The organism is Nocardiopsis valliformis DSM 45023 (assembly GCF_000340985.1).
Classification (GTDB): Bacteria; Actinomycetota; Actinomycetes; order Streptosporangiales; family Streptosporangiaceae; genus Nocardiopsis; species Nocardiopsis exhalans.
Genome location: NZ_ANAZ01000013.1, coordinates 225,384 through 281,748 on the forward strand (window position 1 = coordinate 225,384; position 56,365 = coordinate 281,748).

General features: G+C 69.5%; 53 protein-coding genes (2 of these 53 only partly in view). 30 read left to right on the forward strand and 23 right to left on the reverse strand.

Features of this window, described 5'->3' with window-relative positions; genetic code table 11:
• From D457_RS0114755 to D457_RS0114765, 3 genes are all read right to left on the reverse strand, one after another.
• Positions 1-563: the 5' portion of a hypothetical protein gene (locus tag D457_RS0114755; RefSeq protein ID WP_017581439.1), read on the reverse strand. It extends 106 nt beyond the left edge of the window; the window shows 563 of its 669 coding nt (coding positions 1-563); it begins with the start codon at positions 561-563; its stop codon lies off the left edge, out of view.
• Positions 564-603: 40 nt separating this feature from the next.
• Positions 604-5,004, reverse strand: a complete 4,401-nt coding sequence (locus D457_RS0114760) for an FtsK/SpoIIIE domain-containing protein (RefSeq protein ID WP_039831287.1) — start codon at positions 5,002-5,004, stop codon at positions 604-606.
• A 96-nt stretch (positions 5,005-5,100) separates the two neighbouring features.
• On the reverse strand, positions 5,101-5,394 hold the full coding sequence (locus D457_RS0114765; RefSeq protein WP_017581441.1) for a WXG100 family type VII secretion target: 294 nt from the start codon (positions 5,392-5,394) through the stop codon (positions 5,101-5,103).
• 380 nt (positions 5,395-5,774) lie between these two features.
• Between D457_RS0114765 and D457_RS32585 the strand changes: the two genes are divergently transcribed.
• Complete coding sequence (locus tag D457_RS32585; protein WP_152514244.1) at positions 5,775-7,181, forward strand: hypothetical protein; 1,407 nt, start codon at positions 5,775-5,777, stop codon at positions 7,179-7,181.
• Positions 7,182-7,242: 61 nt separating this feature from the next.
• Here D457_RS32585 and D457_RS0114775 read toward each other — a convergent pair whose 3' ends face one another.
• The 3 genes from D457_RS0114775 to D457_RS0114785 form a co-directional block, all read right to left on the reverse strand.
• Entirely contained in the window at positions 7,243-7,740 is a 498-nt protein-coding gene (locus tag D457_RS0114775; protein ID WP_239646109.1) for a sigma-70 family RNA polymerase sigma factor, read from the reverse strand.
• 355 nt (positions 7,741-8,095) lie between these two features.
• Positions 8,096-9,634 carry a PQQ-binding-like beta-propeller repeat protein gene (locus tag D457_RS0114780; RefSeq protein ID WP_020480261.1) on the reverse strand — a complete coding sequence of 513 codons (1,539 nt, stop codon included), beginning with the start codon at positions 9,632-9,634 and terminating at the stop codon, positions 8,096-8,098.
• Between the two features lie 119 nt (positions 9,635-9,753).
• A complete protein-coding gene (locus D457_RS0114785; protein WP_017581444.1) occupies positions 9,754-10,386 on the reverse strand; it encodes a YigZ family protein in 633 nt (210 codons plus the stop codon).
• Positions 10,387-10,486: 100 nt separating this feature from the next.
• Between D457_RS0114785 and D457_RS0114790 the strand changes: the two genes are divergently transcribed.
• The 3 genes from D457_RS0114790 to D457_RS0114800 all read left to right on the forward strand — a co-directional run bounded on the left by D457_RS0114790 (position 10,487) and on the right by D457_RS0114800 (position 12,393).
• Positions 10,487-11,170, forward strand: a complete 684-nt coding sequence (locus D457_RS0114790; protein ID WP_017581445.1) for a helix-turn-helix transcriptional regulator — start codon at positions 10,487-10,489, stop codon at positions 11,168-11,170.
• 32 nt (positions 11,171-11,202) lie between these two features.
• Positions 11,203-11,709 carry a DUF3291 domain-containing protein gene (locus D457_RS0114795; protein WP_017581446.1) on the forward strand — a complete coding sequence of 169 codons (507 nt, stop codon included), beginning with the start codon at positions 11,203-11,205 and terminating at the stop codon, positions 11,707-11,709.
• A gap of 66 nt (positions 11,710-11,775) precedes the next feature.
• A complete protein-coding gene (locus D457_RS0114800) occupies positions 11,776-12,393 on the forward strand; it encodes a superoxide dismutase family protein (protein WP_017581447.1) in 618 nt (205 codons plus the stop codon).
• On the opposite strand, the gene D457_RS0114805 is transcribed toward D457_RS0114800, so the two are convergent.
• Positions 12,390-13,118 carry a YidC/Oxa1 family membrane protein insertase gene (locus tag D457_RS0114805; protein ID WP_017581448.1) on the reverse strand — a complete coding sequence of 243 codons (729 nt, stop codon included), beginning with the start codon at positions 13,116-13,118 and terminating at the stop codon, positions 12,390-12,392. The two genes, D457_RS0114800 and D457_RS0114805, sit on opposite strands and share 4 nt — an antisense overlap.
• A 118-nt stretch (positions 13,119-13,236) precedes the next feature.
• Entirely contained in the window at positions 13,237-13,536 is a 300-nt protein-coding gene (locus tag D457_RS0114810) for a DUF6412 domain-containing protein (protein ID WP_026116666.1), read from the reverse strand.
• A 262-nt stretch (positions 13,537-13,798) separates the two neighbouring features.
• Here D457_RS0114810 and D457_RS0114815 point away from each other — a divergent pair, with 262 nt between their 5' ends.
• Positions 13,799-14,107, forward strand: coding sequence for a hypothetical protein (locus tag D457_RS0114815; protein ID WP_017581450.1), 309 nt, complete (start codon positions 13,799-13,801; stop codon positions 14,105-14,107).
• On the opposite strand, the gene D457_RS0114820 is transcribed toward D457_RS0114815, so the two are convergent.
• Positions 14,104-15,051, reverse strand: a complete 948-nt coding sequence (locus D457_RS0114820) for a sugar kinase (protein WP_017581451.1) — start codon at positions 15,049-15,051, stop codon at positions 14,104-14,106. The genes D457_RS0114815 and D457_RS0114820 overlap by 4 nt on opposite strands.
• Before the next feature lie 34 nt (positions 15,052-15,085).
• Positions 15,086-16,684: an N-acyl-D-amino-acid deacylase family protein gene (locus tag D457_RS0114825; protein WP_017581452.1), complete on the reverse strand. Its 1,599-nt coding sequence runs from the start codon at positions 16,682-16,684 to the stop codon at positions 15,086-15,088.
• Between the two features lie 191 nt (positions 16,685-16,875).
• Here D457_RS0114825 and D457_RS0114830 point away from each other — a divergent pair, with 191 nt between their 5' ends.
• Complete coding sequence (locus D457_RS0114830) at positions 16,876-17,256, forward strand: RidA family protein (RefSeq protein WP_017581453.1); 381 nt, start codon at positions 16,876-16,878, stop codon at positions 17,254-17,256.
• 135 nt (positions 17,257-17,391) lie between these two features.
• Here D457_RS0114830 and D457_RS0114835 read toward each other — a convergent pair whose 3' ends face one another.
• The gene (locus D457_RS0114835; RefSeq protein ID WP_017581454.1) at positions 17,392-18,042 is read right to left on the reverse strand and encodes a class I SAM-dependent methyltransferase; all 651 of its coding nucleotides are present in this window, start codon (positions 18,040-18,042) and stop codon (positions 17,392-17,394) included.
• A 185-nt stretch (positions 18,043-18,227) separates the two neighbouring features.
• Here D457_RS0114835 and D457_RS0114840 point away from each other — a divergent pair, with 185 nt between their 5' ends.
• Positions 18,228-18,548: a hypothetical protein gene (locus D457_RS0114840; RefSeq protein ID WP_017581455.1), complete on the forward strand. Its 321-nt coding sequence runs from the start codon at positions 18,228-18,230 to the stop codon at positions 18,546-18,548.
• Between the two features lie 92 nt (positions 18,549-18,640).
• Here the strand turns inward: D457_RS0114840 and D457_RS0114845 are convergent, their stop codons facing one another.
• On the reverse strand, positions 18,641-19,255 hold the full coding sequence (locus tag D457_RS0114845; RefSeq protein ID WP_026116667.1) for a TetR/AcrR family transcriptional regulator: 615 nt from the start codon (positions 19,253-19,255) through the stop codon (positions 18,641-18,643).
• 191 nt (positions 19,256-19,446) lie between these two features.
• Here D457_RS0114845 and D457_RS0114850 point away from each other — a divergent pair, with 191 nt between their 5' ends.
• Positions 19,447-21,216, forward strand: coding sequence for an MDR family MFS transporter (locus tag D457_RS0114850; protein ID WP_017581457.1), 1,770 nt, complete (start codon positions 19,447-19,449; stop codon positions 21,214-21,216).
• On the opposite strand, the gene D457_RS0114855 is transcribed toward D457_RS0114850, so the two are convergent.
• Both D457_RS0114855 and D457_RS0114860 read right to left on the reverse strand, forming a co-directional pair.
• Entirely contained in the window at positions 21,207-21,656 is a 450-nt protein-coding gene (locus D457_RS0114855) for a GNAT family N-acetyltransferase (protein ID WP_017581458.1), read from the reverse strand. The genes D457_RS0114850 and D457_RS0114855 overlap by 10 nt on opposite strands.
• 176 nt (positions 21,657-21,832) lie before the next feature.
• Positions 21,833-23,065: an ATP synthase F0 subunit B gene (locus tag D457_RS0114860; RefSeq protein ID WP_026116668.1), complete on the reverse strand. Its 1,233-nt coding sequence runs from the start codon at positions 23,063-23,065 to the stop codon at positions 21,833-21,835.
• A 378-nt stretch (positions 23,066-23,443) separates the two neighbouring features.
• Here D457_RS0114860 and D457_RS0114865 point away from each other — a divergent pair, with 378 nt between their 5' ends.
• Positions 23,444-24,004 carry a gamma carbonic anhydrase family protein gene (locus tag D457_RS0114865; RefSeq protein ID WP_017581460.1) on the forward strand — a complete coding sequence of 187 codons (561 nt, stop codon included), beginning with the start codon at positions 23,444-23,446 and terminating at the stop codon, positions 24,002-24,004.
• A gap of 120 nt (positions 24,005-24,124) precedes the next feature.
• Here the strand turns inward: D457_RS0114865 and D457_RS0114870 are convergent, their stop codons facing one another.
• Positions 24,125-25,045, reverse strand: coding sequence for an ABC transporter permease (locus D457_RS0114870; RefSeq protein WP_017581461.1), 921 nt, complete (start codon positions 25,043-25,045; stop codon positions 24,125-24,127).
• A 50-nt stretch (positions 25,046-25,095) separates the two neighbouring features.
• Positions 25,096-26,094, reverse strand: a complete 999-nt coding sequence (locus tag D457_RS0114875) for an ABC transporter ATP-binding protein (RefSeq protein ID WP_051072932.1) — start codon at positions 26,092-26,094, stop codon at positions 25,096-25,098.
• A gap of 401 nt (positions 26,095-26,495) precedes the next feature.
• Between D457_RS0114875 and D457_RS0114880 the strand changes: the two genes are divergently transcribed.
• The 15 genes from D457_RS0114880 (at position 26,496) to D457_RS32590 (ending at position 39,006) form a co-directional block, all read left to right on the forward strand.
• Positions 26,496-27,242: a class I SAM-dependent methyltransferase gene (locus D457_RS0114880; RefSeq protein ID WP_017581463.1), complete on the forward strand. Its 747-nt coding sequence runs from the start codon at positions 26,496-26,498 to the stop codon at positions 27,240-27,242.
• Positions 27,232-28,302, forward strand: a complete 1,071-nt coding sequence (gene lxmK, locus D457_RS0114885; protein WP_017581464.1) for a class V lanthionine synthetase subunit LxmK — start codon at positions 27,232-27,234, stop codon at positions 28,300-28,302. Before D457_RS0114880 ends, lxmK begins: the two co-directional genes overlap by 11 nt.
• On the forward strand, positions 28,299-29,258 hold the full coding sequence (locus D457_RS0114890; RefSeq protein ID WP_017581465.1) for a T3SS effector HopA1 family protein: 960 nt from the start codon (positions 28,299-28,301) through the stop codon (positions 29,256-29,258). The genes lxmK and D457_RS0114890 overlap by 4 nt, the downstream gene beginning before the upstream one ends.
• 67 nt (positions 29,259-29,325) lie before the next feature.
• Positions 29,326-29,490, forward strand: a complete 165-nt coding sequence (locus tag D457_RS36440) for an LxmA leader domain family RiPP (RefSeq protein ID WP_017581466.1) — start codon at positions 29,326-29,328, stop codon at positions 29,488-29,490.
• A gap of 64 nt (positions 29,491-29,554) precedes the next feature.
• Positions 29,555-29,707: an LxmA leader domain family RiPP gene (locus D457_RS36445; protein ID WP_017581467.1), complete on the forward strand. Its 153-nt coding sequence runs from the start codon at positions 29,555-29,557 to the stop codon at positions 29,705-29,707.
• 46 nt (positions 29,708-29,753) lie between these two features.
• Positions 29,754-29,921 carry an LxmA leader domain family RiPP gene (locus D457_RS36450; RefSeq protein ID WP_017581468.1) on the forward strand — a complete coding sequence of 56 codons (168 nt, stop codon included), beginning with the start codon at positions 29,754-29,756 and terminating at the stop codon, positions 29,919-29,921.
• Between the two features lie 88 nt (positions 29,922-30,009).
• On the forward strand, positions 30,010-30,186 hold the full coding sequence (locus D457_RS36455; protein ID WP_017581469.1) for an LxmA leader domain family RiPP: 177 nt from the start codon (positions 30,010-30,012) through the stop codon (positions 30,184-30,186).
• Between the two features lie 106 nt (positions 30,187-30,292).
• Positions 30,293-31,171, forward strand: coding sequence for an ABC transporter ATP-binding protein (locus D457_RS0114915; RefSeq protein WP_017581470.1), 879 nt, complete (start codon positions 30,293-30,295; stop codon positions 31,169-31,171).
• Positions 31,168-32,022 (forward strand): ABC transporter permease, encoded by an 855-nt coding sequence (locus D457_RS0114920; RefSeq protein ID WP_017581471.1) that lies wholly within the window; start codon positions 31,168-31,170, stop codon positions 32,020-32,022. Before D457_RS0114915 ends, D457_RS0114920 begins: the two co-directional genes overlap by 4 nt.
• A 36-nt stretch (positions 32,023-32,058) precedes the next feature.
• Positions 32,059-33,054 carry an LLM class flavin-dependent oxidoreductase gene (locus D457_RS0114925; RefSeq protein ID WP_017581472.1) on the forward strand — a complete coding sequence of 332 codons (996 nt, stop codon included), beginning with the start codon at positions 32,059-32,061 and terminating at the stop codon, positions 33,052-33,054.
• Positions 33,047-33,664, forward strand: a complete 618-nt coding sequence (locus D457_RS0114930; RefSeq protein WP_017581473.1) for a flavoprotein — start codon at positions 33,047-33,049, stop codon at positions 33,662-33,664. The genes D457_RS0114925 and D457_RS0114930 overlap by 8 nt, the downstream gene beginning before the upstream one ends.
• A complete protein-coding gene (locus D457_RS0114935; RefSeq protein ID WP_017581474.1) occupies positions 33,658-34,611 on the forward strand; it encodes a hypothetical protein in 954 nt (317 codons plus the stop codon). The genes D457_RS0114930 and D457_RS0114935 overlap by 7 nt, the downstream gene beginning before the upstream one ends.
• On the forward strand, positions 34,608-35,897 hold the full coding sequence (locus D457_RS0114940; RefSeq protein WP_017581475.1) for a M16 family metallopeptidase: 1,290 nt from the start codon (positions 34,608-34,610) through the stop codon (positions 35,895-35,897). The genes D457_RS0114935 and D457_RS0114940 overlap by 4 nt, the downstream gene beginning before the upstream one ends.
• Positions 35,897-37,201, forward strand: a complete 1,305-nt coding sequence (locus D457_RS0114945; protein ID WP_017581476.1) for a M16 family metallopeptidase — start codon at positions 35,897-35,899, stop codon at positions 37,199-37,201. Before D457_RS0114940 ends, D457_RS0114945 begins: the two co-directional genes overlap by 1 nt.
• Positions 37,198-39,006 (forward strand): ABC transporter ATP-binding protein, encoded by a 1,809-nt coding sequence (locus D457_RS32590; protein ID WP_017581477.1) that lies wholly within the window; start codon positions 37,198-37,200, stop codon positions 39,004-39,006. The genes D457_RS0114945 and D457_RS32590 overlap by 4 nt, the downstream gene beginning before the upstream one ends.
• Before the next feature lie 290 nt (positions 39,007-39,296).
• Here the strand turns inward: D457_RS32590 and D457_RS0114955 are convergent, their stop codons facing one another.
• Both D457_RS0114955 and D457_RS0114960 read right to left on the reverse strand, forming a co-directional pair.
• The gene (locus tag D457_RS0114955; protein ID WP_017581478.1) at positions 39,297-39,992 is read right to left on the reverse strand and encodes a helix-turn-helix transcriptional regulator; all 696 of its coding nucleotides are present in this window, start codon (positions 39,990-39,992) and stop codon (positions 39,297-39,299) included.
• Between the two features lie 227 nt (positions 39,993-40,219).
• A complete protein-coding gene (locus D457_RS0114960) occupies positions 40,220-40,423 on the reverse strand; it encodes a hypothetical protein (RefSeq protein ID WP_017581479.1) in 204 nt (67 codons plus the stop codon).
• 494 nt (positions 40,424-40,917) lie between these two features.
• Between D457_RS0114960 and D457_RS32595 the strand changes: the two genes are divergently transcribed.
• Positions 40,918-41,394, forward strand: coding sequence for a hypothetical protein (locus D457_RS32595; protein ID WP_017581480.1), 477 nt, complete (start codon positions 40,918-40,920; stop codon positions 41,392-41,394).
• Between the two features lie 132 nt (positions 41,395-41,526).
• The gene (locus D457_RS0114970; protein WP_017581481.1) at positions 41,527-42,288 is read left to right on the forward strand and encodes a hypothetical protein; all 762 of its coding nucleotides are present in this window, start codon (positions 41,527-41,529) and stop codon (positions 42,286-42,288) included.
• A gap of 143 nt (positions 42,289-42,431) precedes the next feature.
• Here D457_RS0114970 and D457_RS0114975 read toward each other — a convergent pair whose 3' ends face one another.
• From D457_RS0114975 to D457_RS0114990, 4 genes are all read right to left on the reverse strand, one after another.
• The gene (locus D457_RS0114975; protein ID WP_239646110.1) at positions 42,432-45,179 is read right to left on the reverse strand and encodes a sensor histidine kinase; all 2,748 of its coding nucleotides are present in this window, start codon (positions 45,177-45,179) and stop codon (positions 42,432-42,434) included.
• Positions 45,180-45,317: 138 nt separating this feature from the next.
• Positions 45,318-46,169, reverse strand: coding sequence for an ABC transporter permease (locus D457_RS0114980; protein WP_017581483.1), 852 nt, complete (start codon positions 46,167-46,169; stop codon positions 45,318-45,320).
• A 95-nt stretch (positions 46,170-46,264) separates the two neighbouring features.
• Positions 46,265-47,269, reverse strand: a complete 1,005-nt coding sequence (locus D457_RS0114985; RefSeq protein ID WP_017581484.1) for an ABC transporter ATP-binding protein — start codon at positions 47,267-47,269, stop codon at positions 46,265-46,267.
• A gap of 679 nt (positions 47,270-47,948) precedes the next feature.
• Positions 47,949-48,548, reverse strand: coding sequence for a TetR/AcrR family transcriptional regulator (locus tag D457_RS0114990; protein WP_026116670.1), 600 nt, complete (start codon positions 48,546-48,548; stop codon positions 47,949-47,951).
• Positions 48,549-48,676: 128 nt separating this feature from the next.
• Here D457_RS0114990 and D457_RS37510 point away from each other — a divergent pair, with 128 nt between their 5' ends.
• A complete protein-coding gene (locus D457_RS37510; RefSeq protein ID WP_017581486.1) occupies positions 48,677-49,849 on the forward strand; it encodes an alpha/beta hydrolase in 1,173 nt (390 codons plus the stop codon).
• Positions 49,850-49,957: 108 nt separating this feature from the next.
• Here D457_RS37510 and D457_RS0115000 read toward each other — a convergent pair whose 3' ends face one another.
• Complete coding sequence (locus D457_RS0115000; protein ID WP_017581487.1) at positions 49,958-52,177, reverse strand: (Fe-S)-binding protein; 2,220 nt, start codon at positions 52,175-52,177, stop codon at positions 49,958-49,960.
• Between the two features lie 657 nt (positions 52,178-52,834).
• On the opposite strand from D457_RS0115000, the gene dnaK reads away from it, so the two are divergent.
• The 3 genes from dnaK to dnaJ form a co-directional block, all read left to right on the forward strand.
• Entirely contained in the window at positions 52,835-54,703 is a 1,869-nt protein-coding gene (gene dnaK, locus D457_RS0115005; RefSeq protein WP_017581488.1) for a molecular chaperone DnaK, read from the forward strand.
• 43 nt (positions 54,704-54,746) lie between these two features.
• On the forward strand, positions 54,747-55,475 hold the full coding sequence (gene grpE, locus D457_RS0115010) for a nucleotide exchange factor GrpE (protein WP_017581489.1): 729 nt from the start codon (positions 54,747-54,749) through the stop codon (positions 55,473-55,475).
• Positions 55,476-55,677: 202 nt separating this feature from the next.
• Positions 55,678-56,365, forward strand: partial view of a molecular chaperone DnaJ gene (dnaJ, locus tag D457_RS0115015; protein WP_017581490.1) — the 5' portion only. The gene runs 476 nt beyond the window's last position; 688 of the gene's 1,164 nt are visible here — the first part of the coding sequence; its start codon is at positions 55,678-55,680; the stop codon falls past the right edge of the window.

Genomic DNA, 56,365 nt, shown 5'->3' on the forward strand with positions numbered 1-56,365 from the left:
GCCAGGCCCATGCCGCCGGTCAGCCGGAGGCCGCTCCCCTCCTCGTCGCCGCGGATCGTCGCGGCGAGCCTCGCGTCGTACACCTCAGCGAAGTCCTCCTGCTGGAAGAGCGTGATCGACTCCGTCAGCAGTTCGGGGCGGGAGAGCTCGGTCCCCTCATCCTCCGCCTGCCAGATGGCCAACCGGATGCTCTCCTGGGAGCCGCCCTCGACACCGGCCACGCCGAAACCGTGGCTCATGTAGTAGTAGGCGCCGTCGAGCCCGGTCTCCTCCTCGATCCGTCCGGGGGCGCTGGCCGTCTCCGTTGGCACTTCGGCGAGCACCACGTAGACGGCGTAAGGCCCGTCCTCGACGAGGGAGCGGATCTCCGAAACCACGTCCTCGCCCAGTTCCTCGGCCATGTGGTCGTCCACGTACAGGGGGTCCTCGTGCAGGGCCTCGGCGATCTCCGGCAGCTGGGTCAGCTCGCGCTCGGTGGTCTCGGCCAAGGCGCTCGCCCCCGACAGCAACGCGGTGGAGAACACACTCGCGGTGACGAGCAGGGTCAGGGCACGGTCTCTCACAGAAAACTCTCTTCTCTCTCGAACAATGTCTGGATTCGGGTCAGCCGGGCAGGGGAACGCGGATCTGTTGGAGGCGTCCGTCCCCCATGTGCAGATAGGCGGTTCCCGGAGTCAGTCGGGGGGAGGGCACGCCCTTGGGCAGTCGGATGCCCAGTACCTCTCCGTCAGCCTGGGACTGCGGGGACAGCAGCGCACCCATGCGGTTGCGCTTGAGGGTGACGTGCCAGCCGTTGAAACCGCCCTGGAGCGCCTCGTTGGTGCCCGCGGCGATGATTCCCCAGCCGGGTCCGACCATGCCGCGCGCGATCCGGATGAACTCCTTGCCGAGATCGCTGTTCAAAAGCAGGTCGGCGTCGTCGACCACCACCACGGCCGTGTCCCCCTCCATCTTCCCCAGAGCCTTGTGGATCTGGGAGAGGGTGGGTTCGGCGGCGTCCACAACAGCGGGCACGGACCGGTGGCCCCTCAACGAGCTGAGCGGCGAATTCCGCGGTGTGACCAGTAGGATCTCGCTGCCGCCCATGATGAGGGACTGAGCCATCATGAGGAGCATGCTGGAGCGTCCCGACTTGGGCGGACCGCTGATCAGGAAGGTGGGGGTATCGGAGAGGTCCGCGCCCACGGCGGTCAGCTCGTTGCCGCCCACACCCAGCAGCGCCCACATAGGACGGAGCGGGCCGGTGAGGTAGCGCTCGGTCCCGGCCAGGGTCAGCTGCTCCGGAAGGACGTCGACGCGGAAGGGCATCGGTCCGAGGTCCTTGGGGGTACGTCCCACCGTGAACCGCGCCATGTTCTCCAGCTCGGCCGCCTGCGCCGAGCCCGAGGGGTCCTCGGTCAGGAGCGCGAACTGCACCTCCGTCCCGTCCCCACCCAGGAACGCCCGTCCGTCCGGGACCGTTTCCGGGAGCTTACGGGGGGTGAGCCCGGCGGAGCTATAGTCTCCGCTGTCATTGCAGCGCAGGACCAGCCGATGCTCGGTGGTCGCCGAGTACTTGCTGCGGGTCAGGGTCCGGTCCCCGGTGACGAAGAAGTGGATGCCCACGGCGGCGCCGTCGCGCATCAGGGTGACGGCGTCCTCAATGAGGCCGCCGTAGTTGTACTCGCCGAAGGCCTGCTCGAAGGCCTCCCAGCGGTCCACGAACACGGCGATGTGGGCGGGGCGGTCCTTCGGGTCCGACTTCTCCCGCAGTTCCTCCAGGTCGGCGCACCCCTCGGCGGCAAGTCTCTTCTGCCGCTCCTCCATCTCCCTGCTGAGCAGGGAAAGCAGCCGCACCACGCGTTCCTGCTGCGTACGCCCGGCCACCGCGCCGCAGTGGGGAAAGCGCTCGATCGGCAGCAGGGCGCCGTTGCCGCAGTCGAGCCCGTACATGTGGACGTCGCTCGGATGGTGGGCGATCGCCATGGCACCCGCGATGGTCCGTAGCGCCTGGGAACGGCCGCTGCGGCCCGAGCCGATGATATGCAGGTGTGTGAGAGTGGACAGGTCGACGGTGTAGGGGCGCTGCTCCTGCTTCGCGGGCAGGTCCATGAGGCCGACCAGGACAGAATACATACGCCCCGGCACCGGGAGCGGCACGGGGAACTTCTGGTTGAGCTCGGCCACGGTGAGCCGTTCGGGCAGGGCCTGGAGCCACGGGCTGGGCTGGCGTTTGGCCTCCATCCGGGCGGCCGCGTCCTTGACCGCGCTCACCAGGACGGTGAGGTCGGTGACCTCCACATCCCCCACTTCGCCTCCGCCGCCGCTGGCGCTGGAGGGTGCGGGCTCGGCCAGGTTCTCCCAGCGCACCAGGTGTGCGGTTGGGACCGGCGCGTCGTTGGAGACCACCACACGGCGCCCGCCGACCCGACCGGACTGGAACGGCAGCAGCGAGGCGTGTCCCAGACTGGCGTAGGCGCGGCCGGGGGTGTCGATGCCGATGTGCGCGGATTCGGGTGCGTCGATCACGTCCCGGCTCTCAGCGGGGTCCGTCATCCGCAACGCGATACGGAGGTTGGTGTTAGCGCGGATGTCGTTGGTGACCACGCCTCCGGGCCGCTGGGTGGCGAGCACGAGGTGGATGCCGAGGGAACGACCGCGCTGGGCGATGTTGACCAGACCCTTGACGAACTCGGGGAGCTCCCGGGCCAGGGAGGCGAACTCGTCGATGACCAGCATCAGGCGGGGCATCTGCGGCAACCCGGGGTCGCGGTCGAGTAGTTCGACGTAGTCCTCGATGTCCTTGGCCCCGGCCTGGGCGAGGATGTGTTCGCGGCGGTGCAGCTCGGCCCCGAGCGACACAAGTGCCCGGCTGACCAGGTGGGTGTCGAGGTCCGTGACCATGCCCACGGTGTGCGGCAGGTCAACGCAGTCCTTGAAGGCGCTCCCGCCCTTGTAGTCGACCAGGACGAAGGACATCGACTCGGGCCGGTTCACAACGGCCAGGGCGGCCACGAGGGTCTGGAGGAGTTCGGATTTTCCGGAGCCGGTGGTGCCGGCGATGAGGGCGTGCGGACCGTCCGAGCGCACATCCACGGAGAACGGCCCGTCCAGCCCCGCGCCGAGGGTGGCGATGGTGCTGCGCCCGTTGCTGGTCCAGTGCGCGGCGATGGCGTCTCCGGTGGGCGGTTCGAGACCGATGACGTCGAGCAGGCGGGCGCTGCGCGGCAGGCTCGCGCCGTCCTCGGAGACACTGGAGTCCCGGATCGGTGCCAGGGAGCGGCCCAGGCGTTGCGCCCAGGAGTCGGAGGGCAGGTCGGGACGGACCTCCTCGACGTTGTCGAATTTGGTGCGGCGCAGACGCAGTTCGTGCTCGGTGAGGCTGACGACGGCCTGGCACTCCTCCGGGAGCAGCCGCTCCTCGGTGTCCAGGCACAGAATGTGAATGCCCACATCGGGGCCCTCACGCAGGAGTTGGACCACGCCGGGCAGGGAACGCAGTTTCCGGGCCCCGTCCAGCACTACGACGATCTGTGTCTCGTCCTCCACGGACCTGCCCCGGACCTGTGAACGGGCCTCCAGGACGGCGATCAGCTCGGACACCCGGCGGGCGCAGGTCTGGGAATCGGTTCCGATCCGGTTGAGCGAGACCGCAGGGGTGGAGCTGCGCAGGTGCGGAAGGTATCTGGTCCAGCTCCACCGATCGTGGTCGCGGCTCAGGGAGAGAAGGTAGAGCTCCAGCTCGGCCGGGCTGTGCAGCGCGGCGAGCTGGGCGATCATCCACCGTTCCAGTGCCTGTGCACGCTTTCCTCGTCCCGCGACCCCCACCACACCGTTCTCCCGGACGGAGACGGTGACCGGAACCTCGAAGAGGTCCCAGGTGATGTCCTTGCGGTGATCGTCCTTGGTGGGATCGGTGAGCACCACCGACGAGGGGATTCTTCCGGTGCCCACCCGCAGCAGGGTGAAGTCGTCGTCCTCGGGACGGCGCTCCCAGAGACCGGCGCGGGGGCCGGTGGCCAGCAGCAGTACCGAGGCCGGATCGGGACAGTTCTCGCGTAGACGGCGCTGCTCCGTGAAGAGTGCGCCCTCCGCGTCCTTGGTGATCCGCTCGGTCTTCTCCTCGAACTCCTTGAGTTCCTTGAGGTAGCGGCCCTTGGCCGTGCGCCGTTGCAGGGTCTGCATGAACAGCACCGAGATCGGCGCGAGCAGGCCGATGAGCATGTACTGAGGACGTCCCAGCAGAAGGGCTCCGCCGATGGCCATCATCAGCGGCATCATGATCATGACCGCGAGCTGGGCGAGTGGCCGGTCGGGTTTCTCCGGCGGCAGGGGAAGGCGGAACTTGTTCTTGGCCGGGGCCGGGTGCAGCCGGGGAGGTCGGTTGTATTCGAGCCCGGTCCCGTCCTCCGAAGTCAGCACGGAGGCGTCGGGAGCCTGGTTGGGCCACGCCTCCAGGACCAGGTCCCCCAGGTCGACCTGTTGGCCCTTCTTCCATGGCTCCCCTGGAACGATGGGGTCCCCTTCCAGAACGGCTCCATCGGGTCCGCCCTGCTCCAGGACCGAAACGGCTCCGGAAGGGCTGACCCTGGCCCGCACCCAGTTACCGCCGCTGCTCAGAGGAAGGACCGAGGCATCACTTTCACCGATCACGTGATCGCCGACGTCGACCCGGTGAACATGCCCGGCACCGGCCCCCGAGACGACACGGAACTCGGTGACGCCGGGAGGCTCCTCCTGGACCTCGACCGGCCCGCCCACACCGACGACCGCGCCATCATGCAGTCCGGCTTCGGCCAGAGGGGTGTACTCTTCGACCCGCCGCGGCCCCAGGTACAACGGGACCGGTTCACCGGGAGTGCGGGGGGACATCCGAACCAGCGGGTCCAGAGCCTCGGTCAGCTGTTGGACCGTCGCCCCGGGGGATGCGTCCACCACGACATCAACCCGGGGGATCGTGGTCAGCGTGAACGGGGACTGATCACCCGGGGAGAAGCCGGGGCTCACAGTAAGGTGAAGGCGCACGGTGGGGCTGCTTTTCCGTTGGGCGGGCGGAGCCCTGGTGGACGGGGAAGGTCGGGGGCCGACCCGGGGCAGGGACTGGCCCCCTCCGGGAAAGGGTCAGCGCAGGCCATCGCCCAGTGTCTTGTCGGTCTCCTGGAAGGTTTCCCCGACACTCTTGACGTACTTGCTGATGCCTTCGAGCCCGCTGTTGACCTGCTCGAAGCCCTCAGCGAACGTCTCAAAGAAGGGCTGGAAGTCCTGCTCCGCGGCGGGAGTGGAGTAGCCGTCGGCGACCAGGTTGTCGACCTTGGTCTTGATCGCCGTCATCTTCTCCTGGAATTCGGCGAAGTCAGCGGCGAGGGAGCCGGAGACCTCTTCGGTCTTGTCAGTGTTCACTGCGTAGTTGGGCATGCTGAGTCCTCCACGTGTGCCTGTGTCGTCCTTCTGACAGACGGCAGCTCCACCGCCGTCACCCCTCAGTACGGGCCAGTCTGGAACCAGGTTCAATCCGTACTGCCAGAATCCGGACAAGAGGGATCGCAGGGGGCCGTGGTGACGTTATCAAGCCCCGTGTGAACGACTGATGCCGGAGTGAACCGAATGTGCTCCGGGTCCGTACTGTTCTAGGGGTCGGTCATGCCGAGAACAACCGAAGTCCGGGAGAGCGAGTGACAAGAGCAGGGACGGCGAAGCCCGCGGGTCCGGGTATCAAGGCCGTGTTGGCTCTGGTGGGGGCGGTGGGAGTCGCTCTCACGCTCTCTCCCCCATCGGTGTCCGCCCAGCCCGTACCTGTGGACCCGTACGAGGGTTGCCCCACCCTGATCTACTACACGGTCCCAGAGGGAACACCGGGGTTGTTCGAGATCGCCGACTCCGTCCTGGGAGATCCGACGCGCGCGTCCGAGATCTACGAGTACACCTCCGGACGCACACAGCCCGACGGCGGTCAGCTCGGCCTCGACCAGGAGCTCCGCCCCGGCTGGCATCTGATCTTGCCGTGGGACGCAGCTGGCGACGGGGTACTTCAGGGACAGGACCCGTTGTGCGTGGCCGCAGTGGATCAAGCAGTCGCTCAGGGGGCGGAAGCCCCCGCACCACCCGAACCACCGCCTTCCCCGGAGCCCTCGCCGTCTCCGTCGGCGAGCGCCAGCCCAGAGGGGGCGGATCAGGCCCCGGGCGGTATGCGGCGGCCGAACATCGACCCCAAGATCCTGATCGCGGGTATGGTCGCCCTGGCCCTGCTCACGATCCTGGCGTTGTTCTGGCAGCCCATTTTCCGGGGTGTGGCGTGGCCGTTCCGGAAGATCGCCGCGTTGCCGTGGCGCCGCCCGAAGCCGCCCCGCTTCGTGCGGACCATGCGACGCCGGAAGCGTCAGCGCTCGGCCTCCGACGTCATCGCGGCCGACCGGGGTGCGGCCAAGCGAGCCAACATCGGTTTCCTCGAACTGATGAACGCTCCGGCGGAGGTTCCCGCGCGCCCGGTCGCGGTGTTCACCGCCCCGAAGCTGCTCACCATGCTGGTCCCAGTGAACTCCACTCCGCCCGCCTCGTCCTGGCGTGTGCTCAAACCGACCATCTGGAGGCATTCGCGGAGCAAGTCGGCGACCTCGGCGGTGCGGTTCAACACGACCACCCACACGAACATCGGCATCACCGCCGACAGCACACTGGTCAGTGTCGGAGTGATCGAACGGGCCCGCGGGGGCGAGCAGGTGTTCGTGGACTTCGGGCAGATCACCGGGCTGATCACAGTCGGGGGGCACCCCGCGACGGCGATCGAGACGATCCGGGTCATCGGGGACGGGCTACGTGAGTGTGGCCTGAACCTACTCAAGGCCGATAGCCAGGACACCCTGGGGAGGTTCCTGTCCCAGGAGGGGGTGGCTCGCTCGGAGCCGGGAACGGATCCGTTGAGCGGCCCCGCACCCCGGCAACGCCTACGACAGGCCCTCGTCGTACCGCGCCGCCTGAGCCGTAGCGAAGAGGACGACATTCCCCTGGTCCCGGCCGACACCCTGGTGATCGCTCAGGGCGAGTCCGATCACGCTCGTTGGCACTGGACCGTGTCCGAGGACGGCAGCGTGGACACCGGGCCGATGGGAATCACGCTGGCCCTGCGCGACTCGCGGGAGCGGGAACACAAGCGGAGGCAGAAACTCAAGAAGAAGCGACAAAAACGCCAGAAGCGCGGCGGCTGAGGACTGCCACCCGCTTCAGGGCACTTGACACCCGACGTGTGTGTCCGCGGACCGACGGGAATCAGCACGCGATGTCCTCGTAGGCCTGCAGGTGTTCCCCCCGCATCGACCTGAGGGCGTGGTGCAGCCGGGACTTGACGGTGCCCTCCGGGACCGAGAGCTTTCGGGAGATCGTCCGGATGTCGAGGTCACACAGGTAGTAGAGCTCGACCACCTGCCGCTGTCGAGGACTGAGCAGGCTCACCATCGATCGGGCGATGAGACGGTCCAACACGTTCCTGTCGGGTTCCTCGACCGAGACCCGCTCAGTGAGGTTCGAGGTCAGGTCGTACGGAACCTCCTCGGGCCTTGACTGTCGGGCTCGGTTGGAGTCGATCGCCAGGCGCCTGGCGACTGTGCGTAGCCAGGGGCCGAGATCCCGCACGTCGCCGACCAGCGTGGGCAACGACCTCCAGGCGCGGAGCATCACCTCCTGGGCCAGGTCCTCCGCCCCGTGTCGTCCGACGTCCGTCCTGGACATGAGGAATACGACGAGGGGTTCGAAGTGGGTCAGGAACAAATCGCGAAGGTCAGGACTGTCCGACGCAAAAATACTACTCTCAGTAGCCATTGAAGATCTCCGGGGACCGGGGGAAGCTTCACCGAAGGAGGGGGCCTTCCCGTACTCACTTCCCTACGACACCACCAGGCGCCAGGTAGTTTCCCCTCTCCTTGCGCCACAAAAGGCACCAAAAGTGGCAGAAGGTGCGTTTGCGCAGGCCACTCGGCCCTCATGGGGCACCGAGCACCAGAAAATGTGTCGCGCATCACCTGTGGAGCATTCGCGCACGTCAGGAGGCACTCGACGGCTGTTCACCCGGGCGCGACCCGAGTGTGACCAGGCCAGCTCGGAGCGACTACTTCCAGCGGAGTGATCAGCCGTCGTCGTCGGTGGGGTCGGCCTCGGGGGACTCGGGATCCTCGGCGTCACCGTCTGCCGGGTCCTCGTCCTCGATGTCCTCGGGGGTTGGGCCGTAGACGAAGCGCTGGCGTTCCTGGACGAGGATGGCGTGCCCGGTGTCGGTGACCGCCTCCACGTAGGCGGAGAGGTCGTCACCGACCACCTCCATGGTCTCGGCGTCCAGGACCAGCTGGTGGTCGCCGTCCTCGTTGGAACGCGAGTCGCCGTAGAACAGACCGGCGTGGGCGAAGGCCGGGGAGATCGAACCGTCGTCCTCCTCCAGGCCCCAGCGGACCTCTCCCTCCACCAGGTCCACGGCGACCATGGTGGCCGCGCCGCTGGCCTGCGGGAGCAGGAGGGTTCCGGTGTCGCCGTCGTAGAGCAGCCCCGGGGCACCGGCCTCGTCGAAGTGCCGGGAGACCGGGTTGGTGCCCGCCTCCGGCAGGGTCCACAGCAGTTCGCCGTCGTCGGCGCCGTGCGCGGTCAGGACCGAGGGGGCCTCGGGCCGGGTCCAGCGCAGCAGGACCGTCTGCGGGGCGTCTTCGTCCGCGGTTTCGTCCGCGCCGTCCGCGCCGTTCTCCTCGGCCTCGTCCTCCGCCTCGGGGAGCGGGTTCGTGAAGACGCCGAGGACCTGCGGGACCGGGATCGGCGCGGTGCCGGTCAGGTCGAGTTCCTCGTCGGTGGCGGCCACCGACCACAGGTGCTCGCCCGCGTCGTCGGGGTCGAGGGAGTGGGCGCGCAGGACGGAGTCGCCGGAGTCCAGCAGGACGGTCTCGCCCCAGACGGCCACGGGAACACCGAAGCGCTCGGGGTCGCCGCCGGTCTCCTCTTCGGCTTCCGCGTCCTCGTCGGTCTCGGCGTCTTCGTCGCCGTCCTCCTCCGCTGACTCCTCCCCGGTGTCCTCGTCGCCCTCTTCCTCGGGCTCGGGCTCCGGTTCGAAGGTGTAGGACCACAGCTCGTCGCCGTCGGTGTCCAGCACGGAGAAGTCGCCGTGGGGCTCCTCGGGGGCCCACTCGGCCGGGCGGCGCACCGCCACCCCGTCGAGGTAGAGGTCACCTTCCTCGGCCGGCTCCCACACGTTCTCGCCGTCGGCACCGAGCACGAAGGAGGTGTCGTCCTCGTCCGTCATGAGCAGGACCGGGGCGCCCTCGGAATCGGTGTCGAAGCCTCGGAAGCGCGCCTCGCCCTCCCAGAGGGCCGCACCGGTGGCGGCGTCGTGCAGCAGGTGGCGGTCCTCGCCGCCGGAGCTGATCAGGAAGGCACCGCCCACGGGGCTGATCCGCACGCCCAGGGGGTCGTCGAGGATGTCGTGGACGTCCGCGTCGTCACCGTGGAGGTGGCGCAGGACCTCGCCCTCGATACCGGGGGGCGCCTCACCCTCGAACTCGGTGGGAATCGGTGGGGGATCCTGGTCCGGCGCGGGAACGGGCGGTTCCGGATCGCCGGTGCAGCCCGCTACCAGCAGCGCCACTAGGCCACAGGTCAGGGCCTGGGGCACACGTGAGCTGCGCATTGACGGTCTCTCCCCACGAAACGATGACGTTTACGGCAAATCCTAAGCCGCTGGAAGGTCAAGTGGATACACAGGGCCGACCACTCGTTACGGGCCCGTGAACGCATCCGCTGGTGTTCTCAGGGCCCGGAATCGGGTTCCACCTCGATCACCGTGGTACCTCTCACCTCGAACTCCGCCTTCCCCCCGGTCAGTTCGGCCAGCCGGATCCCGAAGTCCGGCAGCTCCGCCTCGGGCAGCGCCACCTCGATGCGAACCCGGTCCTCGTAGGCGACCTCCCGGACGGTCAGCGCCGAGTCGCGCAGGTCACTCTCCAGACGCCCGCCCAGGACGTAGTCGGCGAACACGTCCACCACCAGCAGCGGGCGGCGCTCCAGCAGCCCGAACTCCTCGATCGCGGCGGACACGGAGTTGCCGTAGGCGCGGATGAGTCCGCCGGCGCCGAGCTTGGTCCCGCCGAAGTAGCGGGTGACCACCGCGACGGCATCGGTGATCCGCCGGTGGCGCAGCACCTCCAGCATGGGCACCCCGGCGGTCCCGGCGGGTTCGCCGTCGTCGCTGGAGCGCTGCACCCCGCCGTCCTCGCCCAGCACGTAGGCGGTGCAGTTGTGGTTGGCGTTCCAGTGCTCCTTGCGCCGCTCGGCGATGAACGCGCGGGCGGCTTCCTCGCTGTCCACCCTGGCCATGGCGCAGATGAACCGGGACTTCTTGATCTCGATCTCGTGTTCGCCGCCGTGTCTGATCGTTCGCATGTCGCCTGTTCAGCAGGGGTCGTGGTGGGCCGCACCAGTCTGCCATCCCGGAGGGGCCGGCCCTTTCCGGGAGCACAGTCTCCGGGAGCACAATGGGGGCATGAACGACTCCTCGATCGACGCCGCCCGGGCCCTCGGCGACCCCCTGCGACGCAGGCTCTACGAGTACGTCGCGGACTCGGGGGGCGAGGTCGGCAGGGGTGCCGCGGCCGAGGCGCTCGGTATTCAGCGCACCCTGGCCGCGCACCACCTGGACAAGTTGGTCGAGGCGGGTCTGCTGGACGTGGTCCGGCGCAAGGTGAGCGGTCGCGAAGGGCCGGGTTCGGGACGACCGGCCAAGCTGTACCGCCGTTCGGAGCACGAGGTCTCCCTCCAACTACCGCCGCGCGACTACGAGCTGGCCGCCCGGGTGCTGGCCGAGGCGGTGGAACGGCACGGCGCGGAGGAGAGCCTGCACGCGGCCGCACACGAGGAGGGGCGGCGGATCGGCGCGGGCGCCGGGGCGTGGTCGGTACTGGAGCTGCTCCGTTCCCGGGGCTACGAGCCCGACCCGAACGAGAACACGAACAGCGATGCGGACGCGACCGGCGTCCGGCTGCGCAACTGCCCGTTCCACCGGTTGGCCCGGGAGTTCCCGCCGCTGGCCTGCGGCCTGAATCTGGCGCTGATCGAGGGCATGCTCGCCGCGCACGCCGAGGGCCGGGGCGCGAAGGCCCCCGAGGCCCGACTCGCCCCGGAGTCCGGTCGCTGCTGCGTGCTGATTTCTAAAAATAATATTGGTTGACATAGAAGCGCGGGCCATGGTGTTCTTGCGCCATGAGCCAACCTCCGCACACCCCCGTGCCCCCGCCCGCGCCGTCGCACCACCTCGCGCAGATCAACGTCGGTTTCCTCAAGGCGCCCCTGGACCACGCCTCGATGGCGGAGTTCGTGGAGCTCCTCGACCCGATCAACGCCCTGGCGGACCGTTCCCCCGGTTTCGTGTGGCGACTGGTCGGGGAGGGTGAATCGGACGCGACCCGGATGCGGCCACTCGGGGACGATCTCCTGATCAACCTCTCGGTGTGGGAGAGCGTGGAGTCCCTGTGGGATTTCACCTACCAGACGGAGCACCTGGAGCTCCTGCGCAGGCGGCGGAGCTGGTTCGAACGGTTCTCCGGTGCCCACCTGGCGCTGTGGTGGATTCCGGCTGGTACGGTCCCCACACCGGAAGAGGGCGAGCGGCGCCTGGAAACCCTGCACACCAAGGGCCCCAGTGCCGAGGCGTTCACCCTCAGGAACCGGTTCGGCCCTCCGGCCACACCACGGTTCTCGCACTCGTAGTTATCTGGTATGCACCTTGGGTAACGTTGCGGGCAACCACAGCACCGAACACCCGGGAGTCCCGACATGCGCACCACGCCACTCGCCGTCGGTCTGGTCCTGACCGCCCTGCTCGCCACCGGTTGCACCCAGAGCGCCCCCTCGACGAGCGGTGGATCGGCCGCAACGGACAGCCCCGCGGCCCAGCCCACCGCCGAGCCGAGCGTGACCGCGTCGATCTTCCTCCCACCGGGGGAGGGCGCCGGGGCGGTCACCTACGACGAGACCGCGGTGCCCGAGGGCGCGACCGCGGACGTCCAGGTCCGTGTCCAGGACGGTTCCACGTTTGTGCAGTTCACCGGGACCGGCCTGGAGGAGGACCGGGACTTCGGTGCCCACGTGCACACGCGCCCGTGCGGTGACGACCCGGGCGACGCGGGTCCGCACTACCAGGACGAGGTCGACCCCGAGGCGACGGATGACGGGCCCTCCACCGACCCCGAGTACGCCAACCCCGAGAACGAGGTCTGGCTGGACATGACCACCGACGGCAGCGGCAACGCCTACATCACGTCCACCGTCGACTGGGAGTTCCGCGAGGGGGAGGCGCACTCGCTGGTGCTGCACGACGAGCACACCGCCACCCACGAGGGCCACGCGGGCACGGCAGGCGACCGCCTGGCCTGCGTGACCGTTGAGTTCTAGACCTTTCGGACCGGTCCTCGGTCCGGGATGACCCGGCGCAGGACCACCTTCTCGGCGAGCGCCCAGGCCGTCGAGGCGAACAGGTAGATCCCGGCGGCCAACGGTACGAAGGCGGCGACGACGACCGTGACGAACTGCAGGTAGGAGAGCACCCCGAGCATCGGGGGCTGCGCCGGGTTCTCCTTCATCATCGGCAGGACCACGTAGCGGCGATTGGCCCAGGCCACCAGGGCCAGGAGTAGGAACAACGCGGCGAAGACCGGGGAGACCAGGAGCCCTTCGGCGCTCGCGGCCAGGGTGGCGCCCAGCTCGACCCCGGCGAAGGTGTGCGCGAGCAGCGGCTCCTCGCCCGGACCGGCCCCGATGAAGAGCCCATACAAGGCGATGACCAGCGGGATCTGCACCAGGCCGGGCAGGCATCCGGCCAGCGGCGAGGTGCCCGCCTCGGCGTAGACCTTGCGCTGTTCGGCGACCATCCGTTCCGGGTTCCTGCCGTGCCGCTTGCTGATCTCGGCGAGCTGGGGCGCGATCCGAGCGCGCTGCTTCTCCGCGCGCACTTGGGCCACCCCCAGCGGCAGGAGCAGGAGGCGGACGGCCACAGTCAGGCCGACGACCGCCAGCCCGGCGGCCAGGGGTCCGGTGAGCGGGGTGAGCATGCCGGTGAGGACGGCGAGGATCGCCGAGAGCAGGTTGATGGCGGCCGCGATCGGCCCGAGGGTGTACAAGGATGTGGCCCTTCGTCCGGATGGAGTATGCAGACGTCAGGCCGCTCGGAGCCGCAGCGCGGCAGGGGTGTGCCCTCCAGGGCCCCAGAAGCTACTGAAGAAGTGTCCTGGGCGCGGGTCAGCGAGCGGCCGGGAGGGCCGCTCCGGGCGCTCGGGGACGCGGTCTGCCCGCCGCGTCGGGGTCGCACAGGGCGAGGACCGGGAGCTTCTTCGATCTGCGGCGCATCGCGTGCGCCGTGCCGGTGGCGGTGTCGCCGGCCGGCCACAGGGCCGTACCGCGCAGGGCCAGCCAGGCCAGGGCCGCGCCGACCGCGACGACCAGGAGGGTCAGCGCGCCGCTGTCCGCGCCGGGAAGCGGAAGGTCGACGGGGAGGAAACCGAGGGTGAGGAATTCGAGGAGGGGCAGCAGGTACTGCACGCGCACCCTCCCTCTCCTGTAGTTCTGCAGCTATCCTACCCAGCCGCCACAAGACCGACAAAAGTCCCGTTCAGCCCACGCATTCACGCTCCTGAGAAATCCGCCGACACTCCGCCGCCGCTCCCGTCCATTCGCGTGATCCTGTAGCTAAATGACACAGAGTAACCAACTCCGCACTCGGTAGCGCCCTTCGGTGCCCGGCCGCGTCTTGAAGTACCTGTGTCTTGCGGGCTCGCGTGAGCCCGGTGAAGAGGGGAATCCCGTGCCGATCCGCCCTGCGAACCTTGCCACCATGTCCGCGACCATCGCCGGTGCCATCTCGGGGATGTCCAGCAAGGAGGAGACAGCCCCGGTCCGCATCACCTTCGAGTCCGGTCACGAGCAGACCGTGGAGAACGGCGGCTGCCGTGTCCTGGAGACCGGCCAGGGCGGGGTCGTCGAGATCGACGGCGAGTCCCGCTTCGCGCTGTTCGCGGGCACCAGCTGCCAGGGCAGCCGCACCCTGGCCTCCGGCAACGGCTCGGTCCGTTTCGGCACCCCGGTCCTGGCCGGAGCCATCGTCATCGGTTAGCCGCTCCCGGAGGAGCTCTCGGAGGAGACCGTGGCGCGCATCCGCGCGACCTCGTCCGGGACCCGGTCCAGGGTGTCCCCGCGCGAGCGCAGGACCTCGCCCGCGGTCGCGTGGCCGAGGCTCAGGCGAAGGTCCGCCGGCAGGCCGTCGAGCAGGCCCGACAAGAACCCGGCCGCGAAGGCGTCTCCGGCGCCGACCTCCTCCACCACGTCCACCGGCGGGGCGGGCACGAACACCGTGTCCTCCCCGTCGAAGCAGGTCGCCCCGTGCTCGGCGTCCTTGACCACCAGGGTCGGCACCTCCGGCAGGGCCGCGCGGACGTCCTCGGCGGCGGGGGTGCCCCAGAGCCGTTCGGCCTCGTCGCGGCCGACGAACACCACGTCCGCGCGGCGGGCCAGGTCCAGCAGCACCGGTGCGGCCTCGCGAGCCGTCCACAGGGCGGGCCGGTGGTTGACGTCGAAGGAGCGCAAGGCGCCGTCCCCGGAGCGCCGGTCCAGCAGATACTCCACCAGCGCGGCCGCCCGGGCGGACAGCGCCGGGGTGATCCCGGACAGGTGCACCAACCGGGGGCCGCGGGACCAGACCTTCTCCCCGTCCGCGGCCGACATCACCGAGGCCGCCGAACCCCGCCGGTAGTACAGGACCCCCGCCCCGCCGGGTGCCGTGTCCTTCACGTACAGGCCAGTGGGGCGTTCGGGGTCCACCTCCACCCCGCGCACATCCACCCCGCTGCGGGCGACGGCGGCGATGACGATACGACCGAAGGGGTCGTCGCCCACCCGGCTCACCCAAGCGGCCCGGTGGCCCAAGCGGGCCAGCGCCACGGCCACATTCGACTCCGCGCCGCCGGTGCCCACGCTCAGCCGGGACCCCTCGGTCAGGGCCTCGGGCGAGGTGAGCACGGCCATGGTCTCGCCAAGGCAGACCGCGTCGATCCGGCTCATCGGTCATTCCTCCCGGTCCGGTTGCTCCTCCGGGTCATTGGGCATTCCTCCGGACGGATCGGCCGGGCAGGCGGTCAGTGCGCCGCCCTTCCCGGACGGTGAACTCGCCGTTGATCATGACGTGCTCGATCCCCACCGGCGTGCGGCCCGGCTCCTCGTAGGTGGCGCGGGCGTCGACGGTGTCGGGGTCGAACACCACGAGGTCGGCGACGGCGCCGATCTGGATGGTGCCCCGGTCGGTGAGGCCGAGCCGTTGGGCGGGCCGGGAGGTGAGGTGGCGGACGCACTCCTCCAGGCTGAGCAGCCCGAGCTCGCGCACGTAATGGCCGAGGTAGCGGGGGAAGGTGCCCCAGCCGCGGGGGTGCGGACGGTCGCCGACCAGGATGCCGTCGCTGCCCGCGGTGTGCGCGCTGTGCCGCATGATGGCGCGGATGTTCTCCTCGTTGCCGACCTGCAGGAGACAGCCGCTGCGGAGTTCGTCGGCGACCAGCAGGTCGGCGTAGGTCTGCCCGGGTTCCTCGCCGCGCTTCTTGGCGAGGTCGGCGATGGAGGAGCCCACCGCCCAGGAGAGCGCGGGGTCGGCAGTCCCGGTGACGACCAGGGTGGTCCAGTCCATGGGGATGCCGTGGTTGCCGTCGGTTCCCTCGGTCTCGATCTCGCGCAGGACGCGGGCGCGGGTGTCGGGGTCACGCAGCCGGGCGAGGGTGGCGGCGGTCCCGCCCTCCTGGGCCCAGGAGGGCAGCGGGGCGCCGAGGTAGGTAGCGCTGGCCCGGTAGGGGTAGCTGTCCAGGGTGACGTCGAGCCCGTAGCGGACGGTGGCCTCGTCGATGGCGTCGAGCACCTCGGGCGCGCGGCCCCGGTTCTGCGGGAAGTTCACGTGACAGTGCGCCAGGTGGAGGGGCACGTGGGCGCGGCGGGCCACGTCCAGGCACTCCTGGTAGGACTCCACGACCCGGGAGCCGTAGTTGCGGTGGTGGGGGCAGTAGTAGCCGCCCGCCGCGCGGACCGGTTCGAGGAGGGCGACGATCTCGTCGTCATCGGCGTACATGCCGGGTGTGTAGGTGAGCCCGGAGGAGAGCCCGTGCGCGCCGTCGGCCATGCCCCGGGCGACCATCGCGCGCATGCGTTCGATCTCGGCTTCTGTGGCGGGGCGGTCGTCGTTGCCCACGACCGCCATGCGGACGTTGCCCTGGGGGACGAGGTAGGCGGCGTTGGTCGGCGAGCCCCGGTCGATCAGGTCCAGGTACTCGCCCACGCTCCGCCAGGAGTGGTCGAGTTCGGGGGTCCCGTTCCACGCGGCGATCTGCTCGCGGATGGGCTCGGCGGTCTCGTCCGTGACCGGCGCGTAGCCGAGCCCGTCCTGGCCGAGGACCTCCAGGGTGACACCCTGGCAGACCTTGGCCTCGTGGGCAGGGTCGGCGAGCAGGGCGAGGTCGGAGTGGGCGTGCATGTCGACGAACCCGGGGGAGACGGCGAGCCCGGTCACATCGATGACGTTTCCTGTGGTCCTGGCGCTCCCGGCTGGGACGATGTGGCTGATGCGGCCGCCGCGCAGGACGAGGTCGGCAAGGCGGGAGGGTCCGCCGCTACCGTCGATCACCCGTCCTCCGGCGAGTACGGTCTCGGGCTGCACTGTTCCTCCGTTCGGGGTCCCCAACACCCGGTTCGGCGACTCCGCCGTCGGAGTGTCGGTGTGGCCCAAGATACGCTGCGCGAAAGATAATTGGTAACTTTGTTGCCAATAAATGTGCCGGTAGGCCGCTCGTTAAGTCGCACGAGCACCAGCGCGCGCATGTGCACGCGACACCCGACCCAAGGAGTCACATGTCCAAGAAGGCGGTCCAGACCGACAAGGCTCCCGCCCCCGCCGGCGCCTACAGCCAGGGCGTCGTGGCCGGCGGCTTCCTGTACACGGCCGGGTTCGGCCCGCAGGACCCCGAGACCGGACAGGTCGCGCCGACCGTGGGCGAGCAGACCGCCCAGGTGCTCGCCAACGTCGCCGCCGTGCTCGCCGAGCACGACCTGACCCTGGACGACGTCGTCAAGTCCACCGTCCACCTGGAGAACCTCAAGGCGGACTTCCCGGAGTTCAACGCCGTCTACGAACAGCACTTCACCGCCCCCTACCCGGTGCGGACCACCGTGGGCTCGGACCTGGCGAACATCCTCGTCGAGATCGACGTCGTCGCCAAGCTCCGCGACTGACACTCCCGCACCAGCCCGTCACTGGACATCATTCCCAGCTTGACGGTGAATCGACCGGCCGTCCCCGAAATCGGCTCCCCGGGGGCGGCCGGTTCTCTTCTCCACCCGGCTCTTCTGAACGTCCCCGGGAAGCCGCTAAGCGCGGCGGCGGGCCCGGACCACCAGGTCGTGCACGGTGTAGGTGGTCTCGTCCAGGGTCTGCTCAGCGGTCCGCACGTCGTCGACGAGCACGTCCCACTCCCCCTCGGCGAGCACCGCGGTCACCGCGTCGCCCTCGTAGAACAGCTCCGGGACCGATGGTCGCGGCACACCCAACTCCAGGTCCTTGGGGTGGTGCGCGACCACCAGGAGTTCACCGCCCGGGGCCACCGCCGCAGCCAGGTCGGCGAACAGCCGCGCCCGGGGGTTCGGGTACAGGTGCATGAACTGCGCCGTCACCAGGTCGAACGGGGGTGTGGGCGGGGCCCACTGAGTCACGTCCGCACGCAGCCAGGTGATCCGGTCCACGACCCCCTCACCCGCCTCCGCCGCGTGCGCCGCGCCACGGTCCAGCGCCACGGACGAGATGTCGACCGCGGTCACCTGCCAGCCCCGCGTGGCCAGCCACAGGGCGTCCGCCCCCTCACCGCTGCCGACGTCCAGCGCCCGGCCGGGCGCCAGGTCTGCCGCCTCGGCGACCAGGTGCCGGTTGGGACGCCCGCTCCAGACCCGCTCGCTGGAGCGGTACCGCTCGTTCCAGAACTCCTCGCCCATCTCCTCGGGCAGGGAGTCGTGTCCATCGGTCATGTGTCGACCACCTCCGCCCCCCACTCTGCTCAGCGGCAGGGGCCGAGGCGAGTTCCCTTGCCGAAACGGCAAAGAGTGAGAAGTACGTCCGGAAACTCAGGAAATACGCAGAACCAGACATCTGCCACACGTATCCCCATGGCCGTCCGCAATCACCCGATTACCGTCACCCCTGAGGAACCGAAATGATCATCTGGAACGGCTGGGGCATCCTCGTCGTGCTCATCGCGGCGGTCTTCGCCGGGCCGCTCGGCTTCCTCGCCGCCGAACTCCTGGGCAGCGACGCCGCGGGTCTCGGCGCGGGCGTGGGCCTCATCCTCGGCGCCGTGGGCGTCTACTTCGTCGGCAAGAAGCTGAACGCCCCCAAGCAGGGCTTCCACCCCGCGACCGGCCAGCCGGTCGAGTACCGCAACTCGCACACGTTCTTCTTCGTGCCGATGCAGTACTGGGCCTTCATCCTGCCGATCGGCGGCATCGCCGCGGCCGCCACGGCGTTCCCGCTCTAGGAACCCCGGCCGGGCCCTGGAAGGCCTGGACCGACACACCCCCGGACACCCCGGCCCCTCTTCTGCCTGAGAGGGTGCGGGGGCTTTCGCGTTCAGGCGGTCTCCGCTTCGGAGGCGTCGAAGTCCTTCAAGCACAGCTCCAGCAGGGCCAGCACCCGCTCCTGGAGTTGGTCGCGGTCGTGCGCGCGCAGGGCGGCGGCCCCCTCCACACGCCGGACCCGGCCCACGCCCAGCAGAACGGCGGCGACCAACGAGGCGTGCACGCGCGCGTCCGGTCCGCCGAGGTAGACGGCGAGAGGGTCGATCAGCGCGCTCTTGAGACGCCCCTGGTAGACCGCCTGAAGGTCGGGGTCGCCCGCGGAGTCGTCCAGGGAGAGCTGCAGCGGAGTGCCCTCACCGTGCAGACGCCCGACCGAGTGCTCAGCCAGCCGCTGCGCCAGGTCCTCGGGGGCGCCGTCCTCGATGAGCTTGGGGAAGACTCCGTCCTCGCGGAGGATCTCGGTGAGCAGTCCGGCCTTGGAACCGAAGTACCTGTTGATCAGCGCGACGTTCACCCCGGCGTGCGAGGCGATCTTGCGCGAGGAGACCGAGCCGTACCCCTCGTTGGTGAACAGCGCCTTGGCGCTGGCGAGGATGCGCTCCCGGGTCACCTCACGGCCACGGGCGGGCACCCGCGTACCGCCTCCGGTCTCGTCCGGACGCTCCATCTGCACACCCCTTGGTGGCCGTGATCTGGCTTTCTCGACTCCAGGTTGACACCTCTGCGCACCCCACGCCTACCGACAGCGGCGGAGAGATACCGATTTGACAGGTCAACACCGTTTACATATACCTAACGTGGATGCTTGCCCCCGGTGTGTGCCGTGGGGGCTTTCGTGCGTCCGGAATCGGGGGCCTCATGAAACAGTCGGTACGCGGGACATCCACGGCACGGGGCTGCTCCCCCGGGGCCAGTTCCCCCGCCGTCGAGGACCACCCGATCCCGGCCGCACCGGCCGAAGCCACACCCGAGTACCCCTCACGGCGGGTCGTGCGCCGGATCATGGTCGGCCTCGTCCTGGCGATGCTCACCTCAATGCTCACCAACTCCATCATCGGCACCGCGCTGCCGACCATCATGGGTGAGCTCGGCGGGCAGGACCGGCTGGCCTGGGTAGCCACCGCCGCCTTGCTGACCATGACCGCCTCCACCCCCGTGTGGGGCAAGCTCTCGGACATCTGGGGCCGCAAGCTCCTCTTCCAGATCGCCCTGGCCATCTTCATCGTCGCCTCGCTCGCGGCGGGCTTCGCCCAGGACATCAACTGGCTGATCGCCGCCCGCGCCCTCCAGGGTCTGGGGGTCGGCGGGCTGGCTACGCTGCCCAACATCATCCTCGGCGACGTCGTCTCACCCCGTCAGCGCGGCCGCTACAGCGGGCTGATCGGCATGGTCTTCGGCGTCTCCACCGTCCTCGGCCCGTTGGTCGGCGGTTTCCTCGTGGACAGCCCGCTCGGCTGGCGCTGGTGCTTCCTGATCACCGTCCCGCTCGCCGTGGTGGCGTTCTGCGTCATCCAGTTCATGTTCAAGATGCCGTTCACCCCCCGCCACAAGCCGTCCGTGGACTGGCTGGGCGCCGGGCTGATCTTCAGCGCCGCCAGCACGGTGATCGTCCTGCTCAGCCTGGGCGGCACCCAGATCCCCTGGAACTCCCCGGCCGCGTACGCCATGGGCGCCGCCTCGGTGCTGCTGACCGTCGCCGCCGTCCTGGTCGAGCGTCGGGCCAAGGAGCCGATCATCCCCACCCGGCTGTTCCGCGACCGCACCTTCGTGCTGGCCTCCGCGGGCTCGGTGACCGTGGGCATGATGATGTTCGGCCTGATCATCTACATGCCGCAATACCTTCAATTCGTGCACAGCATGAGCCCGACCGTCTCCGGGCTGATGACCCTGCCGCTGGTCGCCTCGTTCCTGGTCACCTCGATCGGCTCCGGGTTCGCGATCAGCGGCAGCGGCCGATGGAAGGCCTATCCCGTCATCGGCATGGTGCTGTGCGTGGTCGGGTTCACCGTACTGAGCCTGGCCCAGGTCGACCCTGGCCTGACCACGGTGATCGTTGGGCAGATGCTGGTGGGCCTGGGTTTCGGACTCAACATGCAGATCCTGTTGCTGGCCACGCAGAGCACGCTGCCCGTCAAGGACATGGCCGCCGGGACCGCTGCGGTCACCTTCTTCCGCAACCTGGGCGGGGCCATGGGTGTCGCGGCCTTCGGAGCGGTGATGGTGAGCCGGTTGAACGCCGAGATCGCCGCCGCGGCGGCCGCCGCTCAGGAAACCCTGACCGCGCAGTCCTCGGCCGGACCGGACGGTGCCGACTCGGGCGCTGAAGAGCTGTCCATCGGGCTGGAGAAGGCGGCCGAGGCAGCGCAGGGGTCACCAGAGCTGGTGCACTCGCTGCCCGAACCCGTGCGCGAGGTGGTCGTCGGCGCTTTCGACCACGCGATGCAGGGCGTGTTCGTGGCCGGTATCCCCATCGCGGTGCTGGGGCTGGTCGCGGTGTCCTTCATGAAGGGTGTGCCGCTGCGCGGCGGCGGCCCCGGGAAGAAGAGGGCGAAAGCGGAGCGGGCCGAGGGACCCGCGGGGTTCGAGGCGCCCGCGGAATCCGGGTCCGGGGCCGCAGCTCAGAGGTAGCGGCGGAACCCCGCGGCCGAGTTGTCGAAGCCTAGGTTGGTGTAGAAGGCGTGCGCCCCCTGGCGGCTCTCGTGGGAGAGCAGCTCGACCTTGTAGCAGCCCGCGCGCGTGGCGCGGTCTAGAGCGTCCTCCATGAGCGCCCTGCCGATGCCCTGGAGCCTGGTGTCGGGGTCGACGACGAGGTTGTCGACCACCGCCCAGGGCTGGGCATCGTGGGTCAGGTTAGCCACCACCAGCAGGTCCAGGGTCCCGATGATCTGGTTCCGGCGCTCCGCCACGAGGACGGTGCGGTCGGGGTCGTTCTCCATACGAGTCCAGGCGCGTACAGCGGCGGAGGACATGCGAACGTGCGCGCTCTGCGTGTGGGTGGTGTCACCGAGGTCGCGCAGGAGTCGCAGGATCGCACCGAGGTCGGACCGTATGGCCGCGCGGATAATCATGGCTGTCGGCATCGTAGCCGACAGCCTGCGACAAGGCGGACGTCACCCTACAACTGGCCACAAAACGCCATGGGAACGTCGAGGGCGGGACCCGGGTGGTCCCGCCCTCGTACACACCGGGTCGTACCGGCCCGGACTCCCTCAGGACCCCGAGGTGAAAGCCGGTTCGGCCCCCGTCAGGGCTTGCGAATGACCCGCACGCCCTCGTCGCCCGTCGGCGGCTGCTGACCGGCCTCGGGACGGCGGTAGACACCGGTGATGCCCGGGTCCCCGGCGTCGCTCTCCGGCGGGGTCGTCGGCGGCTGCTGCGGGCCGCTCGGCTGCTGGTGGCCCTGGGGCTGCTGCGGGCCGCTCGGCTGCTGGTGGCCCTGGGACTGTCCACCCGGGGCCGGAGCGGTGAAACGGGCGCCCTGCGGGGGCTGCGGCCCGGTCGGCTTGGGGTCGCCACCCTTGCCGTCCTCCGGCTTCGCGGGACCCTGCTCCGGCTTGGCCGCCTCGGGCCGCTGGAGCGGCTTGATGCGCACCGTCGCCTCGTCCGGCTCCTGCTGGATCGGGGGAAGCTTGGCGGTGGCCTCCTCCTTCACCGGCTGCGCGGCGGGCTTGGCCGCCTCGGACGCCTTGTTCTCGGGGGCCTTGTTCTCGGGGGCCTTGTTCTCCGGAGCCTTGGCCGCGGGCTTGGGCTGGCCCGGGTTCTGCTGCCCCTGCTGGCCCTGGGGCTTCTGGCCCTTCGGGGCCTCGGTCGGAGCGGCCGCGGTGTCCTCGCGGGACAAACCCGCCTCCAGGGCACCGGCCTTGTCCTCGGCCACGACCAGGTCGGCCAGTGTGGAGTGCATGTCCTTCAGACGGCGCAGCGCCTCGGCGTGCGTGGCCGTCAGCGTGGCCAGACGACGGTCGGCCGTGTCATGGATCTTCTTGGCCCGGGCCTCGGCCTCGCTCAGGCGGCGGTCGCCCTCCTGCTTGGCCTGCTCGCGGAGCTGGTCCGCCTCCTTCTTGGCCCCGGCGACCATCTCGTTGGCCTCGGTGCGCGCGGAGGAAACGATGCGCTCGGCGTGCTCCTCGGCGTCCTTGCGCTGCTTGGCGACCTCCTCCCCGGCCTTCTTCTGGGCCTCCTTCACCTCGGCCTCGACGCGGGAGCGACGCTCCTTGGCCTCTTCCTCGGCGATGCGGAGGATCTCCGCCATGCGCTCGCTGATCTGCTCGTGCTCAGGCTTGACCTGAGCCTTCTCGCGCGCGATCGCGAGGTCGCGCTTGTACTGCTCCAGTTCGTCGTCCATCCGTTGGAGACGCTCGCGGAGGTCCTTGAACTGGTTGTCCATTCGGACGTAGTAGTCGTCGACGTGCGCCTTGTCGTAGCCGTTCTTGCGCACTGTCGGGAACCGTTCATGCTGAAGTCCGCCGCCCGGCAACATATCGCTCATGTGCCTTTCATGTCCTTAACACCGTTGACTGCACATCGCAGATGGTGAGAGTTGCCCCGTACCCATTTGTCATCAGAACACCCATCGGGCCCGTTCCGTGCGGTTCGCCCTCAGGTGTCCGTTCTCGTGCTCCGGCTCGATGCGATGAGGGGCACCGGCCGAGAGCGGAGCGTAACGCCGTGGACACCGTCCAAACGACCAAGGTAGACACGCGCTGCGCCGCGGCGTCAAGAGCCCTGACGGGTACATCGCTGTGCGGCCCCTGGTCACGTTCTTACTAAGGTATGCGCGATCATCCCCGCACGGGGGCCGAGCGGTCAACTTCCTGCCCCTCTGCCCCAGGGGACCTACGTTTGGGAGGACCTTGACATGGTCAGCGCAACGGACGGCCCGACCGAACCAACCACGGGACCGTGGATCGGCGGGGCCCCCTTCGGTGAGCCGGAGATCCACCCCACAGCCTGGATCGCCCCCGGAGCGGTGGTGGTCGGCCGCGTCCGGCTGGGCGCCGAGAGCAGTGTCTGGTACGGGTCGGTCCTGCGCGCCGACACCGAGGACATCGTGGTCGGTGAGAAGGTCAACATCCAGGACCAGTGCGGTCTGCACTCCGATCCCGGGCAGCCCGCGATCCTGCACGACAACGTGAGCCTGGGCCACAAGGCGATGGTGCACGGCGCCATCGTGGAGGAGGGCGCCCTCATCGGCATCGGCGCCATCGTCCTGGGCGGCGCCCGAGTCGGCAAGGGTGCGCTGGTCGCCGCCGGTTCGCTGGTCGCACCGGGCAAGGTCGTCCCGCCGAACACCCTCTGGGCCGGGGTGCCGGGCAAGGTCGTCCGGGAACTGAACGACGACGACCGGCTCGTGCTGGAGCACACCCCCACCGCCTACGCCGGCTACGCCGTCCAGCACCAGGACGTCGCCTGGCGGTAAGGCAACCCGGCCCCGGAGCCCGGACACGACGGAACCCGGTGCGCGGACGGTGCCGCGTACCGGGTTCGGTTCCGTATGTGGAGGCCGCCGGGGTTCCGGGGGTCGATCTTGGGAATGGTCTCAGGACTTGCGGGGGTCCCAGCGGAAGAAGCGGTGGACCAGGTAGCCGAGCACCGCGATCCACACCAGCTGGACACCGATGCTGGGCAGGGCGAGGATCCACAGCTCCAGGGCACCGACCGCCTCGGCGTCCTCGGGGTGCCCGAAGTAGTCCATGCCCAGGAAGCCGGAGCGGAGCATGTCCACCGCCGGAGCGATCGGCAGCAGGCGCAGGACCGCGGCGACGGAGTCCGGCATCGCCACCAGGGGCACCATCACACCGCCTGCGGCCAGGGTCAGCAGCATCGGCACCATCGCGGCCATCTGGGCGATCTCACCGTTGCGGACCAGCGGCGTGATCAGGGTTCCCAACAGGGTCAGGGTGATCGCGCTCAGGAACATCGCGGCGAGCATCATGGCGAGGTTGGAGGGCACATGGCCGGACTTGTAGATCAGCACCGCGCCGTACAACAGCCCCATCCCCAGTGACAGCACGACGATGAGCCCGATCATCGAACCGTGGATGGCCGAAGGGGAGACACCGCCCACGCGCAGGCGCTTGAGGACCAGGTTCTCGCGTCGGGTGGTGAGGACATTCGACGGGTGCATGAGGCCGAGAGCAATGGACACCGCCATCAGACTCCCGGACATGAGGTAGCCGATACCGGTGACGCCGGGGGCGACCTCCTCGTTCTCCATGGTGAAGAAGGGGATCATGAAGGCCGCGGGCAGGATCAGGTAGAGCAGTGCGGTCTTGTAACGGACGAAGAGTTTGAACTCGGTCCGCAGCAGGGTCAGCGCCTGGCGGAAGGAGCTCGGAGGGGCGTAGGCCGGTGCGGCGTTCGGCGTCGTGGACGCGGTGGACGCGGTGGACGCGGACTCTTCCACGGCTTCCCGCCGGGGGTCGGGGGTGTTCTTCGTCGGGGTCAGCGTGTGTGCCATCGGAATCGTGCCAATCCTGTCTGTGGGGCGAAGGGGCGTGGGGGCGGGCGTTACTCGTCCGCGCGGCCGTCGGCGATACGAAGGAAGACGTCTTCGAGGGTCGCGCCGCGCACCTGGAGGTCGGCGAGCTCGACGCCCTTCTCCTCGGACCAGTCCATGAGCTGACGGACAGCACGGTGGGCGCGATAGGTCCGTTCCTCGCCGCGGATGGTGTAGTCGGCCCGGGGGTGCCCGTCACGGACCCCGAAGTCCGGCTCGTGTCCTTCGAGGGAAGGCAGGTCATCGCGGCGGACGCTGTCCGGCACCCGGAAGGCGATCTGGTCGCCCCGTTCGGCGAGCACGGACAGGATGGTGCCCTCCACCCGGACCTCGCCCCGGTGCATGATCGCCAGGCGGTCGGCCAGCTGCTCGACCTCGTCCAGGTAGTGCGTGGTGAGCAGGATCGCCACGCCCTGGTTCTTGAGGCCCTCGATGATGCGCCAGGTGTCCCTGCGCCCCTCCGGGTCCATCCCGGTGGTGGGTTCGTCGAGGTAGAGGACCTGAGGGCGGGTGACCAGCGCTGACGCGAGGTCGAGGCGCCGCTTCTCACCACCGGAGAGCTGCCGGACCAGGGTGGAGCGCTTGTGCGTCAGGCCCACGACCTCCAGCAACTCGCCGAGGGGTCGGGGGCGGGAGGCCAGCCGGATGGAGAGGTCGAGGGTCTCCTGGACGCTGAGGTCCTCGAACAGGCCGCTGCTCTGCAGGACGGCGTTGGCCCGCTCGCGCAGCTCGCGCGGCTGCTTGTAGGGGTCGGTTCCGAAGACCCGGACGGTCCCGCCGCTGGGCTTGCGGAAACCCTCCAGGGTCTCGATGGTGGTTGTCTTGCCGGCGCCGTTGGTGCCCAGCAGCCCGAACAGCTCTCCGGGCGCGATCTCGAAGGACACACCCTTGACGGCCTCGAAGTCGCCGTAGCGCTGGCGCAGATCGCGTACCTCCACCACGGGGCCCGACGCACCCTTTCCGACTGCCGCGACATCGTTCGGTTCGTTTTTCCTGCGCGTTGTGATCATGACCCAATGGTTACCCAAGGAAATGGCAAAATCAACCGAAACAGAGCTTCCCCGGGAAGATGGCCTCTTTCCTGTGATCGGACGCGCAAATACCACCGGAAACGGTTTTCCGCACTAGCCGTTCGACCAGGTTCCAACCTGGACACAAGACCAGAAGATGACCGGCCAACCATCAGCCAAACCCATCCTGAACTGCCAAAACAAGGGGAACAGCCCTTTGCGGGACAACCCCTTCACACAGCAACAGGAAATCCAGCCAACACCGAACTCGCCTTTGGATTGGCCAACAGGAGAAGAAAGGCTAGCGCACATACCCAGCCAATCCCGACAAGATGGGAACCAGATCGAACGAAGCAGTCAGGAACGAAGAGACAGGGGACAGGGCATCAGCCCGGAGGACGATGCAGACGGTGAATACTTACGGTGATTCGCTCGCCGGGATCTACGACATGATCTACCCGACCACCCCCGAAGCCGACTACGCGGCGGAGTACATCAGCAAGCTGGCCCCCGAGGGCAGCGTCCTCGAACTGGGCGTGGGCACCGGCCGGGTGGCCCTGCCGATGGCGGAGCGCGGCCTGAAGGTCCACGGCGTCGAGGCCTCCGAGGAGATGCTCCGCAAGCTCAAGGAGAACGACCCCGAGGGGCGGATCCAGAGCAGCCTGTGCGACTTCTCCGAAGAACTGCCCGAAGGCAAGTTCGATGTCACCGTCAACCCGCTCAACACCTTCTGCATGGTCCCCGACGCGGAGAAGCAGCTCAACACCCTCCGGCTGATGCGCGAGCGGACCGCCGACCACGGTGTGGTCATCCTGGAGACCTACGATCCGCTGATCTACCACGGTCTCGCCGACGGCACCAAGACCGAGGCCCGACACCTCAAGGACGGCCAGGTCGGCATCTACTCGACCTACGTCGACCGCCTCTCGCAGGTCGCCGTCGTCGTCCAGACCTTCCTCGGCTCCGACGAGTCCCCGGGCCGGGTCGTCGAGCTCAGCCGCTACGTGTGGCCCTCCGAGCTCGATCTGATGGCCCGCCTGGTCGGCCTCCGGCTGCGCGGCCGCTACGCCGGCTGGCACGAGGAGCCCACCGACCACCACACCAGCCGCTTCATCTCCGTCTACGAGGTGGCCGGCGATGACGAGTGACCGCGCCTCCTTCGACCCCATTCCGCTGGAAGACGCGCCTGAGGTCAACGCCCTGCTCGAACGGATCGGTTTCGGCCCGTTCCTGGAAGAGAGTCTCACCTCCTACCTCGGGCGCAACGACATCTGGGCAGGCAGCACCGAGTCGGGCCGGGAGGTCTTCGTCAAGCGTGTCACCGGCACGACCGAGGACGTGCGCTCCCGGCTCGGGCGCATCGCCGCCGTCGACCGGCTGATCAGCGGCCGGGACGACATCCCGACCCCGAAGTGCCACGCGGTGGACACCGAGGCCGGCCTCGTCGCCTTCGAGCTGCTCGAAGACGTGGTTAACGGCGCCGAACTGGCCAAGGACGACCTCTTCACGGAGGATCTGGCCGCCGACGCCGGTCGCGTCCTCGCCGCGCTGCACTCCCTGGACGTACCCGAGGAACTCTCGTCCACCGACGCCCCCGACGGGCCCGCGGCACCCCGCCCGCTCACCTCCATCGACCTGGAGACGTACGCGTCGGCGAGCGCCGGGGAACTGGACCTGTGGCGTCTGCTCCACAACGACCGGGAGGTGGCGACCGCGCTTGGTTCCCCCATCGGCGGAACCAAGCGGATCCGTTCCTCCCTCATCCACGGTGACCTGCGCCTGGACCAGTTCCTCAGCGACGGGGACTCCCTCTACCTCACCGACTGGGAGGAGACCAGGCCGGGCGACCCGGCCGCCGACATCGGCGCCTTCGCCGGTGAGTGGCTGCACCGCGGGGTCCTCGCCATGAGCACCGCGGAGGACGACCCGGTCGCCGGCGGCGCCCGCCGCTTCGAGCTCCTGCGCAGCAACGTCGAGGAGTTCTGGGCCGCCTACCTGGAAGCACGGCCGGAGTCTGTGAAGGACCTCCAGCTGTCCGTCCGAGCCACGGCCTTCGTCGGACACCACCTGTTCAACCGGGTACTCGCCGCCTCGCAACAGAACTCGTACCTGACCCCGCTGCAGAAGGCCGCCGCGGGCGTGGGCCGCCAGGCCCTGCTGAACCCCGAGGACTACACCACCGCCGTCGGACTGGGAGGACGACCGTGACCACGGAGCTGAGAACACGCCCGGCCCTGTCGGAGGGGCTGCGCGAGGCACTGCGAACCGTCACCTTCGCACCCGACCTGCGGTCCGGGAAGGTCGGTGGGCACGAGTTCGAGGGCGATGTGCCCAAGTCCCTGCGGCGGAGCCTCGCGCACACCCTCTACACCGCCTTCCACACCGGGCAGCCGTCCCGCAAGGGCAAGCGCCACCCGGCCATGACCGACCCGCGCCTGGCCGAGGACCTCCGGTCCGCGGTCCCCCATTCCACCAGCGCCATGACTGCACACGGTGTGGTCGGCTCCGACTCCCCGGACGAGGCCGAGGTGCTGCTGGGCGGGGTCCGGGTCCGGGTCCCCTGGGACCTGGTCACGATGTCGGGGCCGGAGACCGCCGAGGTCCGGGTGCCCGCGGTCATGCCCAAGCGCTCCCCCGGCTTCCTCCTGGTGCACGGTTCGGGCGGGCATTCCCTCCAGGACCAGGAGATCCTCCGCCTCTACCTCAGCGTTCCCTCGCACACCGACGCCCCGCGGATCTGGGGGCACCTCCTCACCCTCCTGGAGGAATCGGGGATCGGCTACCAGGCCAAGGTCCTGTCCGCCCGTTCCTCCTATCCCCGACGCGACGCGATCGTCGTCTACCTCGGCCAGTCCTCGTGGCCGGCCGTTCCGGGCCTGGTCGAGGGGATGGCCGGAACCGAAGGGCTGGGAGACGAGGGCTCGCTCTACACGGCTCGCCTGGCCCCGGGCATCGGCTGGGCCTGGGAACCGGACGGGTCGCAGGTCGACAAGCACGACCTGAGCTTCGGCCAGCACCGGTCCCGGATCATCGCCGAGGCACTAATCCGGGCGCAGGAGAGCGGCTCCGACCGCGAAGAGGAGGTGGCCCGCGCCCTCGCCGACGGCGGCGTCCCGCCCGAGAGCCCGCACCGGAGCTACCGCTCCCCCGCCATCGGCCTCTGAGGCCGTACAGACTTCGGGCGCCCAACCCCGGCGCGTCCGATACGGAAAACAACCGAAAGGAACCCCCATGGGCGAGCAGAACCCCTTCGAAGGCGTCGACACCTACACCGACCCGGCCGAGATCACCGAGGACCACGGCGTCGAGGACCCCGAGGCCAGCCCCGCGTCGGTGGCCTCCGCGATCGGCAGCTTCAACGCCAGCGTCGCCCTCACCAACACCTTCGGCTGCTGACCCTCCTCTCAGGGAGAACAACCGCGACCGAACGAACACCAACCAGAGAGAAAGGCCAGAAACCATGTCTGAGAAGACCCCCTTCGACGGCGCCGACAACTACACCGACCCCGCCGAGATCACCGAGGACCAGGAGATCGAGAACCCGGAGGTCACCCCGGCCAGCGTGGCCGCCAGCGTCTCCGTGGTCATCGCGACCAACCGCTTCGGCTGCTGACCGTCCCTCCCCGACCGATAACCCCTCACCACCCGAGGAGAAGAACATGGGCACCGAATCCCTGATGAACGGCGCTGACAACTACACCGACCCCGCCGAGATCACCGAGGACCAGGACGTCGAGGAGCCGGGTGTGGTCGTCACCACCGTCGTCCCCGGCCCCATCACGCTCCTGCCGGTCTCGGTGACGACCACGGTCCGCATCGGCTGCTGATCCGGCACCGCGACCAGACCGACAGCGACACCCGTAACACCAGCAAGTCACCCACACGAGCAGTTCACCCGAGAAAGAAGGAAATCCCATGGCTGAGAAGACCCCCTTCGACGGCGCCGACAACTACACCGACCCGGCCGAGATCACCGAGGACCACGGCGTCGAGGACCCCGAGGCCACCCCGAGCGTGGTCGTCTCGATCGCCGCGAGCGCCAGCGCCGTCAGCGGCGGCGGCGTCACCGCCACCAGGCACTTCGGTTGCTGATCGCCTGACCGCACGCGTCAGGTAACGGGATGAACCGCCGGGGTTGCCGTCGCCGACAGGCAGGCAACCCCGCGGTCCCCCGCAGACGGTGAAGGAAGGAGCACGGATGTCCCCCCGGATCGAGGTCGAAGGCCTCCGAACCTCCTATGGTCAGCGCGAAATCCTGCGCGGTGTGGACCTCGACGTCCGCCGGGGCGAGACCCTCGCCCTCCTCGGACCCAACGGTGCCGGTAAGAGCACCACGATGGAGATCCTCGAAGGCCTGCGCGGACGCGGCTCCGGCACGGTGCGGGTCCTCGGCCGAGACCCGGAGTCAGCTGACGACGCCTGGCGCGGCCGCCTCGGCGTCGTCCTCCAGACCTGGCGGGACCACCGGGACTGGACCGTCGGGTCCCTGCTCCGCCACACGGCCCTGTACCACGAGAAGCCCGCTGACCTCGAAGAGCTCACGGAACGGATCGCGCTCACCGATTTCCTCGGCCAGAAGATCCGTCACCTGTCCGGCGGCCAGCGGCGACGTATGGACCTGGCCCTGGCCCTCGTGGGGCGGCCGGAAGTCCTCTTCATGGACGAGCCCACCGTCGGTCTGGACCCCGAAGCCCGGCGCGCCTTCCACGACGTCGTGTCCCGGGTCGCCGCCGAAGAGGGCGTCACGACGCTCTTCACCACGCACGACATGGCCGAGGCCGACCGCCTGGCCGACCGGATCGCCATCCTCACCGGCGGACGCGTCAGCTTCACCGGGACGCGCGAGGAATTCGCGGCCCTGCACGGCGCCGGCGACACCTCCGTCAGCTGGGTGGAGGGGGGCCGGAGCCGCCGGGAACTCACCTCGAACCCCTCATCCCTGATCACCGATCTGCGGAACAGGCTGGGTTCCGACGTTCCCGGCCTCGAGGTACGCCGCCAGAGCCTCGAGGACTGCTACCTCGCGCACGTCCAGTCCCAGAAGATCCGGTACCAGAAGGAGGTTCCGACAGCATGAACACCCGAGTCCTTCGCGCCGGAGCCGACCGCTTCCGGACCGAGACCCGCATCATCCTGGGCGACCCCAACCGCATCCTGCTGGACTTCCAGCTGCTGTTCGTCGCCATCTACGTGACGACCTGCCTCCTGGCCTCCCCTGACGCGGACTCGGGCCAGTTCCTGACCTCGCCCTCCACCCTGGCCATGACGTTCATGATGCTGGTGCTGGCCCAGGGCGGGACCTTCTCCGTGGCGCAGAGCGTGATCTCGGCGAGGGAGAGCGGAACCCTGCTGCGCCTGCGTCTGCTTCCCGGCGGTCTGGCCGCCTACGTCGTGGAGAAGTGCCTGCACGTGCTCTGCATGAGCCTCGTGTCCCTGACTGCTCTGTTGGTCACTGCCTTCACACTCGGCGGGCTGACGCCCCACACCTCGTTCGCCTCCTGGCTGACGGCCCTGGGTTTCCTCACCCTCGGCCTGCTGTTCTTCGTCACCCTCGGCCTGGTTCTGGGCGCGGCGCTCCCGGACGGGGGCGACCTGCTCGGCTACGCCTCCCTGGGCGTGTACGCGATCGCCGCCGCCGCGGGCACCGGAGCGATCGCCTACCTCCCCGGCCCCCTCCAGTACGCCCTCCGTTTCCTGCCCTTCGAGTGGATCGTGAACGGGATCGACGCGGGCCTCACCGCTGGCGTCCCCCTCGGATTCGTCAACGGCGGCCACTGGAGCCCCCTGCTCGCGCTACTGCTCACCGGCGTCTGGACGGCGTCGGCGCTGGCGGTGGCCGTCCCCCTGCTCCGACGGATGACCCGGCGCGCGTCGGGCTCGGACCTGGCCCGCCGACAGGAGAACGCCCAGAACCGGACGTTCGGCTGACCGCGGCACCCCACCCCACAGGAAGGAAGAAACCACATGTCAGCCCGTGCACTGCTGAGCGTGATCCACCCCCAGCAGCCCAAGCGCCCCCAGCAGGTCGAGCCGGTGGCCAAGCTGGTCCAGGAGACCTCACTGCACCGCCTGTGGATGGGGCAGTCCCTGAACGCGGAGACCCACCAGGTGCTCGCCTACCTCGCCGGGCGCGGCTACCGCGTCCCCACCGGGATCGGGGTTACCCTCCTCCCCCTCCGGCACCCGTTCGACGCGGCCGTGCAGGCCCGCAGCCTCGGCAGGCTGACCGGGAAACCGGTCGTGGTCGGTTACGGTCCAGCCACTCCGGGTCTGGTGGCCGCGCTGCGCGGCGAGCCCTATGCGACCCCCGCGCGTACCTCGGCGGAGTACGCCCGCGCGGTCCGCGACCTCCTGGACGGAGGCCCGGCCGACGGGCGCACCAATGAGGCCTTCCACATGGGAGAGGGGCTGAGTCTGCAGGCTCTCACCCCGGAGCCCCGGGTCGAGGTCGGTATGGGCGTCCTGCGCCCCGGGATGGCCCGAAAGGCCGGCGGCGCCGCCGACGTCGCCATCAGCTGGCTGACCCCGGCGAACTACGTGCGCGACACGATCATCCCCAAACTCACCGAAGGGGCCGAGCAGGCCGGGCGCGACCGCTCCCCCCGGGTCGCCACCGTGGTCCACGCGGCCGTCGCCCGCCCCGAGCGCGACCCCCACAAGCTCGCCATGCTGGGGGCCGGAACACACCTGGGCCTGCCGCACTACACGGACATGCTGCGTCGGGCCGGGGTGCCCGCCTACCCGGACCGCCCGCAGGAGGGCGCCAAGGCCATCCTCGACCAGGGCGTCTACCTGTACGGGACCCCGGAGGAGATCGCCAAGGGCCTTCTGGAGTACGAGCAGGCCGGTGTCAGCGAGATCGTCCTCAACCCCGCGGGGGTGGTCAACACCGAAGGCATCCGGGCCGCCGTCGCTGATGTCCGGGACATCGTGTCAGCGTGGGAGGAGACCCGTGTCTGAGTCGGTTGCCTCCCCGAACCTGTTCCCCGCGTTCGGCGCCGAACGCCTGCTGGTCATCGGCACCGGTTCCATGGCCGCTGCGCACCTGCCCTCGTGGAGCAGCTGGCTGGAGATGGGTTACCCCCACATCGACCGGCGCCTGGTGCTGACCAGGAGCGCGACGAAGTTCGTGTCGCACGTCGCGCTCAACGCCATGGAGAAGCGGCCGGTGGAGCTGGACGTCTGGTCCGACGATCCGGCCGCGGGGCCTCTGCACGTGGACCTGGCCACCTGGCCGGACACCGTCATCGTCTATCCCGCGACCTTCGACTTCCTCGCACGGTTCGCGGTGGGCCTGGGCGACACACCCGCGACCCTCGGGTTGCAGTGCACATCGGCCGTGATCGGCCTCGCCCCGTCCCTGCCACCCGGCGCGGCAGGCTCCGAGATCTACCGCAGGCACGTCCGAGCACTCGAAGAACGCACCAACGTGACCCTGGTCGACCCCGTCCCCGGGCTGAGCGCGCACACCGGCAAGTTCGACGCCGCCGTCGCCGCTCCGCTCCAGGAGGTCATCGTCGAGGTCGAGAGGCTGCGCACCAAGCTGGCGGGGGTACCCGAACCATGCTGACCAGGATCGTCGACGACTTCGGTACCGGTTACGTGCACACCACCGTGGTGCACACCGTCACGGACGGGTTCGTCTGGGTCCGGAGCAGCGGAATCGACCGCCCCCTGCCGATCGGTGCGCTGCCCGACCGGATCCGCCCCCTCCTGGCCTCGATCAGAGGGCCCGTCACCTTCCAGCCGCACCAGACCGTGCACACCCACGAGACCTGGCGGGTCTTTCCCGCCCCGGGCCCCAGTTCGGTGGCCAAACAGCTGCTCCTGAAGGAAGAGGGCGCCTCCGCCGCCGCGGGTGTGCTGCGGTCGACCGGGGCCGCCCTGGCCCAACTGCATTCGCACCTCGTTCCCGGACCAACCGTCCTCCCCTCCCCCCAGGGCCCGGCCCGGTTGTCGCGGTGGCTGGACGGAAGCGCCCGGCACCGGGCCTCCGAACGCCTACGGGAGGAGGCCGTCCGGTTTCTGGGCGCGTCACGGATGCGCGCGGCACGGCTCTGGTGCGCCGGCCTCCAGGACGAAGAGGTACGCCGGTCCGGTGTCCTCCTGCACGGGGCACCGGGCCTCGGCGTGCTCATCCCCTCCGTCGAACCCGGGGCCAACGGTTCCTCGGCGGGGATGCTCACCGGGGAGGAGCTGACCACCGGTCCAGTCGAGTCCGACCTGGGCTGGATCGCGGGAGAGCTCGTCGAACACCGGGAGGTCGCCACGGGCGACGCCCAGGAGGAGCAGAGGCTGATCGACGCTCTTCTCACGGGTTACGGGCCCACCGCGGACCTGGACGCGGTCGCCCGGTTCGCCGTCCTGCGCATGTTCGTCCACGTCCACGACTTCGCGAACTACGTGGGGTGGCACGAGTCCGTCCGCACCCACCTCGCGCTCCTCGCGGATGCCCTCGACTCCGCCGACAGCGCACTCCTGAAGCAGCCCCTGCGACCGAAGGACCGACAACCATGACCGCGACAGCAACCGAACACAACCTCGCCCGGACCCTGGACAACGGCCTCCGCGTCCGCACGGCCCGGGTCGGGTCGGTCACCGCCGCTGGGGTGGCCCTGCACTACGGGGTCGGTTTCCGTTCGGACCCCGTCGCCTACCCCGGCATGGCGCACCTGGTGGAACACCTCATGTTCCAGGGCACGGGCTCCGGCGAGTCCGACCACTTCACCTGGGTGGAGGGCATGGGCGGGTTCTGCAACGCCTCCACCCGGCAGGACTACACCGACTACTACACGATCGTCCCTTCGGACCGCCTCGACGACGTCATGTCGCTGGAGGCCCGGCGTATCGGCGAGCCCCGTGTCACCGAGGCGGGCCTGCGCACACAGATCAACGTGATCGGAGAGGAGATCGGGGCCAAGGCCCGGCGCCCCTACGGACGCTTCCCGTGGCCGCTCATCTCCCCCGTGCTGTTCGGCTCCTACGCCAACGCCCACGACGGCTACGGGGACACCGGGGCCCTCGCCCAGGCCGACCTGTCCGACTGCCTCGACTTCTTCCACCGGTTCTACACACCGTCCAACGCCGTCCTCACCATCAGCGGGGACATCGACCCCGAGCGGGCGCTCGACCTCGCCGAGACCCACTTCGGCTCGCTTCCGGCCCTGCCCGCGCCGGACACCGGGAACGCGTGGGAACCGGTGCCCGACCACCTGCTCACCGGTACCGCGTACGACCCCCTGGCCACCCGCCCCGGGTTCGCCCTCGGCTACCGCGCCCCGGACGCGTCGCTTTCTCTCACACCGCACTTCGCGCTGTCCCTGGTCGCGGACATCCTCACCAGCGGCCCCGACCCCCTGCTCGCACGCGTGGTACGCGAGCGAACCGGTGAGTCGGTCAGTGTGTCCGCCCGCAGCGGGCTGTTCGACTTCCTCGACGCGCGGGATCCCGACATGTGGATCCTCTCCGCCATCCACCCGGAGGAGGTGAGCGGCGATCTCGTCCTCGACATCGTGGACAACGAGATCCGGCGCCTCGCGGAGCACGGGGTGGACAGCCTCGACCTGGCCCGCGCCCGGGCCCGCAGGCTCGCCGCCTTCCACCGCAGGACCGACCAGCTGGGGGCCCGCACCCGGACGGTGGGCCGCGGTGAGCTCCTCTTCGGCGACGGCGACCTGCCCCGCACCATCCACCGCGGTTTCACCGACGCCACCGAGCAGGACGTCGTGGACGCCGCCCGGTGGCTGACCCGGGAGGGGCGCGCGCTGCTGCACCTCTCCCCTGAGGGAAAGGACACCCCCTGATGCGTATGTCGGACCTGCACGAACACCCCCTGGCCAACGGTCTGCGCGCCATCTGCATGCCGCACGGAGACACTCCGCTGGCGGAGGTACGGCTGGTCGTCCCCGAACTGAGCGACACCCCCCGTGCGCTCTTCGAGGCGCAGCTGCGCGCGCATCTGGCGACCCTGCACGAGGGCGACCCTTGGGTCCGGCTCTCCGACCTGGAGCAGTCAGCCGTGGTCCTGGGCGGTAGCGCCTCTCCCTGGGCCACCGTCCTCAGCGGAAGCTGCGGCGTGGACGACCTCCCCCGTCTGCTGCGCCACCTGTCCGGCGCGGTGACGTCCCCGGTAGTCGCCGCGGAGGTCACCGAGCAGGAGTACGCGACCTTCGCCGCGCAGACGCGCGCCTCGGCCGCCTACCCGCACGTGCTCGCGGCCGACGGCCTCTACCGGCACCTCTACGGAGGGCACGCCGCGGGCAACCGGGCCGGCGCGGCCCGGGTCGAAGCCGCCGCCCCGGTCGAGGACGCCTCTGTCGCCTCCTCCGGCCGCCTCGGCCCGCGGGAGGCCCTGCTCCTGGTCGTCGGCGGCGGCCTCGACCCGGCCGAGGTGTTCCAGCACGTCGAGGAACACTTCGGCGGTTGGGATGGCGCCACCCCCGGCTGGGTGGTCCCCGAGGTACCCGCGCTGCGGCCGGGCCCGCCCGCCGTGGTCGACCTGCCGGGCTCCTCCCGCGCCCACGTCCGGCTGCGCGCGGAGGCCGTTCCGCACGACCACGAGCTCTACCCGCCGCTCTTCCTGGCCCTGAACACGCTCAGCGGCGGGGCGGTCTCGACCCGGCTCACCCGCAACCTGCGCAACGACAACGGCTACGTGTACGGAGCCAGCGCATTCATCGACTCCTTCCCCGGGGCGAACCTGATCGCGGTCGAGGCCGAGACCTCGGTCACCACCGCCCACGAGGTCCTCGCCGGTATCGAGCAGGAGCTGCGCGGCATGGCGGAGCATCCGCCCGGCGAAGAGGAGTTCCGGGCCGCGCAGCGCTTCGCCGCCGGGTGCATGCGGACCCGGCTCACCTCGCAGGCCGAGGTGTCCGCGGCGTTGACCGATCTGGCCCTGAACGGTGCGGACCCCATGGAGCTGGCCGGATTCGGCGCCCAGCTCTCCCGAGTGACCTACGACGAGGTCGTGGACGTGGCTCGGGAGTACTTCGCGCCCGACCGCTTCACCGGCGTGGTCTGCGGCGACGCCTCGCTCCTCGGTTCCCCGGCCCTGATCCCGAACCCCACGCCCATCAACGAACCGATCGAGAAGGTGGCCCTATGAACACCGAAGCACCGGACCCGAGAGTCGAACGGCCCGGGTTGAGACACCTGCTCCAGTACGCCCGCCCCTACAGCCTGACCCTGTGGACCGGGGGGCTGATCACCGTCGTCGCGGCGCTGCTCACCCTCGCGCAGCCGTTGGTGGCGAAGTACTTCCTGGAGGACATGGCCGCCGGGGGGCCGAACCTGGGTTGGGTGGTCCTGCTGGCCGCCCTGCTGCTGTTCGCAACCGTCCTCGCCGCCATCGGCAACTACCTGACCGAGCGCACGGCGGAGAACATCGTCTTCGGTGTCCGCAAGCGGATGGTCGAGCGGATCATGCGGCTGCGGATGGCGGTGCTCGACCGGAGCAGCCCCGGTGACCTGCTCTCCCGCGTGGTCTCGGACAGCAACCAGCTCCGTACCGCCACGACCAGGAACCTGGTCGACCTGGTCATCGGCCTGTTCCAGCTGACAGGCATCCTGGTGCTCATGGCCTACCTGGACCTGCCCCTGCTGGGTCTGGTCCTGGCGGTGGTGGCCGTCGTCGGTATCGCGTTCGCCGCGATCGTGCCCAGGATCAAGCGGGCCAGCCTGCTCGTCCAGGAGGCTCTCGGCGAAATGGGCGGCACCCTGGAGCGCTCCATCACCTCCCTGCGGACGGTCAAGGCCAGCGGCTCCGAGGACCGAGAGATCGCGACCGTCAACGAGGCCTCCGAGAAGGCCCTGAACGAGGGCAAGCGGGCCGCCGTCTGGTTCTCCGCGGGCAGCATGTCCACCGGTCTGCTGGTCCAGGTCTCGTTTCTGGTGATCCTCGGAGTGGGCGGCGCGCGCGCCGCGGCGGGCGGGCTGGACCTGGCCGTGCTGGTCGCGTTCCTGCTCTACCTCTTCTACCTGACCGGCCCGGTCACCCAGGTGACCAGCGCGGTGAGCGGCCTGCAGGCCGGCCTGGCCGCGCTGCACCGGATTCGGGAGGTGGAGGCCTACGAGTACGAGGAGAGCGCGGCCCCGCAGAGTTCTCTGGCCAGTGCGGAGCTGGCCCGGCGCCCGCGTCCGGTGTCGGTGTCCTTCCGCAACGTGCGCTTCGGGTACGACCCCGCCGGACCGCCGGTCTTCGAAGAGCTCACCTTCGACGCCCCCGCAGGCAGCATGACCGCCGTCGTCGGCCCCTCCGCCGCGGGCAAGAGCACGATCTTCTCGCTCGTGGAAAGGTTCTACGACCCCCAGGCCGGGAGTGTGCGCCTCGACGGCCGGGACGTGGCCGAGTGGCCCCTGGCCGAGCTGCGGAACAGCATCGGCTACGTCGAGCAGGAAGCACCCGTGCTCTCGGGAACCCTGCGGGAGAACCTGCTCATGGCGGCCCCGGAAGCCACCGAGGACGAGTTGGACGACGTCATCGAGCGCACGCGTCTGGGCACCCTGGTCAGCCGACTGGAGCAAGGCCTGGAGACCGAGGTCGGGCACCGCGGCGTCACCCTGTCCGGCGGCGAGCGCCAGCGCGTGGCCATCGCGCGGGCGCTGCTGCGCAAACCGCGGCTCCTCCTCCTGGACGAGGCGACCTCGCAGTTGGACTCGATCAACGAGCAGGCCCTCCAGGAGACCATCGAAGCGGTCTCCGCCGTCACCAGCGTGATGGTCATCGCCCACCGCCTGTCCACTGTGCGCGAAGCGGATCAGATCCTCGTCCTGGAACGCGGCCGTGTCCGTTCCGCGGGCACCCATGAGGAACTGCTGGCCGCGGACGACCTCTACAGCGAGCTGTCGTCCCACCAGTTCGCCGCTTCGGTGCCCAGTGCCCCCGCGCTGGAGTCCACGGTCGGCCGGTGAGCCCCGAGGCGCCCGACGAAGGGCGCCCGGTGGGGGAACGAGAGCCTCGTTCCCCCACCGGGCGCCCTTCGGTGTCCCCGGGGGGTCGTCGCACATCATCCCATGCCGAGGGCTCCGGCAAAGGCCGACAGCGTGGCGTGGGCAGAGCAAAACAGGCGGACACGACAACGCGCACGCGAGGGGCGCGTGCGCGTTGTCGTTGTGGGGCCGGGCCGGAAAGAGCGGGAATTCGCGGTGTCCGGGCGAGCTGGTTCGACCACCCCGGCGTACGGGCCCCGTGCGGAAAGGCGTCAGACAGCGGCCAGGGCGCGCTCCCCGTCCAGAGCGGGGCCGCCCCGGCGTTGGGCGATCAGCTGGGAACGGCGCTGGCACCCGAACTTGCGGAGCAGGTTCGAGACGTGGAACTTCACCGCACCCATGCTGAGGATCAGCTGACCCGCGATCTGTGCGTTGGACATCCCCTGGGCGAGGAGGTCCAGGACCTCGCGTTCGCGCCGGGTCAGCCGCTCCCCGAACAGCGGTTCGGTGGAACCGAAGTGTGCGCGCAGGACCGGGCGCATGTTCGCCATCCAACGGGCGGCGAAGGTCGGAGAGATCCACACGGCCCCGCCTAGTGCCTGCTCCACGGCGTGCGCGATGTTGCCGTCCAGGTCGTCACGATCAACGATCGCGTTGGCCCCCCACTGGGTGACCTCCGCGAAATGGGGGTCGGACTCCCCGTTGAGGAGGACCACGGACTTCGGTTTCCGTTCCTCGGACGGTTGTCCCTCGGGCACGGCCATGCCCAGGGCGACACCGCTGCTGAGCATGACGGCGTCGAACCGGTCGAGTGCGTCGGCGCCCAGATCACCCGATCCCTCCACCAGCTCGGTGGCGTACCAGCCCTTGGTCTCCAGTACGGACCGGATTCGGCGGGTCAGTAATGCCCCTCCGAGGCACAGGCCGATGCGGATCGCGTCCTCTTCGTGCGGGTTCTCAGTGCTCATACGTGTCGTCTCCCAGCTCGGGCGATGTACGGGAAAGATTCCAAACGCCGATCGCACGACCATCACGCGGCGCGCACCGAAACCAGGACGGGCACAGCAGGTCGGACACCGGGAAGGAGCGAACACCGGAGGCAGCACACACGGCTGGAACCCCTCCCGGAGGAGGGGTTCCAGTGGTGTTCGCAGCGGTGGCAGGCGCTACTTGCCGGTCGACGGCTCCAGGCCCGTCACGCGGCCGACTGCTGAACCTTGCTGCCCTGGCCGGAGACGCTCAGGAAGGCGAAGCCGAGCAGGGACGCGGCTCCTACCAGCGAGCCCGCCAGCCGGGCTCCGGTGAACGGGTCGAAGAAAGCAACAGCGGCGCTGACCGCAAGCAGGACAACGGACAGGACGATCAGGGGCTTGCGAGCGGAGCTCTTCTTGTCGGACATGGTTCCTCGCCTCTTCTTCGGTTCAGCTGCGGGGAGGGGCTCCCAAGAGTCGAGGTAGCGGTTCTCGAAACCCCTGCCTCGTCAATCCCTCCGTTTCGCCTCCAACGATCCTTCGGCCCCTTCACACCGCCGTCACACGAACGCAGGGTGTTCGGCTCCTCACCCGAAACCAGTCGGTCCCTGGAGCCGTTCGGCCTCGGACGACACCGCGTGCAAGACCCGGCGCCCCGCTGACCGGGGCCGCTGCCCCCCTCGAAAGGAGCTGACGGATTCCCCGGGAGAGTCACACCGGGCGGTGGGCCCGATCCCCGCCTGGCTAACCCGGATGAGCGGGTCACTGGCCCACACGAGTCATGCGCTCCCAACCCTCTCGGACGTAGCCTGGAAGTCCTCTCTCCCTGTGGGATCGGTTCCGTCGCGCCCGCGCCCACACCGCCCCGCCGCCGCGGGCCATATGTCCTGTCCTGCGACACCGTTGTCCCGGGAGGTGAGCGGTGGCACACGGCCTCGGTATGCGCGACCAGCTCCACGACCACGTCGCCCTGGACGAGATCGAGCTCTACGCTGAGATCCTTATCGCCGTCGCCGCTGCCGACCAGCGGCTCAGCCCTGCCGAGATCGATCGCGTCCTCGGCCTCGGCCAGGAGCCGGAGCCCGGAACCCACGGCATGGAAACTCCCGGATCCGAACCCCGCGATGCCTCGGAGACGCACAACGCCCCGGAACACCCTGCCGCCCCGGAACACCCTGCCGCCCCGGAACAAACAGCCCCCGGCGCGAGCCCCGGCCCCACTCGGGCTGGCCCCAACTCCAGCTCCCGGACCAGGAGCATCGCCTCCGTGCCCCTGGCGCGTGACGGCCGAGCCCCGACTCCCGTCCTCCCCCTGCTGCACGATGCACTCCCCGGCGGCGGCCGAACGGCACACCCGCTGTGCGGCCCGTTCGTCCCCTGGCGCGCCTGGCAGCTGTGAGTTCCGCCGCGCCCTGACCGGAATCGGCCTGATCCGGCCACTTTCGACCCGCTCCGTGTGTTCTCGCACTGGGTATTGCCCCTTCTGGGCCCCTCAGCCCACAGAACGGCCAGTAGCCCCTCAGGAGCCGAGATGCACGCAGGATCCGACAGACCGGAACGCGAGGTGGAGCGCGCCCCCGCCGCCCGCCGCCCCGGTCACCCCCGCCCCGACGACGGCGAGCCGGACAGCGCCCGCCGTGTCACCTTCACGATCGCCATCGTGGTGACCTCCGTCTTCCTCCTGCTCACAGCTGGTGGGATCGGCTGGTTCATCGCAGGCGGCCTCCCGTCATCCGGGGAGGATTCCGCCGCCGACGCAGGCGCGGACGACGCCACCGGGGACGACACCGCGGAGACGGATGCGGCCCCGGGGGGCCGGGGAGGGGAGGGAACGGTCTCCGACTCACACTCGGGGCTCGCCTACGACCTGCCCGGCGACGGGTGGACCCGGCTCGGCGACGACCAGGTCCCGGCGGAGTACTCCTCGTACGTGGTGTACGGATCCGCCGACGACCCGGACGCGATCATCGTCACCGGAACCGAGGACCTCGGCCCCCTGGAGCCCATCGCGGTCTCCGGGGCGCGCCTGGCGGCGGACATGGTCGGCGACCTGATCACCGGCGGCGGGGACGTGTGGGTCGAGCCCTCGGGGCAGACCTCGCTGGACGACCTGCCCGCCTTCGGCGCGACCATGGGCAGCGGCACCGACGACGGCGCGGGCAGCTACGGCCGTTTCCTGGTGGTCGAGCTCAACGACGACACCGGCGCGTTCATGCTCGGCCTCAACACCGGCGGCGGTGACGAGGCCACGGCCGGTATCGACGCCGCCTTCGAGTCGGTCGGCACCCTCTAGTAGATCCGGTTTCAGTGGGTTCCGGACGCCTCATCCCCCGGAAACCCGAGCCCTGGGAAATCCAGCCCCCCGGACGTCCCGCGGTGCCCCGGTCCAGGGCGCCGCGGGGCAGGGGCGGGGCGGGCACAGGCGGGCGGCGGGGCTCAGAGCGGGATGATCGCCCGGAGCAGGAAGCCGCCGTCCTTGGTCCGGGCCCTGGAGAGGGTGCCGTCGCTCATGGCGACGCGCTCGGCCAGCCCGGCCAGGCCGTTGCCGTCACTGCTTCCCCCGAGCCTCTCCTCCCGTGCGCCGTCGTTGTGGACCTCCACCACCAGCTGTCTTCGCCGGTCGCCGTCCTCCCTGGTCAGGGTGAAGCTGATCTGGCACTCGTCGGCGTCACTGTGCCGCATCACGTTCGTACCGCCCTCACGCACCACCCAGGCGGCCAGGGCCGCGACCTTCGGCGGCAGTTCCAGGCCGTCGAGGCCGGTGACCACGGTTCTGGTGCCGCCCGAGTCGAGCACCGCGGTGATCGCCTCCACCTCGCCCGCCAGGTCCACCTCCCGGTAGCCGCTGACAGCGGAACGCACCTGTTGGAGCGCCTGTCGGGCCAGGGCCTGGACCTCGGCGATCTCGGTCACCGCCCGGTCCGGTGCCCGTTCCACCAGCCGCCCCGCCAGCTGGGACTTGACCGCCAGCGCCGAAAGGCTGTGCCCGAGCAGGTCGTGCATGTCCCGGGCGAAGCGGAGGCGCTCCTGGGTCACCGCCAGCTGAGCGCGGGCCCGCTGACCGGCGACCGCCTCCCGGCTGATGTCCCACAGCCAGATCGTGCCGAAGGTGCTGAAGACGAAGAGCAGGGCGACGAATACGGCGAACAGCCAGAGCAGGCCGTAGTCGAGGGGGCTGAACTCGACCGGGTCCTGGAGGTGGAAGGTCGGGAGCAGCGGCAGAGGGGCCAACAGCAACAGGGCGCTGATGAGGGCGCCGCTCCGGCGCGAGGTGAAGAGGATCCCGGTCCCCCACCAGGAACCGATCATCATCAGCGCCGCGACAGGAGTGTTGAGGAACACCGCGCTCGACAGCAGCAGCGCCACGGAGGCCCAGAGCAGTCTCGGGCTCGGCTCCCGGTTACCGTCCATACGTTCCCGGAGCAGGCGGACGAGCAGGACGGCTACCACCACGGCGAGGACCGTACCGACCACCGAAGGCCACAGCGGCATGCCCAGGTCAGCGCTGAAGACGATGTCCATGAGGGCCAGCAGGACCAGTATCAGTCCGGTGAAACCGATCAGACCCATGATGATGCGGCGAGCGATCCGGACCCGGCGGTCCCCGGTCAGGTCGGCGGCCAGGCCGGGGTCGCCCGCCTCACCCGGAACTTCCTCGGGGGGAGGCTCGGGGGTCGCTGCGGGGCTGTCGGACACCGGTGCACCGCCACCGCTCGGTCCCGACACGGCCAGCGGGGCAGAGCCGCTCTCGTTCACTCTGTCTCCTGGGGGATAAGGATCACCGGGCAGGGGTAGTACGGCTCGGAGCAGGAAGCCGCCGTCGTTGGTGCGGGCCGCCGCCAGTGTGCCACCCCCTCCGGAGATCCGTTCGGCCAGCCCGGCCAGTCCGCTGCTGGACTCCGCCCCGTCCCGCTCGCCCTCCCGGGCTCTGTCGTTGGCCACCTCCACGACCAGTTCCCGCCGCTCGGCACCGGGGTCAACCGCCACCGAGAAGGAGATCCGGCATCTGTGGGCGCGGCTGTGCCGCAGGACGTTGGTACCGCCCTCGCGCACCACCCAGGCTGCCAGGGCGGCCGTGTCCGCCGGCAGGTCGAGCCGTGCCAGCCCGGTCACGGAGGTGGCGGTCCCGTTGGCCTCCAGGACCGCGCGGACCGAACTCACCTCCGCCCCCAGGTCGATGTCCCGGTAGCCCCGAACCACCGAGCGCACCTGGCGCAGCGTGGTCCGGGCCAGTTCGTGTACCTGGTCGATCTCCGCCCTGGCCGCCTCGGGATCGTCCCGCACGAGCCCGCCGGCCCGCCCAGCCCCGAGCCTGAGGGCATCGAGCCTGTGCCCCAGCAGCTCCCGCATGTCGTTGGTGAACCGGAGCCGCTCCCCGTCCACGGCCAGCTGGGCGCGGGCCTGCTGGCCGTCGGTCACCTGCCTGATCGCGTCCCACAGCCAGATGGTGTACAGGCAGCTCGTCCACAGGAGCACCGCCCAGAAGAACATGATCGCCGCGTGTCCCAACAGGTTGGGCGCGAACAGGGGCTGGTGGATCCCGTCGCCCACCGCGGGGAACAGGGGTGAGCGCATCGGGCTGATCAGGGCGCTCAGCCAGGGCAGTGCCAGCAGGACGAGGGTGACCCACAGGAGCTGCCTCCTCGGGGCCAGGAAGGTGGCCAGGGCCCACACGATGGCGCACATGGAGAAGACATGGGGCGTATACCAGAGGAAGAGACCCAGAACCAGGAACAGCGCCGACGCAACCCGGTAGAGCCGCTGGTCCGGGATCTGCCTCCCGTCCATCCGTTCCCGGACCATCCGGGCCAGGGCCAGCCCGCACAGGATCGACGCGACGGACAGGGCCAGGCAGCGAACCACCGCCAGCACCAGGACGTAGGCCGGTTGCCCGTCCAGGACGCTCGTGGCGGCGGCCAGGTCCATCAGGGCGCCCAGGACTCCGAGGAAGGGCACCAGGAGCGCGAAGAACGCCATGCTCCACAGACAGAACCGCCTGGCCCGGCGGATCCTTCGGGCCAGACCCGCGCTCATCGCCGAAGGGGTGAGCGTCTCCGCTGCCCCCGCACCGCCGTCCGCACCGGGCTCGGGCACCGTCGGCGCCGCGACCGCCGACCGCTCCCCGTGCTCCACCACGTCCGCCTCCCCCGCCTTGATCCACCGGCCTCCAACGTTAGGCCGCAAAGCCCTCCGTCCGGACGTTGTCCACAGGCCCGGTTCTGCGCCGGCCCTGGAATTCCGCGCCCGGCAGGCCTGGACACAGCGGTGCCGGGAGGACCCTGTCCTGGGACCTCCCGGCACCGTCGAGCCGCCAGGCGAGTTCTAGGGCTGGCGGGGATCCCACTTGAAGTAGCGGCGGACCAGCAGCGACAGCACCACAATCCAGGCGAGCATCACGCCGACGGCGGGCAGTGCGTTGGTCCACAGGGCAGCGGTGCCCAGCGCCTCGGCGCCCTCGTAGCCACCGAAGACGTCGTAGCCGGTGTAGGCGGCCTGGGCCAGTTCGGCGGCCGGGGCGACCGGCAGGAACTGGACGACCGAGCGGACCGCGTCGGGCATCAGGTCCAGTGGGAAGAAGATCCCGCCGGTGAGCAGCAGCGCCATCATCGGCACGACCGAGAACATCTGCGCGGACTCGGCGCTGCGCACCAGCGGAGTGATCAGCAGTCCCACCAGGCTCATGGCCACGGCGCTGAGCAGCACCGCGACCAGCAGCAGGACCGGGTCCTTCGGCATCGTGCCACCCATCGCGGTGATCCCGCCGACGATCAGCACCGTGAGCGCCAGGGAGAACAGCACGACGACCAGGACCACCCCGCCGAAGATCGCCGTCTGCGGGACCCCGCTCACCCGGAGCCGCTTGAGGACCAGTGACTCGCGGCGCGCGGCGAAGACGTTGGAGGGGTGCCCGATCCCCAGCATCAGACCGATGGCGGTGAGGGCCGCGGCGAGGGAGAGGTCCCGCGTGGTGAAGTCGCCGAAGACCGGGATGCCGGGCATCGACATCAGCGGCATGAAGAGGATCAGCGGGAGTACCAGGTACATCAGCGCGGTCTTGTACCGCACGAAGAGGGTGAACTCGGTGCGGGCCAGGCGCAGGGTCTGCTTCACCAGGCTGGGAGAGGTTCGGGCCGCGGTCTTCGGGCCCGGGGACCGGGTGGTGGTCGTGGTCATCGTGTGTCTCCTGAATTCTGGGGCCGGGGCCGCGCGGTAGGGCGCGTGCTCGGCGAAGATCGGGGGCCTGCTGTGCGGGGCCTGTCGTCCGTGCCCTACTCCGCGAGCAGGTCCGCGGCGCCGTCGGCGACCTGGAGGAACACGTCCTCCAGGGAGGCGCCGCGCACCTGGAGGTGCTGGAGGACGGTGCCCCGCTCCGCGGCCCAGCCCATCAGCGCGGCGACGGCGTGGTGGGCCCGCTCGGCGACGTCGCCGTCACTGACCGTGTAGGTGGCCCACAGCTCCTGGTCGCGGGTCTCCACCTCGATCTCGGCACAGGCCACGTCAGGCAGGTCGGCGGTGCGCACGTCGCTGGGGAGCAGGAAGCTCACCCGGTCACCCCACCCGGCGAGGACACCGGCCAGGGTGCCCTCCACGTGGATCTCGCCGCGGTGCATGATGGCGAGCCGGTCGGCGAGGCGCTCGGCCTCCTCCAGGTAGTGCGTGGTGAGCAGGATCGCGACGCCGCTCTCCTTGAGCTCGTTGATGATCTTCCAGGTCTCGTGCCGCGCCTCCGGGTCCATGCCGGTGGTGGGCTCGTCGAGGTAGAGGACCTCGGGCCGGGTCATCAGGGCCGAGCCCAGGTCGAGGCGGCGCTTCTGGCCACCGGAGAGCTGGCGGATGCGGAGCTTGCGCTTGTCCGTGAGGTTGATCAGCTGGAGGGTCTCGTCGATCCCACGCGGATCCGCGGCCAGGTCGCTGGTGAGACTGAGGCTCTCCTCCACGCTGAGGTCCTCCAGCAGCCCGCTGCCCTGGAGCACCGCGTTGACCCGCTCACGGATCCCGGCGGGCTGCGCGAAGGGGTCCTCGCCGAAGACCCGGACGGTACCGGAGCTGGGGCGCCGGAACCCCTCCAGGGTCTCGATGGTGGTGGTCTTCCCGGCGCCGTTGGTGCCCAGGAGCGCGAAGAGCTCGCCGGGTCGGATCTCGAAGGAGACGCCCTTGACCGCCTCGAAGTCCCCGTAGCGCTGGTGCAGGTCGCGGACGACCACCGACGCCCCCGCACTCGACGTGGAGTCCTGGGTCGCGGCGGCCGGTTCGGTGTTCGCTGTCGTCGTCATGTCCCAAGATTCCCGCGAACCGGGTACCCGCCGACAGACGCCGCTGTCACCCGTTCCCGATGGCACTTCACCCGGCACCGACACTGACAAATGTCATCAGCCCGGGCCGGGGTGGTCTCGGTGCGCGCGGTGGTGCGACCGCGCCCGCACGTGCCCCTTCGTCACCTCACGTGCGAGCGCGGTCGCCGCCGCCGATCGGGGTCGCGCCCGTCCCCTCACAACTCACGTCGGGCGCGTTCCCCTAGCGGTTATCCACCGTTCTACACGAATTCCCTCGGGTGCACTGGGGGAATACGACATTCTCCGTTGCGCGAATCCGATACCCGGGGGGATTGGTTGCTCTCTTCTGAGGAAACTTCGTCCTGCGGGTGACTTTTCAGGCCGGATCGCCTGCGGAAGCGGCCTCCGCACGGACCCCGGGAACGGGCGTCCGAGCCCACCGACCCCACCGAGCCGAGAATAAAACGTCCTGAACAGGCATGACACCGAACCACACTGGGCCCGAACACCTCCCCAGCCAGCAACCGGAAATGGTTTTCATCCGCACCCGGCAATGGAAACCTTTTATCTGGAAAACCGGGCCGAGCAGGGTGAACCACGGCCGCTCCGCCGAGAAAGCCTTCCGGGACCAAAGACACCAATCGAGGGCCCCGGAGCCGAGGCCCCGGCGCCGTCGCGCTCAGCCGGTGAGCGCGCGGACCATCGACTCGACCGCCGCGCGCTGGGGCGCCAGGTCCGCGTCCTCGGGCAGCCGCGCGCAGGTGAGCCACAGCCCGTCCACGAACACCATCAGCAGCTCCGCCAGCGCCACCGGGTCCTGACCGGGGGCGAGTTCTTCCTGTTCGCGGGCGTACTCGAAGGCCTTGCGCAGGTACTCCCTGCTCTGGGCGTCCAAGTCGGCCAGCACCCCGGCGAAGCCCGGGTCGACGGCGGCGCGCGCGTAGAAGGCGGCCCAGATGCGCGCCTGCGCCCGGCGCCGCCCGTCGGTGGGCAGCAGGTCTAGGAGCACCTGCCGCAGCCCTTCGGTGAAGGTGAGGCCCTCGGGGCCGATCCGGAACCGGCCGAACCGCGCGAGCACCTCGTCAACGGAGGCGGCCAGCGCGAAGTGCAGGAGTTCGTCCTTGGAGGCGAACTCGCGTTGGACCGCACCCGCGGACAGCCCCGCCTCGACGGCGACCACCCGAACACTGACCCCTTCCAGCCCTTCCCGGGCAGCGATGCGGTGGATCGCCTCGGCGACCCGACCTCGGCGGGTTTCCCTGTCTACGACCTTCGGCACCCGCTCATTCTGGCACACCCGCAGCTTTTTGATACGTTCGTATCGATACGACTGAATCGAAAAGAGGTTCCCCATGCCCGAGCCCCGCTCACGGTTCCGCTCCGCGCTCCTCTTCCTCTCCGGACTGCTTGGCCCTGCCCGGCCTCGGCGCGACCGCCCTGGTCCTGCTTCCGCCCGTTTCCTGGGGCGCCTGGCAGTACGGGCTGCTGGCTTTGGAGTTCGCCCTGTTCCTCGCCCTCCCCGCCGCCCTCGGCCTGCTCCTGGCGCTTCTCTCCCGCCGCCCGCGCCCCCGGGACACACACCCGCGGGTCACGCTCGCCCTGGCCGGACTCAACGCGGCCCTGCTCGCCGCCGCCCTGGCCCCCGCCGTTTCCCTGTGGTCGACCGCCCGCGCCGAGGGGACGCCGCTCCGCCTGTCCGAGTACACCGCCGGGCCGGCCACCTCGGCCGACCGCGCACCGCTCACCCTGGAGTACGCCGAAGCGGACGGCGAGCCGCTGGTCCTCGACGTCTGGGAGCCCGTGGAACCGGCCGACGCACCCCTGCCCGTAGTGGTGAACATCCACGGCGGCGCGGACGACCTGCCGCAGAGCCTGCTCCCCCGTTGGGACACCTGGCTGGCCGACGGCGGGGACTCCGAGACCGGCGCCACTGGCACGGACCCGCAGCGGCGGGTGGTCTTCGACGTCGACTACCGCTTCTTCCCCGACGACGACTGGGCCGCTCCGGTGCGCGACGTCCGCTGCGCCCTCGGCTGGGTGCACGAGAACGCCGCGGAGTACGGCGGCGACCCCGAGCGCATCGCCGTCAGCGGACAGTCGGCCGGGGCCCTGCTGGCCCTGCTCGCCACCTACAGCTCGGACCACCCGCCCAGCTGCGATACCGGGGTCCCCGAGGTGGCGGCGGTGGTCGCCTGGTACCCCGGCACCGACGTGACCGCCGACGCCGCCGACCTCCCCTGGCGACTGCTCCGCTCCCCGGTCAACGACGAGCTCACCGAACTGGAGGAGCGGATGATGGGCGGCTCCCTCAACGAGATTCCGCAGGAGTACGCCGCGATGTCACCGGTGCGGCTGGTCGGCCCGAACACCCCGCCGACCCTCCTGCTCACCGCCGGGCACGACCTTTTCCTCAGCCCGGAGGACAACCGGCGGATGGCCGCCGCACTCGACAAGGCCGGCGTCCCGCACCACCACGTCGAACTGCCGTGGACGGAGCACATGTACGACCTCAACTGGGGCGGTTTCGCCAGTCAGATCACCCGGCACGCCATCGACGGCTTCCTTCGCGAGCACCACTGAGACCAGAACCCGGGCCCGGGCAACGCGAAGGGGCGGGACGCCTTTCGGCGTCCCGCCCCTCGCGCGGATTCTCCGGTCTCGGCCAGAACTCACCCAAGCACAGGGTGGCTAGGCGTCGGCGGTCTCCTTCTGTTCGTCGCCCTCGGCCGGGTTCTCACCCTTGACCGAACGGAGCAGCAGCTGGGAGACGTCGACGACCTCCAGCGACTCCTTGGCCTCGCCCGCGGACTTCTTCTCGTTGATCGCGTCACCGAGCATGACCTGGCAGAACGGGCACGCGGTGGAGACGGTGTCGGGGTTGGTGGTCAGCGCTTCGTCAACACGCTCGGTGTTGATGCGCTTGCCGATCCGCTCCTCCATCCACATGCGGGCACCGCCGGCGCCACAGCAGAAGCCGCGCTCCTTGTGGCGGTGCATCTCCTGCGTCTTGATGCCGGGCACCTGTGCCATGATGTCGCGCGGCGGCGTGTACACCTTGTTGTGGCGGCCCAGGAAGCAGGGGTCGTGGTAGGTGATGTTCTCGTCGATCGAGCTCACCGGGGTCAGCTGACCCTCCTCGACCAGCTTGGCCAACAGCTGGCTGTGGTGGATGACCTCGTAGGTGCCACCCAGCTGCGGGTACTCCTTGGCCAGCGTGTTGAAGCAGTGCGGGCAGCTGGCCACGATCTTGGTGACGCCCGCGTCGTTGAGCGTCTCCACGTTCTGCTGGGCCAGCATCTGGAAGACGTACTCCATGCCCAGGCGGCGCGCCGGGTCACCGGTGCAGGCCTCCATGCCGCCCAGGACGGCGAACTTGACGCCCGCGATGTCCAGCAGCTCGGCGATGGCCTTCGTGGTCTTCTTGGCGCGGTCCTCCAGGGCACCGGCGCAGCCGACCCAGAAGAGGTACTCGGTGCCCTCGGGCAGCTTGTCCTCGACGACCGGGACCTCGACCGGGTTCTCCTGGGAGGCGAGCTCCTCGATCCACTCCATGCGGCGGTCCTCGGCCATGCCCCACGGGTTGCCCTTGTTCTCAAGGTTCTTGAGCAGGGTGTTGGCCTCGGACGGGAAGTTGGACTCGACCATGACCTGGTAGCGGCGCATGTCCAGGATGTGGTCGATGTGCTCGATGTCGACCGGGCACTGCTCCACGCACGCACCGCAGTTGGTGCAGGCCCACAGCTCGTCGGGGTGGATGACGCCACCCTCCTCCTCGGTGCCGACCAGCGGCTTGTTGAGGAGGGCGAGGACGTCGACGCCCGCGTGGCTGTTGTCGGGGGCCTCGGCGAGGGTCTCCTCGGTGATGCCCTTGAGGAGGTACGGCGCCTTCTCGTAGGTGTGCTTCTGGAGGTCGAGGATGACCTTCTTCGGCGAGAGCGGCTTACCGGTGTTCCAGGCGGGGCACTGCGACTGGCAGCGGCCGCACTCGGTGCAGCTGGTGAAGTCGAGGAGGCCCTTCCAGGTGAAGTCCTCGAGCTTGCCCGCGCCGAACGGGTCCTCGTCCGGGTCGGCCTCCTCGAAGTCGAGGGGCTTCTTGCCGGACTTGTCCATCATCTGCTTGGCGGCACCGAGCGTCGGAGTGCCGTCGGCGTTGCGCTTGAAGAAGATGTTGAACGGCGCCACGAAGCGGTGCCAGCCGATACCCATGGTGAGGTTGAAGTACAGCACCACGAAGAACGCGTAGCTGATGACCAGCTTGAACGCGGCGACCAGCGCGATGGCGGGCTCGGCCACGGCGGCGTCGGTCGGCATGATCGCGCCGAAGGCGTGCGAGACCGGGGTCGCCCAGACCGGGAACGGGAAGTCCTCGATGGCGACCTTGAGACCGCGGATCACGAAGATCGAGATCAGCAGGGCCCACAGGTAGGCCTCGACGTAGTACGCGGTCCACGTCTTGGAGTTGAAGAAGCGGGACTGCTTGCCCTTGCGGTGCGGGCCGTTGAGCAGGCGGTAGATCGTCAGGCCGATGATGCCCACGAGGCTGGCCGCGGCGATGACCTCGATGGCCAGGCCGTAGACGGTCCAGTCGTAGATCACCGGCAGCTTGAAGTGCGGGTTGAAGACCTCGCCCTGGGCCTCGACGACCGTGAAGAACAGCAGCGGGAACGAGACCATCACGAACCAGTGGGCCACGCCGACCCACGGCCGCTTGAGCATCCTCGTGTGCGCGAGAATCTCGATCAGCGTCATCGTGAGTCGCTTGCTCAGCGACTCCGTACGCTCCGGCTCCACCGCTCGGCCCACACTCACGGTTCGCCAGATCTGGTAACCACCCAGGGCGAACGTGGCAAGCGCGACCACGGCGAAGACCGAGGTGATGATGCCCAGTGTCAAGTACAGAGGATGCATCGTCCGTGGCCTCCCATCCTGCTTTCGTCATCCGGTGCGCCACACACCGGTGGTCCATATTGATGTTACTAGCGAGTAATAGCGCGGTCGCCATCGACCCTCGACCCCAAGGGGCCGACTGTTGGAACGACCACGCACTCTCCGCCCTGCACGCCCGGGCTGCGGGGCCTCGTGCACGCGGGTGCGAGTGAGTACCAACCGTAGCCAGCCATGTCGCCACTTCCCTCACTCGGGTGCGCCCGAGTCACCCCGGACGCGCCGCACACCTCTATGTAAGCGGACACCGGAGCGAACAGGGGACACCCGGGCATCGGTGGGACCACCGGTCGTGTCCCGCCTGGCAGAACATGCTCGCCCCAAGGGAACGAACACCGTGCCCCGCGCCACCGACGCCGCCCCGACCTCCACCCCACCCCCGACCCACCCCGAGACGCCCCCGACTCCCCTGATTTCCAGGTCAAGGATGTCCCCGAGTTGTCCCGGGGTTCATACATCTTCCTCGTGAAATCACCCCAGGTCGGGAACATCCCCGCGTGGCCACCCGTTGTCAGGTCGTAGGAAGTAACTTGAGTCGGGTCGACTCAACTGACTTGACAGCCCCCACCCGACGAAGCAAACTTACGCCTGAACGACTCAACTTTGACGGAGGAAACAACCATGGCACGTGCGGTCGGAATCGACCTCGGTACGACGAACTCGTGTGTCGCGGTCCTTGAGGGTGGCGAGCCGACGGTCATCACGAACGCCGAGGGCTCCCGCACCACCCCTTCGGTCGTGGCCTTCGCCAAGAACGGTGAGGTGCTCGTCGGTGAGGTGGCCAAGCGTCAGGCCGTCACCAACGTCGACCGGACCATCCGCTCGGTGAAGCGTCACATCGGCACCGACTGGTCGGTGCAGATTGACGACAAGACCTTCAACCCGCAGCAGATCAGCGCCTTCATCCTGCAGAAGCTCAAGCGCGACGCCGAGGCCTACCTGGGCGAGGACGTGACCGACGCGGTCATCACCGTCCCGGCCTACTTCAGCGACTCGCAGCGCCAGGCCACCAAGGAAGCCGGCACGATCGCGGGCCTCAACGTCCTGCGCATCATCAACGAGCCCACCTCGGCCGCGCTCGCCTACCACCTGGAGAAGGAGGACGAGGCGACGATCCTCGTCTACGACCTCGGTGGCGGTACCTTCGACGTCTCCCTCCTGGAGGTCGGCGACGGCGTCGTGGAGGTCAAGGCGACCAACGGCGACAACCACCTCGGTGGCGACGACTGGGACCAGGCGATCGTCAACTGGCTGGTGGAGAAGTTCAAGAACTCCAACGGCGTCGACCTGTCCAAGGACAAGATGGCGCTCCAGCGTCTGCGCGAGGCCGCCGAGAAGGCCAAGATCGAGCTCTCCAGCTCCAGCGAGTCGCAGATCAACCTGCCCTACATCACGGCCTCGGCCGAGGGCCCGCTGCACCTGGACGAGAAGCTCACCCGCGCCGAGTTCCAGCGCCTGACCGCCGACCTGGTCGAGCGGACCAAGACCCCGTTCCAGCAGGTCATCAAGGACGCCGGGATCAGCCTGGACGAGATCCACCACGTGGTTCTGGTCGGCGGCTCGACCCGTATGCCCGCCATCGCCGAGCTCGTCAAGGAGATGACCGGCGGCAAGGAGCCCAACAAGGGCGTCAACCCGGACGAGGTCGTGGCCATCGGTGCCGCGCTCCAGGCCGGTGTGCTCAAGGGCGAGGTCAAGGACGTCCTGCTGCTGGACGTCACCCCGCTCTCCCTGGGCATCGAGACCAAGGGCGGTGTGTTCACCAAGCTCATCGAGCGGAACACCACCATCCCGACCAAGCGCTCCGAGATCTTCACGACGGCCGACGACAACCAGCCGTCCGTGCAGATCCAGGTGTACCAGGGCGAGCGCGACATCGCCCAGTACAACAAGAAGCTGGGCGTCTTCGACCTGACCGGTCTGCCCCCGGCGCCGCGCGGCGTCCCGCAGATCGAGGTCGCCTTCGACATCGACGCCAACGGCATCGTCAGCGTCACCGCGAAGGACCTGGGCACCGGCAAGGAGCAGACCGTCACCATCTCCGGTGGTTCGGCGATGTCCAAGGACGACATCGACCAGATGGTCCGCGACGCCGAGCAGTACGCCGAGGAGGACCGCAAGCGCCGCGAGGAGGCCGAGGTCCGCAACAACGCCGAGTCCCTCGTCTACCAGACCGAGAAGGTCATCAAGGACAACGAGGACAAGGTCCCGGCGGACGTGCGCTCCGAGACCGAAGCCGCCGTCGCCGAGCTGAAGACCGCTCTCGAGGGCACCGACGTCGAGGCCATCCGCTCCGCGAGCGAGAAGGTCGCGCTGGCCAGCCAGAAGATCGGTTCCGCGATCTACAGCCAGGGCCAGCAGGGTGAGGGCGCCGCCCAGCCCGGCGCCGAGAACGCCGACGCCGGCAGCGGTGCCTCCGCCGAGGACGCGGACGTGGTCGACGCCGAGATCGTCGACGAGGACAACGGCAAGGGCAACCAGGGTTCCTGACCCGAGAGTTCCGTGAGAGCCGAGGAAGGAGGGAACGTCGGACATGGCGTTGTCGGACAAGAACAACCCTGACACCGGTGACGGTGACGAGAACCAGGGTCCGGTGATCCGCGACAACCGCAAGGTCGACCCCGAGACCGGTGAGGTCCGCGCCCCCAAGGGCGAGTCCACCGAGGAGGAGCCCGAGGTCGTCGAGAGCGAGATCGAGATCCCGGACACCCCGGAATCCGTGGTGACCGAGGCGATCAACGCGGACGAGCGGGTCATCGAGCTCACCAACGACATCAAGCGGGTGCAGGCGGAGTACGCCAACTACCGCAAGCGTGTCGAGCGCGACCGCGTGGCCGTCCGCGAGGCGGCCACCGCCCAGGTCGTCGGCGAACTGCTGCCGGTCCTGGACGACATCGGTCGGGCCCGTGAGCACGACGAGCTCAACGGCGGGTTCAAGGCGGTGGGTGAGGCCCTGGAGGCCACGGCCACCAAGCTGGGCCTGGAGAAGTACGCCGAGCAGGGCGACGAGTTCGACCCGAACGTCCACGAGGCCCTCACCCTGGTCCCCGTCCCGAACATCTCCGTCCAGACGGTGATCGAGGTGTTCCAGCCCGGGTACCGGATGGGTGAGCGCGTTCTCCGCCCCGCCCGTGTGGTGGTCGGCGAGCCCATGGAGGGCGCGGCGGACGACGAGTCCTCCGACGGCTCCGCGGACTCCAGCGAAGCCGCCGAGGGTGCCGAGACCGCTGGGAACGGCGAGAGCGGCGAGGATAAGAAGTAGGAGCGGGTACGCCCGTAGGACGTGTTCGGTGGGCGCTGTCCGTCGCGGACGGTGCACGCGCCCATCGAGTACGCCCGTAGACCCGGCCGTGGCCGACGTGAGAGCGTCGGTCACGGCCCCGGGTCGCCCCCGGCCCCACGCGGTTCGGGGCAACGTGGAAACATCGGACGCAACCGGCACCAGCGGGAGAAGGCACCAGTCGATGAGCACCAAGGACTACCTGGAGAAGGACTACTACAAGGTCCTGGGAGTCTCAAAGACCGCCTCCAAGGACGAGATCAAGTCGTCCTACCGCAAGCTGGCCCGGGAGAACCACCCGGACGCCAACACTGGCGACGCCAAGGCCGAGGACCGCTTCAAGGAGATCTCCGAGGCGTACAACGTCCTGTCGGACGAGAAACGCCGTAAGGAGTACGACGAGGCGCGCTCCATGTTCGGCGGCTCGTACCGTCCCGGCGGGGCCGGGCCCGGCGGGTTCGACATGAGCGACATCTTCGGCCAGGGCTCCGGCGGCGGTGGCGGAGCCGCCGGCGGCGAACGCCTGAGCGACCTCTTCGGCGGGCTGTTCGGCAACCGCGGGCGCGGGGGCACGGCCACCCGCAGCAGGCGCGGCGCCGACGTCGAGACCGAGACGACACTGAGCTTCCGCGAGGCCGCGGACGGGGTCACCCGTTCGTTCCAGCTGAGCAGCGAGGCCCCGTGCAACACCTGCAAGGGCACGGGAGCGCGCGCCGGCACGGCCCCGCGCATGTGCCCCAAGTGCAGCGGCACCGGGCATGAGAGCACCAACCTGGGCGGCTTCTCGCTGTCCGACCCGTGCAGCGAGTGCAAGGGACGCGGCCTCGTGGTCGACGACCCTTGCCCCACCTGCACCGGCAGCGGACGCGGCA

Excerpts from the sequence above, each read along its gene's own strand:
- D457_RS0114870 (WP_017581461.1), bottom strand. The coding sequence starts at position 25,045 with ATGGCACACACGCTGACCCCGACGAAGAACACCCCCGACCCCCGGCGG.
- D457_RS0114790 (WP_017581445.1), top strand. The coding sequence starts at position 10,487 with ATGAACGACTCCTCGATCGACGCCGCCCGGGCCCTCGGCGACCCCCTG.
- D457_RS0114780 (WP_020480261.1), bottom strand. The coding sequence starts at position 9,634 with ATGCGCAGCTCACGTGTGCCCCAGGCCCTGACCTGTGGCCTAGTGGCG.
- D457_RS0114800 (WP_017581447.1), top strand. The coding sequence starts at position 11,776 with ATGCGCACCACGCCACTCGCCGTCGGTCTGGTCCTGACCGCCCTGCTC.
- D457_RS0114935 (WP_017581474.1), top strand. The coding sequence starts at position 33,658 with ATGCTGACCAGGATCGTCGACGACTTCGGTACCGGTTACGTGCACACC.
- D457_RS0114945 (WP_017581476.1), top strand. The coding sequence starts at position 35,897 with ATGCGTATGTCGGACCTGCACGAACACCCCCTGGCCAACGGTCTGCGC.
- D457_RS36440 (WP_017581466.1), top strand. The coding sequence starts at position 29,326 with ATGGGCGAGCAGAACCCCTTCGAAGGCGTCGACACCTACACCGACCCG.
- D457_RS0114920 (WP_017581471.1), top strand. The coding sequence starts at position 31,168 with ATGAACACCCGAGTCCTTCGCGCCGGAGCCGACCGCTTCCGGACCGAG.
- D457_RS0114765 (WP_017581441.1), bottom strand. The coding sequence starts at position 5,394 with ATGCCCAACTACGCAGTGAACACTGACAAGACCGAAGAGGTCTCCGGC.
- D457_RS0114850 (WP_017581457.1), top strand. The coding sequence starts at position 19,447 with ATGAAACAGTCGGTACGCGGGACATCCACGGCACGGGGCTGCTCCCCC.
- D457_RS0114985 (WP_017581484.1), bottom strand. The coding sequence starts at position 47,269 with ATGACGACGACAGCGAACACCGAACCGGCCGCCGCGACCCAGGACTCC.
- D457_RS0114845 (WP_026116667.1), bottom strand. The coding sequence starts at position 19,255 with ATGGAGCGTCCGGACGAGACCGGAGGCGGTACGCGGGTGCCCGCCCGT.
- D457_RS36450 (WP_017581468.1), top strand. The coding sequence starts at position 29,754 with ATGGGCACCGAATCCCTGATGAACGGCGCTGACAACTACACCGACCCC.
- D457_RS0115000 (WP_017581487.1), bottom strand. The coding sequence starts at position 52,177 with ATGCATCCTCTGTACTTGACACTGGGCATCATCACCTCGGTCTTCGCC.
- D457_RS0114980 (WP_017581483.1), bottom strand. The coding sequence starts at position 46,169 with ATGACCACGACCACCACCCGGTCCCCGGGCCCGAAGACCGCGGCCCGA.
- D457_RS0114855 (WP_017581458.1), bottom strand. The coding sequence starts at position 21,656 with ATGATTATCCGCGCGGCCATACGGTCCGACCTCGGTGCGATCCTGCGA.
- D457_RS0114970 (WP_017581481.1), top strand. The coding sequence starts at position 41,527 with ATGCACGCAGGATCCGACAGACCGGAACGCGAGGTGGAGCGCGCCCCC.
- dnaK (WP_017581488.1), top strand. The coding sequence starts at position 52,835 with ATGGCACGTGCGGTCGGAATCGACCTCGGTACGACGAACTCGTGTGTC.
- D457_RS0114960 (WP_017581479.1), bottom strand. The coding sequence starts at position 40,423 with ATGTCCGACAAGAAGAGCTCCGCTCGCAAGCCCCTGATCGTCCTGTCC.
- D457_RS0114830 (WP_017581453.1), top strand. The coding sequence starts at position 16,876 with ATGTCCAAGAAGGCGGTCCAGACCGACAAGGCTCCCGCCCCCGCCGGC.
- D457_RS0114835 (WP_017581454.1), bottom strand. The coding sequence starts at position 18,042 with ATGACCGATGGACACGACTCCCTGCCCGAGGAGATGGGCGAGGAGTTC.
- D457_RS0114785 (WP_017581444.1), bottom strand. The coding sequence starts at position 10,386 with ATGCGAACGATCAGACACGGCGGCGAACACGAGATCGAGATCAAGAAG.
- D457_RS0114865 (WP_017581460.1), top strand. The coding sequence starts at position 23,444 with ATGGTCAGCGCAACGGACGGCCCGACCGAACCAACCACGGGACCGTGG.
- D457_RS0114840 (WP_017581455.1), top strand. The coding sequence starts at position 18,228 with ATGATCATCTGGAACGGCTGGGGCATCCTCGTCGTGCTCATCGCGGCG.
- D457_RS0114925 (WP_017581472.1), top strand. The coding sequence starts at position 32,059 with ATGTCAGCCCGTGCACTGCTGAGCGTGATCCACCCCCAGCAGCCCAAG.
- D457_RS0114955 (WP_017581478.1), bottom strand. The coding sequence starts at position 39,992 with ATGAGCACTGAGAACCCGCACGAAGAGGACGCGATCCGCATCGGCCTG.
- D457_RS0114820 (WP_017581451.1), bottom strand. The coding sequence starts at position 15,051 with ATGAGCCGGATCGACGCGGTCTGCCTTGGCGAGACCATGGCCGTGCTC.
- grpE (WP_017581489.1), top strand. The coding sequence starts at position 54,747 with ATGGCGTTGTCGGACAAGAACAACCCTGACACCGGTGACGGTGACGAG.
- D457_RS32590 (WP_017581477.1), top strand. The coding sequence starts at position 37,198 with ATGAACACCGAAGCACCGGACCCGAGAGTCGAACGGCCCGGGTTGAGA.
- D457_RS0114915 (WP_017581470.1), top strand. The coding sequence starts at position 30,293 with ATGTCCCCCCGGATCGAGGTCGAAGGCCTCCGAACCTCCTATGGTCAG.
- D457_RS36455 (WP_017581469.1), top strand. The coding sequence starts at position 30,010 with ATGGCTGAGAAGACCCCCTTCGACGGCGCCGACAACTACACCGACCCG.
- D457_RS0114875 (WP_051072932.1), bottom strand. The coding sequence starts at position 26,094 with ATGATCACAACGCGCAGGAAAAACGAACCGAACGATGTCGCGGCAGTC.
- D457_RS0114860 (WP_026116668.1), bottom strand. The coding sequence starts at position 23,065 with ATGTTGCCGGGCGGCGGACTTCAGCATGAACGGTTCCCGACAGTGCGC.
- D457_RS0114795 (WP_017581446.1), top strand. The coding sequence starts at position 11,203 with ATGAGCCAACCTCCGCACACCCCCGTGCCCCCGCCCGCGCCGTCGCAC.
- D457_RS0114880 (WP_017581463.1), top strand. The coding sequence starts at position 26,496 with ATGCAGACGGTGAATACTTACGGTGATTCGCTCGCCGGGATCTACGAC.
- D457_RS36445 (WP_017581467.1), top strand. The coding sequence starts at position 29,555 with ATGTCTGAGAAGACCCCCTTCGACGGCGCCGACAACTACACCGACCCC.
- lxmK (WP_017581464.1), top strand. The coding sequence starts at position 27,232 with ATGACGAGTGACCGCGCCTCCTTCGACCCCATTCCGCTGGAAGACGCG.
- D457_RS0114940 (WP_017581475.1), top strand. The coding sequence starts at position 34,608 with ATGACCGCGACAGCAACCGAACACAACCTCGCCCGGACCCTGGACAAC.